The organism is Pseudomonas sp. F01002, from assembly GCF_004402115.1.
GTDB lineage: Bacteria > Pseudomonadota > Gammaproteobacteria > Pseudomonadales > Pseudomonadaceae > Aquipseudomonas > Aquipseudomonas frigoris.
In genome coordinates, this window is the sequence record NZ_SOPU01000014.1 from 28,176 (window position 1) to 81,238 (window position 53,063).

Below are 53,063 nucleotides of genomic sequence, written 5' to 3' on the forward strand. Positions count from 1 at the left end.
GTGCATTTTTTATGGCGCAACAAAAAAGAACCTTAGTTTGGTCAGGTAGGCGACAACGCACTTTGTAGCAGCCGGACGCAGGCTTCGCCAGCTGCAATGTATTGTGTCGTTCTCTGGGGCCTTTTTTGTTTGGACCCGTCAGCATGGCGGGTCCGGCAAGCGATCAGAGTTTCGGCAACTGCCCGATGCGCCCCATCATCTCGGTCACGATCTGCAGATCCAACAGGAACTGGTCGACGGTCTTGAACTCGTTGTCAGTGTGGCCGGTGTACTTGACCTCGGACCTGGCCAGGCCGAATTGCACGCCATTGGGCAGTTCATGGACCGAGGTGGCGCCGGCGGAAGTACCGAACTTGTGCTCCATGCCAAGGTTTTCGCTGGCTACAGCCTGCAGGGCCTTGACCCATTCACCCTCAGGATTGCGGTACATCGGCTCGGCGATCGAGTAGTCGATGGCTACCGCGACGTGGGTCTTCTTGCTCCAGGCATCAAGCTTGTCGGCGATTTCGGTCTTGAGCGTTTCCGGCGACTTACCCTTTGGCACGCGCAGGTTTACCGCGAGCTTGAAGACTTTTTCATCCATTGCGACATAAGTCAGGGAAGCGGTCAGCGGTCCCATGAAGGCATCGGAAAAGCCGACCGCCAATTTGCCACCCAGGTAATCCAGCCCCCAGTTGTCGGCCGCATAGCGGGCGGCGTCGGTAATGTGGTTGTGCTTGAGCGCAACTTTTCCGTCAAGGCTGTTGATGAAGTCCAGCATCCTGGCTACCGGGTTGACGCCTGACTCGGGCTCGGAGGAGTGGGCCGAAACGCCGGTGACCGTCAGCTTGACGTCCTTGCCGACGACCTTGGCGGTTACTTCGAAATTGCCGCCGTTGCGCTTGGCATAATCGCTACCTGCCTTCTGCAGGCTGGCGGCCAATTCAGCAGGCTTGTCACTTAAAAGGGTGGCGACCGATGTCGACGGAATCTGGTTGGTGGCCATGCCGCCCGTCATCGAGATGATTTCAGCGCCCTTGCCCTCTGCTTTGCGCTTGGCGAAGTTCGCCATGACGGTGCCGTAGCCTTTCTCGGCAATCACCACCGGGTAGCTGCCATCCAGCGCCAGGTTGTAGTTGGGTGTCGGGTTGTTTTCGAAGTAATAGGGGATGGCGTCGCCGGTGGTTTCTTCGGTGGTGTCGACCAGCAGCTTGAGATTCCTGGCCAGCGGCAGCTTCTCTTCCTTGATGATCTTCATGGCGTAGAGCGCTACCACGATGCCGTTCTTGTCATCCTCGGTACCCCGGCCATACCTGCGGTCGCCGATCAGGGTGATTTTGAACGGATCGAGTCGGGTGCCGTCTTTCAGGACCCAGTTCTCCGGCGTCACGGGCACCACGTCGGCATGCGCGTGAATGCCCACGACTTCATCGCCACTGCCTTCCAGGGATATCTCATAGACGCGGTTGTCGATGTTGCGAAAATTCAGGTTGAAGGTCTGGGCAAGGCTCTTGATCTTGTCGGCGATCTTGATGAATTCGGGATTGTCGTGCTGGGCAACGCCATCCACACGGAAGGTCGGGATGGCCACCAACTCGCGCAGGGTCTCGGTGGCGGCGCTGCCGTACTTCACGCGTGCATAGAGGCCGAGCAGGCGATGGATCTCGTTCTGCTGTTCTGAAGAAAGGGTCTTGTTGTCGAGAAAGGCACTGATGGCCGGGCCGAGGTCGTCGGTTTTGCCAAGGTCGCTTTTGGCCAGGCCTCCCAGGAACTGCCTGAAATCCGTTACCGATTCGTCGCTGAAGGTCTTGAGGATGGCCGCGCTCTGTTGCGGGGTGATGTTAGCGTGCGCGGTCAGGGTGAACGACGAAAGGCTGGCCAGTATCAGGGTTGACGCGGCCAGGTGCTTGAGTGAGAAACTCATTGCTGAGGGCATTCCTTTGCAGGCAGTTTGTGAGAAGTTTCTGATCGATGAGACAGAAACGTTACCAAGCTAACACCACGAGAGAGCGATAGGGGAGTCCCCGCAGTGGGATCTGTCGCACAGAAATGCAAAAGCGGCGCAGAAACGAAAAAGGCCCGCCAGTCAGACTGAGCGGGCCTTTTGCATGGGCGCAGGTTTTACATCGACAGAATCAGGCGCCCGGCGAACAGGATCAGAATCACCCCCATGGTGCGTTCGAACCAGTGCCCCATGCGCATAAAAAGCAAGCGCACCCGGGCGCTGGAAAAGAACAGCGCGACGATCACAAACCACAGCGCATTCACAAAACACATCCAGATTCCGTAAAGCGCCTGGATCTTCAGTGGCGTTGTGGCGCTGATGATGGTGGTGAAGATCGCCAGGAAAAATAGTGTGGCTTTCGGGTTGGTCGCGTTGGTCAGGAATCCGGTGGTAAATGCCTTCAGCAATGTTTGTTCTACGGCCGGTTCGTCAGGTTTGTCGCCTTCCAGTACGGTCTTGGGCTTGCTGCGAAGCAGGCTGACGCCGAGGTACAAAATGTAAGCGCCACCCACAACCTTGGCCACCGTCAGCAGCCAAGGCGTCGTGTGCATCAGCGCGCCGACGCCGAGCAGGGTGTAAAGCACATGCACGGAAATACCCGCACCGATGCCCAGCGCCGTGCAAATCCCGACCAGTCGACCGAAGCGCACACTCTGACGGATGGTCACTGCGAAGTCCGGTCCAGGTGCAACCACGGCCAGAAAGTGGATAGTTGCCAGCGCCAGAAACTCGCCCAGGTAATTCGAAAGCATCTCAACTCCAGAAAGTAAGGGGTGATGCATTGCCGCGATAGCCGACAAAGAACGAAAGGCTCAAGCGCGGATCAGCCACACCCGGTGTCACCGAGTGCATGCAGCGCGAATTGAACATGATGAAATCACCGGGCTCGGGAAGAATCTCCAGGGTCGGAGTCCCGAGCAGAGCCGGATCGATTCCGTAACTGTCGCCACGCATTTCGTCGAACTGGTCCGGAGAGATGTCGTGGTCCCACATCTGCAGTGCACCGCCCTCGGCGGGCATGTTCAGGTAAACATTGCAGGCGAACTGCGCTTCCAGGCTTTTGGCCTGGTAACTGTCCGGGGCGTCCTTGGCGAAAATGTCGTGGTGGGCCAGAAAACAGATCCCGGGTTTCACCACCCGGGACAGCCCGACATACATCTTGCGACCGTAGAGATTTTCCAGGTGCGCACCCGCCGGCCAGGACTCGTCGAGCATGCAGCGCAGGGTGTCGACGGGGGACGAATAGGGCGCACACCGGTTGCGCAATTCCGCAATGTTGCGGGTGGCGCGTTCGAAATAATCTTCGATCAGCAGCGGCTGGTTTTCCGCTTCATAAAACGCCATGCCGATGCGACCGATGCTCGGCGCATTGATATAGCCTTCGAAGCCAGGGGCGAGGATCTTGTCGCCAATCTGAATCGCCAGTGGCTTGGGCAACAAGCCTTTGACGCGGATGGCGAGGACTTCTTCGTTGGCTAGTTTTTTTATGCACGTCTCATCGAGACGCTCGACGTCAAGCATCATGTCTTAGGTCCATCTATCAGATAGTCAACAGAACCCGCGACCGCAGGTTCCCCCGGCGTCAGGCAATGACAGGAACGGCATCGCCCAAATGCTCAATCCACGCTGTAGTGGACTGACAGCGTTCCCTTCTTCAGTGAAAGGGAAGCGATCGTGACCGTGCCCAAATCCTTCAGGCTACGTACATGGGTGCCGCCGCAGCCGTAGGCGGGCAGTTCACCGAAACCGATTTCCCGGGCACCTTCACGCATCGACGTCAGGCGCGGCAAATCATGGGCGATCCACTGCTCGATACCGTGCTGAATCATCTCGGCATCAACCTCTTTTGCCGACTCTGCCGGCTTGAATTGCACGCGTCCTTCGCCCGGCCAGTGATGAGCCTTGATCGGCATCCACCCTAGCGCCTGAACAAAGTGGCCGATCAGGTGGCCGGCGGAATGCATGCGTGAATTGAACTGGCGGCGTTGTTCGTCGACCCGAATCTGAGTCATGCCCGGTTTTACCGGATGGTCGACGAAATGAATGATCCGGTCCGGATCCTGAACCACGCGCAGCACCCGGCTTTCGCCGATCCAGCCGGTGTCAAAGGGCTGGCCACCGCCTTGGGGATGAAACAACGTGGCGCGCAGCACCACGGCAAATTCGTTCTCGTGGGGCGTGCAATCCAGGACTTCCACATTGGCCTTGAGGTCATCACTATGGAAAAAGAGGCGAAGCGTCATATTCCATGCCCTTATTAACAATTCTATTTTTTATTATATGAAGCGTGGAATTGCGTGATAATCCGTTCAAACATCAAAGGACTGTTGCGCTGTGAGCATAAATCTTCCACTACCGCTGCTCGGTGAAATGGCGATCTTCGTCAAGGTTGTCGAGACTGGCAGCTTCTCCGAGGCTGCTCGACAGTTGGGTTCTTCCCCCTCGGCGGTCAGTCGCAGCATTTCGCGCCTGGAGAAGGCGCTCGCCACCCGTTTACTGCAGCGAACCACGCGCAAGTTGCGCTTGAGCGACGGTGGGGAAGAGGTGTTCAAGCGTTGCCAGGAGATGGTCAGCGCAGCCAAGTCGGTAATGGAAATCAGCGGCCAATTCACCCATGAAGCGGAAGGACTGGTGCGCGTCAGTGTGCCGAAGGCGGTGGGGCGTTTCGTGATTCATCCGCATATGCCGGAATTTTTGCGTCGTTATCCCAAAGTGGATGTGGAACTGTTGCTTGAGGACCGCCAGGTGGATTTGATCGACGACAACGTTGATCTGGCGATTCGTATTACAGATCGGCCGCCTGCCGGACTGGTCGGGCGGCAATTGCTGACCATCGATCATTTGCTCTGTGCAACGCCGCAATACCTGGCCGAACACGGCACGCCGACCCATCCCCACGACTTGCTCAACCACAGCTGCATCTACCTGGGCGAAACCCCGAGCGATGCACGCTGGAAATTCAAGAAAGGCACCAAGGCTGTCACCGTTGGCGTGCGCGGACGGTATGCGGCCAATCACACCGGCGTGCGGTTGGGCGCAGTGTTGCAGCACATCGGGATTGGCAGCCTGCCGTACTTCACCGCACGTTATGCGCTGGAGCAGGGGCTGATCGTGCAGGTGTTGCCGGACTGGACCTTTCTGGCTTCTTACCACGGCGGCGCCTGGTTGCTGCATTCGCCGACCCGTTATTTGCCACCGAAGCTACGGGTGCTTATCGACTATCTGGTGGAGTGCCTGGAGAAGGAACCGACCCTGAGCAAGCCGGGTAAGCCTAATGCATTGGGCAGGGGCGCGGCAGAGTATGAGTTGCCCGAGAGTGATGGGTTGCTTTGACGGGCTTTTTCGCGAGCAAGCCCGCTCCCACACTTGATCGGCGGCGTACACAAACCAAATGTGGGAGCGGGCTTGCTCGCGAAGGCGTCCGCCCAAACACCCCATCACCCGGCAAAAAAAAGGCCCGCATGTTCAACCATGCGGGCCTTTGCATTTCTGACCGAGGATCAGTGCTTGCTGTCGTCTTTCGACATCGCCAGCAGCTGTTTTTCCTGGTTCCAGTCGAAAGGTTCGTCGTTTTGTTCAGCTTCGAAACGACGTTCTTCCAGCGCCTGGTACAAGTCGATTTCATCGTCGGGCATGTAATGCAGACAGTCACCGGCGAAGTACCACAGCAGGTCGCGTGGTACCAGGTGGGCGATTTGCGGGTAGCGGGTGATCACCTGGCACAGAATGTCCTGGCCCAGGTATTGGCTTTCGATCGGGTCGACCGGCAGCAACGCACGCAGTTCGTCGAAGCGCTCCAGGAACAAGGCATGGCTTTCTTCGGGAACCTGTTCGGCCTCACCTACGGCGACCAGGATGCTGCGCAGGTGGTCGAGCAAGACAAGATGATCGGCAACGACATTGGACACGAGATAAGTCCTCAAGAGCAAAACGGGCGCGGGAGTATAAAGCGCCTGCGCCTTTTTTGCATGGTAGAGAGACATGGCTGGCTGGATCAGCGGACCTTTCCTTGCGCCAGCGCCAGTTCCTCTTTGTCGAAATCATCGACATCAATCACCTTGCGCCGCGCCGCTTCGGCGTCACGCAGGGTCTGCGCTTCCACGGGCTGCAACACGCCAGCCTCAAGCGCTGCATCGATGACGTGTTCCCCGGCGACCGGTTTGACCTGACCGCTTTTGAGCGCGATATGAAGCTTTTTGCGCAGCGGTTGCGCGGCACTCAGCAGGTTACACGCATGTTGCAGGGCGCCGACCGGGTCATCAGTGGATTGCGGCCGGTAGCAACCGCCGAGCAACTCTTCCAGGGTCGGATCGCCCTTGGCGCGACCGATCACCGCCGCCACTTCGGCGCCGAGTTTGTCCGACGGCCCTTTATGACGACGACCGAACGGGAACACGATCACCCGCAACAGGCAACCCAACACCTTGTTCGGGAAGTTGGTCAGCAGTTCATCCAGCGCTCGTTCCGACTGCCCCAGGCTTTCTTCCATGGCCCAGGTAAACAGCGGTGCCATGTGCTCCGGTGAATCGAGGTCGTGGTAACGCTTGAGTGCCGCGGAGGCGAGGTACATGTTGCTGAGCACATCCCCCAGACGTGCCGACAGACGTTCGCGTCGTTTCAATTCGCCGCCCAGCAGCATCATGCTCAGGTCGGCGAGCATGGCGAACGCAGCAGCCTGGCGATTGAGGGCGCGGAAGTAACCCTGGCTGAGCTTGTCGCCTGGCGCGTGTTCGAAGTGACCGAAGCCAAGGTTCAGCACCAGCGTGCTGGCGGCGTTACTCACGGCGAAACCGATGTGCTTGAGCAGCAGGCCATCAAATTCGGTGAGGGCCTGGTCCTTGTCTTCACGACCGGCGAGGGCCATTTCCTTAAGCACGAATGGATGGCAGCGAATCGCACCCTGACCGAAGATCATCAGGTTGCGCGAGAGAATGTTCGCGCCTTCCACGGTGATGAAAATCGGCGCGCCGTTCCAGCTGCGACCGAGGTAGTTGTTCGGCCCCATGATGATTGCCTTGCCGCCATGAACATCCATGGCGTGGCTGATGCACTCGCGGCCGCGTTCAGTGAGGTGGTACTTGAGAATCGCCGACAGCACTGACGGTTTCTCGCCCAAATCCACTGCATTGGCCGTGAGCATCCGCGCCGCGTCCATCATCCAGGCGTTGCCGCCGATGCGCGCCATCGCTTCCTGAATCCCTTCGAAGGCCGACAGTGGAACATTGAATTGTTCACGGACCTGTGCGTACTGGCCGGTCACCAGACTGGTGAACTTGGCGGCACCGGTGCCGACCGCTGGCAACGAAATCGAACGCCCGACCGACAGGCAGTTCATCAACATCATCCAGCCTTTGCCGATCATTTCCTGGCCGCCGATGAGGAACTCCAACGGTACGAAGACATCTTTGCCGGAGTTCGGGCCGTTCATGAATGACGCGCCCAACGGCAAGTGGCGACGGCCGATTTCAACACCGGCGGTATCGGTCGGGATCAACGCCAGGCTGATCCCCAGGTCTTCCTCCTCACCCAGCAGGTGATCCGGGTCGTAGGCCTTGAACGCGAGGCCGAGCAGGGTGGCGACCGGTCCCAGCGTGATGTAACGCTTCTCCCAGTTCAGACGCAGGCCCAAGGTTTCCTTGCCTTCCCATTCACCTTTGCAGATCACCCCGGTGTCGGGCATGGAGCCGGCATCGGAGCCGGCCAGGGGGCCGGTCAGTGCGAAGCACGGGATGTCATCGCCGTGCGCCAGTCGTGGCAGGTAGTGGTTGCGTTGCTCGTCGGTGCCGTAATGCAGCAGCAGTTCGGCCGGGCCGAGGGAATTGGGGACCATCACGGTAGAAGCAAGGTCGCCGCTGCGGGTCGCCAGTTTCATCGCCACCTGGGAGTGGGCGTAGGCGGAGAAACCTTTGCCGCCAAACTCCTTGGGAATGATCAGGGCGAAGAAGCCGTTTTCCTTGATGTAGGCCCAGGCTTCGGGAGGCAGGTCCATGGTTTGACCGATCTGCCAGTCGCTGACCATGGCGCAGAGTTCTTCGGTCGGGCCGTCGATAAAGGCCTGTTCCTCTTCGCTCAGCTGTGCTTTTGGATAGGACAGCAGTTTTTTCCAGTCCGGGCGACCGCTGAACAGTTCGCCGTCCCACCACACCGTGCCGGCATCGATTGCATCGCGCTCGGTTTGCGACATCGGCGGCAGGGTTTTCTGGAACCAGCTGAACAGCGGCGCGCTGAAAAATTTGCGGCGCAGGTCGGGCAGTAACAAGGGCGCTGCGACAACCGCGATCAACACCCACAGAACCAGCAGCAACCAGCCTGGAGCGCGGCTGAAAGCACCCATCGCCACCACGTAAACGGCAACGACGCACAGGGCGGGCAGCGGGGCGATACGACGGTGGGCTAAATAAGCAATCCCGACAACCAGAACCAGTATCCACAACAGCAGCATATTTAATCCTCCGTGAAACCAGGGCAAAACCAACTTTCAGAGCTTAGACGGCATCCGTAAAACAGGGTGGTCAGAGCGATGTGATTGAATTCGTGGGAAACCATGGATGAGTTTTGTAGGCGCGGTGGGCAACCGGCCTCGGAAATCGTTCGTTGGGCGGACGGCAAAGCGTCCATGTTTGGCCGAAACGTCGTTATCTCTGTGCTGAACGTGTCGCTAGACTCGTGGCTTCCCCAGGAGATTGTTCTCATGCACGAGTATCTGAGTCCCGGCCGCTTCATCGATAGTGACCAACCGTCGGTGGTGGAGTTCGCCGAAAAACATCGCGGCAGCCGTCGCGATCCTCTAGAGCAGGCGATCAATCTCTATTACGCCGTGCGCGAAGCCGTGCGTTACAACCCTTACACCTTCAGTCGCGACCCGGATACCTTGCGCGGCAGCTATGCGCTGGCAGCGGGGGAGAGTTATTGCGTGCCCAAAGCCACGCTGCTGGCGGGGTGCGCCCGACATTGCGCGATCCCTGCGCGAATCGGCCTGGCGGACGTGCGCAATCATTTGTCGACGCCGCGGTTGCTCGAGTTGCTCAAGAGCGATGTGTTCGCCATGCACGGCTATACGGAGCTGTATCTGAACGGCCGCTGGGTCAAAGCCACGCCAGCGTTCAACCAAGGCTTGTGCGAACTGTTCAATGTCGCACCACTGGAATTCGACGGAATCAACGACAGCGTTTTCCATCCGTTCAATCGCGACGGCGAGCAATTGATGGAATACCTGATCGACCACGGCCAGTTCACCGACGTGCCTGAAGCGTTCTTTTTCGAGCACCTGGAGAAGTGCTATCCGCATCTGTTCAGCGACACATTGCCCGTGCTGCTGGGTGACATGCAGAGCGATTTGAGTCGCGCCTGATCCGGCGTATGCTGCCTGCGCATTCATCCATAAAGAGGCGGTCATGCTGAAGATCTGGGGTCGGAAAAACTCGTCGAATGTCAGAAAACCTTTGTGGGCCGCCGAGGAGCTGGGCCTGGCTTATGAAGCCATCGATGCGGGCGGCGCCTTTGGTGTAGTCGATACGCCGCAGTACCGCGCGATGAACCCCAATGGTCGCGTGCCGGTGATTGAAGACGAGGGTTTCGTGCTGTGGGAATCCAACGCCATCGTGCGTTACTTGATGGCTCGCCACGCCAACGGCACCGCCTGGTATCCAGAAGATCTGCAGGCGAGGGCTTCTGCCGACAAGTGGATGGACTGGACCACTTCAAGTTTTGCCGGGCCGTTCCGCACGGTGTTCTGGGGCGTATTGCGCACCCCGGAAGACAAGCAGGACTGGCCGGCCATCAACGCGGCGATCAAGGAGTGCGATGGCCTGCTGTCCATGGCTGATCAGGCGCTGGCGACCCAACCGTACCTGTCCGGCGATGAGATCGGCATGGGCGACATTCCTCTGGGCAGCTTCATTTATGCCTGGTTCGAGATGCCGATCGAGCGCGCACCGCAGCCTCATCTGCAAGCCTGGTATGCACGCCTGAAACAGCGTCCGGCGTATCAGAAAGCGGTTATGACCGCGTTGACTTAATACTCACTATCGACACACTTGACTGTACTTGTGTGGCGGCGACAAGCACCATTGCGCTCGTGCGCCGCGGTTGTATTAGTCGCCGCCCGCCCTTATTTGTCCCTTTCTTCCCTTCTTGGTGCGTAAATCCGATATGAGTTCCGCTCTGTCCATCCGGCAGCTAACCAAAACCTACGGCAACGGTTTCCAGGCCTTGAGTGGTATCGATCTGGACGTCGCCGAAGGTGACTTTTTCGCCTTGCTCGGCCCTAACGGCGCCGGCAAATCCACCACCATCGGCATCCTCTCGACCCTGGTGAACAAGACCAGCGGGACGGTGAATATCTTCGGTCACGACCTGGACAAGAATCCTGCGCAGCTCAAGCGCTCCATCGGCGTAGTGCCTCAGGAATTCAACTTCAACCAGTTCGAAAAAACCTTCGATATCGTCGTGACCCAGGCCGGTTATTACGGCATCCCACCGAAAATCGCCAAGGAACGCGCCGAGCAGTACCTGACCCAGCTCGGTCTGTGGGACAAGCGCGATACGCCGTCGCGTTCACTGTCTGGCGGCATGAAGCGTCGACTGATGATCGCCCGTGCGCTGGTTCACGAACCGCGCCTGCTGATCCTCGACGAACCGACGGCGGGTGTGGACATCGAACTGCGTCGCTCGATGTGGACGTTCCTCACCGAGCTGAACAAGAAAGGCATCACCATCATCCTCACCACCCACTACCTGGAAGAGGCTGAGCAGTTGTGCCGCAACATCGGCATCATCGACCACGGCACCATCGTCGAGAACACCAGCATGAAACAGTTGCTCGGCCAACTGCATGTGGAAACGTTCCTGCTCGACCTCAAAAACACTTTGCAAACTGCGCCGCCGTTGCTCGGTTACCCGACCAAGCTGCTCGACAGCCACACCATCGAAGTTCAGGTCGACAAGGCCATGGGCATCACCGCGCTGTTCACCCAATTGGCGCAGCAGAACATCGAAGTGTTGAGCCTGCGTAACAAAACCAATCGCCTCGAGGAGTTGTTCGTGTCCCTGGTGGAGAAAAATCTGTCGAAGGTGGCGGTATGAGTTCCGAGCTGCAACCCAACCTCGTTGCCCTCAACACCATCGTTTACCGAGAGGTCAAACGCTTTACCCGGATCTGGCCGCAGACGCTGCTGCCGCCGGCCATCACCATGGTTCTGTACTTCGTGATCTTCGGCAATCTGATCGGCCGGCAGATCGGTGACATGGGTGGTTTCACCTATATGGAGTACATCGTGCCGGGGCTGATCATGATGTCGGTGATCACCAACTCCTACGGCAATGTGGTCTCGAGTTTCTTCGGCAGCAAGTTCCAGCGTTCCATCGAAGAATTGATGGTGTCGCCCGTGTCGCCGCATACGATTCTGATCGGCTACACCCTGGGCGGCGTGCTGCGTGGCTTGATGGTCGGGGTCATCGTGACCCTGCTGTCGCTGTTCTTTACCCAATTGCAGGTGCATCACCTGGGCGTGACCATTCTGGTGGTGGTACTGACGGCGACGATCTTCTCGCTGCTGGGCTTCATCAACGCCGTGTTTGCGCGCAACTTCGATGACATCTCGATCATCCCGACGTTTGTGCTGACACCGCTGACCTACCTGGGCGGGGTGTTCTACTCGATCTCCTTGCTGCCGCCGTTCTGGCAGACCGTGTCCCTGGCCAACCCGGTGCTGCACATGGTCAACGCGTTCCGTTACGGCATTCTTGGCGTTTCGGACATCAGGATCAGCGTGGCGATCACCTTCATGCTGGTGGCAACTGTTGTGTTGTACATCGGTTGCGCACGGCTGCTGGTCAGCGGTCGCGGGATGCGTACCTAAGGAAGACCGAGTCGCCTGCTTCGTCGGAACGCCGCCGGAGCAAGCCCGCTCCCACACTGGATCTATGTCGTAACGAAGATCCCCTGTGGGAGCGGGCTTGCTCGCGAAGGCGTTAGTCCAAACACCGCAAAAACAAACGGCCTCCCAAGTGGAGGCCGTTTTGCGTTCACTGCATCCGTCTTTTCTGGCGTCGCCGCCACTGCCGCCCGACCCACCAACGCCAGTACATCATGGTCAGGCAATAGGCGAGTGCGCCGAGCACCAGTCCCGTCACCACCGAGCCGAGTAAAAACGGCTGCCAAAGAGTCGAGAGTTCGCCGCTGATCCATTCCCAGGTCAATTCGTCCGGCAAATGGCGGGTGGGAACGTCCATCAGCCAGGCACCGGTCTGGTAAGTGCAGAAGAACACCGCCGGCATGGTGATCGGGTTGGTCAGCCAGACCAGGCTGACCGCAATCGGCATGTTGCCGCGCACCATGATGGCGAGAATGGCGGCGACCAGCATCTGCAACGGAATCGGCAGGAACGCCGCGAACAGACCAACCGCCATGGCTCGTGCGACGGAATGGCGGTTGAGGTGCCAGAGGTTCGGGTCATGCAGCAGGGTGCCGAGAAAGCGTAAGGATTTGTGTTCCCTGATGCTGGTCGGGTCTGGCATGTAACGTTTGAATAAGCGCCGGGGCATAAGGCTTCTCGGTCGGTTAAGGCGGCAAGTATGTCTGGATTCTATGAGCCGCCCATTCAGACTTTGTGACAATTAATAACGATGCCCGTGCGATTAGCCGGCTATGCCTAGGAGGGGACTCTCAAGGACGGGCGTATGCGCACAGGGATGATGGCGCTGGCGTTGGGTCTGTTGATCCTGCGTTTTTTACCGGTATTACCGCCGGTCTGGTTATGGATGTTGCTGCCGGTAATCGGTTTGATGTTGCTGCCGTTTCGCAGCTATCCACTGGCATTTTTCCTGTTCGGCTTCAGTTGGGCAGGCGCGAATGCACAGTGGGCGCTGGATGATCGGCTGCCGATGAGCCTTGATGGCGAAACCCGTTGGGTCGAAGGTCGGGTGACGGGATTGCCCCAGAACAATGAGGCCGTCGTGCGTTTCGAGTTGGCGGACGCCCGGTCGCGACACGGCAAGGTGCCGCAACGGATACGCCTGGCCTGGTATGACGGGCCGCCGGTCAACAGCGGCGAACATTGGCGACTGGCGGTCAAGTTGAAGCGTCCTGCGGGGCTGCTTAATCCCCATGCCTTCGATTACGACGCCTGGCTGTTGGCGCAACGTATCGGCGCTACCGGGACGGTCAAGGATGGCCAGCGACTCAAGGAAGCCCAATGGGTCTGGCGCGACGGCATCCGGCAGCGCTTGCAGGCCGTGGATGCCCAGGGGCGAACGGGTGCGCTGACGGCGTTGGTGCTGGGGGACGGCGCCGGACTGAGTCGCGAAGACTGGCAGGTGCTGCAAGACACCGGCACCGTCCATCTGTTGGTGATTTCCGGACAACACATCGGGTTGTTGGCAGGGCTGGTGTATCTGTTGATCGCCGGGCTGGCCCGTTATGGCCTGTGGCCGAAACGCTTGCCTTGGCTGCCGTGGGCCTGTGGACTCGCGTTCGCGGCCGCTCTCGGTTATGGGCTGCTGGCCGGTTTCGAGGTGCCGGTGCGGCGGGCCTGCATGATGATCGGTCTGGTGCTGTTGTGGCGCCTGCGATTTCGCCACCTCGGCGCCTGGTGGCCGCTGTTGCTGGCGCTCGACGGTGTTTTGCTGTTGGATCCGCTGGCGAGTCTGCAACCGGGTTTTTGGCTGTCGTTCGCGGCGGTGGCGGTGTTGATCTTCACCTTCGGTGGTCGGCTGGGCCCATGGCGTTGGTGGCAAACGTGGACCCGCGCCCAATGGCTGATCGCGATTGGTCTGTGCCCGTTGCTGCTGGTGCTCGGGTTGCCGATCAGTCTCAGCGGGCCGGTGGCCAATTTGCTCGCGGTGCCGTGGATCAGTCTGGTGGTGCTGCCTCCGGCACTGCTGGGTACGTTGCTTTTACCCCTTCCTTACGTGGGCGAAGGGTTGCTGTGGTTGGCAGGAGGTTTGATCGACCTCTTGTTCAAGGGCCTGACGCTGATGGCCGGGTGCTTGCCCGCGTGGGTGCCGGTGGCCATCCCGTTGTGGATATGGGCACTCGGCACACTCGGTGCCTTTCTACTATTGATACCTCGAGGTGTGCCGTTTCGCTCGTTGGGTTGGCCGATGCTGCTGTTGCTGGTTTTTCCACCCAGGCAGGTCTTGCCTGAAGGCATCGCCGAAGTCTGGCAGCTGGATGTCGGCCAGGGTTTGGCAATCCTGGTGCGCACCCGTCATCACGCACTGTTATATGACACCGGGCCACGTTTCGGCGATTTCGACCTGGGTGAGCGGGTGGTGCTGCCGACATTACGCAAACTAGGCGTGAATGGACTCGATTTGATGCTGATCAGCCATGCCGACGCCGATCATGCGGGCGGCGCCCGGGCCGTTGCCAATGGCCTGCCGGTGAAACGGGTGGTCAGTGGCGATCCCCTGGCGCTGCCGGCCGAGTTGCAGGCAGAAGGCTGCGAGAGTGGCAAGCAATGGATCTGGGATGATGTGAGGTTCCAGCTCTGGCAATGGTCTTCGGCCAGCGACAGCAATCAAAAATCCTGCGTCCTGCAGATAGAAGCCAACGGTGAGCGTCTGTTATTGACCGGTGATATAGATGCCGCAGCCGAGCGGGCGCTGCTCGACAGTCCACTGGCCGTCACCACCGATTGGTTGCAGGCGCCGCACCACGGCAGTCGCAGTTCGTCATCGATGGCGTTGCTTGCCGCGTTGCAGCCCCAAGCCGTGTTGATCTCCCGCGGTCAGGGCAATTCATTCGGTCATCCCCATCCCACGATCATGGCGCGCTATCGAAAGCGCGGCATATCGATCCATGACAGCGCCGAGCAGGGTGCCATCCGTCTGCAACTGGGACGCTTCAAGCCGCCATGGACGATGCGTCAAGAACGGCGTTTCTGGCGCTCTGCGCAATGACTCCGAGTGATTAACGCTCGACCGGATGCGACATCGCGGTTTTCGGTGCGCCGACCCCCTATGTTAGAGTGGCGCACTTTTTCGAGGGGACTATCACTGTGTGGGAATTGGTCAAATCCGGCGGATGGATGATGATACCGATCATTCTGAGTTCCATCGCAGCCATGGCGATCGTCGCCGAACGTCTCTGGACCCTGCGAGCCAGCCGTGTGACCCCGGAGCATTTGCTCGGGCAGGTCTGGGTCTGGATCAAGGACAAACAACTCAATAAAGATAAACTCAAGGAACTGCGCGCCAACTCGCCGTTGGGCGAAATCCTGGCTGCCGGTCTGGCCAACTCCAGGCATGGTCGCGAGATCATGAAGGAGTGCATTGAAGAAGCCGCCGCGCGAGTGATTCACGAGCTCGAACGCTACATCAACGCGTTAGGCACCATCGCCGCCATGGCCCCGTTGCTGGGGCTGTTGGGGACGGTATTGGGCATGATCGATATCTTCAGCGCCTTCATGGGCTCGGGCATGACCACCAATGCCGCCGTGTTGGCTGGTGGTATCTCCAAGGCGCTGATAACCACGGCCGCAGGCTTGATGGTCGGTATCCCGTCGGTATTCTTCCACCGTTTCCTGCAACGCCGGATCGATGAACTGGTGGTGGGCATGGAGCAGGAAGCGATCAAACTGGTCGAAGTGGTACAGGGCGATCGTGATGTTGACCTGAATGGGGGCAAAGCGTGAAATTCCGCCGCAAGCAACGGGAGAATGTGGATATCAACCTCGCGTCGCTGATCGACGTAGTGTTCATCCTGCTGCTGTTTTTCGTTGTCACCACCACGTTTACCCGTGAAACCCAATTGCGCGTCGATCTGCCGGAAGCGGTCAGCGGTTCGCCTGCCGAAGACCAGCAGGTCAAGCATCTGGACGTTGCCATCAGCGCCGAGGGCGTATTCTCGGTTAACAACCAATTGTTGTCGAAAAACGATCTGGCCACCCTGATGGACGCGCTGCAGAAAGAATCCAGTGGCGACACCAACCTGCCGCTGTCCATCAGCGCTGATGGCAAGACTCAGCATCAGTCGGTCATTACCGCTATGGACGCCGCCGGTAAACTCGGTTTCAGTCACCTGCGCATGACCACTGTCGAGGCGGCGCCGCCCGCGCCCTGATGGCCATGTCTGATCGCTTGCTCGCCGCGTGGTACCAAGGTCATCCGGCCCTGAAGCTGTTGCAGCCGCTGGAGTGGCTGTATCGGCGCGTGGTCAATAACAAGCGCAAGCGTTTTCTGGCGGGTGAGGGCGAGATCTATCAACCGCCGGTGCCGCTGATCGTGGTCGGTAACATCACCGTCGGCGGCACCGGCAAGACGCCGCTGATTCTCTGGATGATCCAGCACTGCCAGCGCAGCGGTTTACGGGTCGGCGTGGTCAGCCGGGGTTACGGCGCCAAACCGCCGCAACTGCCTTGGCGGGTTGAGGCGGATCAAAGCGCCGATATCGCAGGCGACGAACCGCTGTTGATCGTCCAGCGCACCGGCGTCCCGTTGATGATCGACCCCGACCGCAGCCGCGCCGTCAAAGCGCTGCTGGAGAGTGAGCCACTGGACCTGATCCTGTCCGACGACGGCATGCAGCATTACCGTCTGGCCCGTGACCTTGAGCTGGTGCTGATCGACGCCGCCCGCGGCCTGGGCAACCAGCGTTGCCTGCCCGCCGGGCCGTTGCGTGAGCCGGCCGAGCGCCTGCAAAGCGTCGACGCGGTGCTCTACAACGGTGCCGATGCCGATCGCGACGGCGGTTTTGCCTTCCAGCTTCAACCCACCGAATTGATCAATCTGCAAAGTGGCGAACGGCGTCCCCTCGACCACTTTCCCGCTGGCCAGTCGGTGCACGCCGTGGCCGGGATCGGTAATCCGCGGCGTTTCTTCACAACCCTCGAAACGCTACACTGGCGGCCAGTCCCGCATGCGTTTGCCGACCACGCCGAATACAGCGTGCAGGCCTTGAACTTCACACCGTCATTGCCGTTGGTGATGACCGAAAAGGACGCGGTGAAGTGCCGTGCCTTCGCCGCCGCCGATTGGTGGTACCTGGCGGTCGATGCTGCGCCATCGCCGGCCTTCGTGGCCTGGTTCGATACGCAGCTGATGCGCCTGTTGCCGGCTCGTCTTTTGCCTTAAATCCATTTATCCAGGGAATGCTCATGGACACCAAATTGCTCGATATCCTCGCTTGCCCGGTCTGCAAAGGCCCGCTCAAGCTCAGCGCCGACAAAACCGAGCTGATCAGCAAGGGCGCAGGCCTGGCTTACCCGATTCGCGACGGCATCCCGGTGATGCTCGAAACCGAAGCCCGCACCCTGACCACCGACGAGCGTCTGGATAAATGACCACAGCCTTTACCGTTGTCATTCCATCGCGTTACGCCTCCACCCGCTTGCCGGGCAAACCGCTGCTGCTGATCGCCGGCAAGCCGATGATCCAGCACGTCTGGGAACAGGCGAGCAAAAGCAGCGCCCAGCGCGTGGTGGTGGCCACTGACGATGCACGCATCGTCGAGGCCTGCAACGGGTTTGGCGCTGAAGTGGTGCTGACCCGCGAAGATCACAATTCCGGCACCGACCGTTTGGCCGAAGTCGCCGCGAAGCTGGGCCTGGCGCCCGACGCCATTGTGGTCAACGTTCAGGGTGACGAACCGCTGATCCCGCCGAGCGTGATCGATCAGGTGGCTGCCAACCTGGCCGCCCACACCGAAGCGCGCATGGCCACGCTGGCTGAGCCGATCGAAGACGTGGAAACCCTGTTCAACCCCAACGTGGTCAAGGTCGTCAGCGACCTTAATGGCCTGGCGCTGACCTTCAGTCGTGCCACGTTGCCGTGGGCCCGGGACGCGTTTGCCAAAAGCCGCGAGCAATTGCCGGAAGGCGTGCCGTATCGTCGGCATATAGGCATCTATGCCTACCGCGCCGGTTTCCTGCATGACTTCGTCAGCTGGGGCCCGTGCTGGCTGGAAAACACCGAATCCCTGGAACAGCTGCGTGCCCTGTGGCACGGCGTGCGGATTCACGTCGCGGACGCGCTGATCGCACCGCCGACTGGCGTCGATACCGTCGAAGACCTTGAGCGCGTTCGTCGCCTGCTGGAGGCCTGATGCGGGTTTTGTTTGTCTGCCTGGGCAACATCTGCCGTTCACCCACGGCCGAAGGCGTGCTACGACACAAACTGCGCGAAGCGGGGCTGGCCGATCAAATCGAAGTTGCCTCCGCCGGTACCGGTGACTGGCACGTCGGCAAGGCCCCGGACAAGCGCAGTCAGGCGGCGGCCAAGCTGCGCGGTTATGACCTGTCCGCTCAGCGCGCCCAGCAAGTGTCTCGCGCCGATTTCGCCACCTACGATCTGATTCTGGCAATGGACCACAGCAACCTGCGCAATCTCAAGGCCTTGCAACCGGCCAGGGGCAAGGCCGAGCTGGACCTGTTCCTGCGTCGCTACCAGTCGGAAATCGATGAAGTGCCGGATCCGTATTACGACGGCGACCAAGGCTTTGAGCAGGTGCTGGACCTGATCGAGCGCGCCAGTGATTTGCTGGTGATCGAATTGAAGGGACGGTTATGAGTTTGCAGGTGCACGCCCAGGTTTCGCTCAAACCGTTCAACAGCTTTGGCGTCGATGTTCAGGCCAGGCTGTTTGCCGAAGCCCACAGCGATGCCGACGTGCGTGAAGCCCTGGCTTATGCGGTGGAACATGACGTGCCGCTGCTGGTGATTGGCGGTGGCAGCAATTTGCTGCTGACGGCCGATATCCAGTCGCTGGTGCTGCGCATGGCCACGCGCGGGATTCGCATCCTGAGCGATGATGGCAGCAAGGTTGTGATCGAAGCCGAGGCCGGCGAGCCTTGGCATCCGTTCGTGCAGCACACCCTGGCGCAGGGTTTGTCGGGGCTGGAGAACCTCAGCCTGATCCCCGGCACCGTCGGCGCGGCACCGATGCAAAACATCGGCGCCTATGGTGTAGAGATCAAAGACGTGTTCGCCGGCCTGACGGCGCTGGATCGCCAGACCGGCAACCTGCGGGACTTCACCCTGGAAGAATGCAACTTCGCCTACCGCGACAGCCTGTTCAAACAGGAACCGGGGCGTTGGTTGATCCTGCGGGTACGTTTCATCCTGGACCGCGCCGCGCACCTGCATCTGGAGTACGGCCCGGTGCGTCAGCGCCTGACCGAGCAAGGCATCGATCGCCCGACCGCCACCGATGTCAGCCAGGCGATTTGCAGTATCCGCAACGAAAAGCTTCCAGACCCGGCAGTGCTGGGCAATGCCGGCAGCTTCTTCAAGAATCCTTTGGTGCCAGCGGCGCTCGTCGCGCAACTCAAAGGTGAATTCCCGGATCTGGTGGCCTACGCGCAACCCGACGGGCAGATGAAACTGGCGGCGGGCTGGCTGATCGAGCGGGCCGGCTGGAAAGGTTTCCGTGATGCCGACGCTGGCGTGCATAAATTGCAGGCGTTGGTGCTGGTCAACTATGGCAACGCGACCGGTCTGCAATTGCTGAACCTGGCGCAACGTATCCAGAAAGACATTTCAGAACGTTTTCATGTCGACCTGGAAATGGAGCCCAATCGGTATTGAGGCTACGCTTTCAATACTGATTTCAAAGCCCTGCACACGTTTAACTGTGGAGGGCTTTTTTGTTAATGCTGGGTTAACTTAGCCACCTAACGATGCAAACGTTTGCTCCACCAAAGGCCCGATGCAGACGCGACCGTCCGCATAAGAGAGCCTCGTTAGCCTGAGCCGATCTGCGTGATGCCAACCGCCAACCCCAGGCGGCAGATTGCTCGACCCCATAACCAATAACTATGCGGGCGTGCCCATGATTACCCTGAAGCTCAGTGGTCAAGACCATCAACTCGATGTCACCGAGGACATGCCGCTGCTCTGGGCAATCCGCGACGTGGCCGGTTACAACGGCACCAAATTCGGCTGCGGCATGGGCCTGTGCGGCGCCTGCACCATCCATATCGAAGGCGCCCCGGCGCGCAGTTGCATCACGCCGATCGGTTCGGTGGTCGGCCAGAACGTCACCACCATCGACAACCTGCACGCCGACCCGGTCGGACAAGTCGTCCAGCAAGCCTGGCTCGACACCGCCGTGGCCCAGTGCGGTTTCTGTCAGGGCGGGCAGATCATGTCCGCCACGGCGCTGCTCAAGACCAACCCGAACCCCAGCGACGAACAGATCGAAGAGGCGATGGTCGGCAACATTTGCCGCTGCGGCACTTACAACCGCATCAAGACCGCCATCCGCCAGGCATCCACTCACCTGAAGGAGGCCAAGGCATGAGCCAGTTACCGAATGATTTCGCGCTGAGCAACCTCAGTCGCCGCGGTTTCCTCAAAGGCGTTGGCGCCACCAGTGCGCTGGTACTGGTGGCGAGCTGGGGCTGGCAAGACGCGTTTGCTGCCGAGAAAGAAAAGAAATTCGGTGCCGATGGCATGCCCAACGGCTGGATCGATGATCCGAAGGTGTACGTCAGCATCGCCGCTGACGGCACGGTGACTGTGGTCTGCAACCGTTCGGAAATGGGCCAGGGTGTGCGCACCAGCCTGACGATGGTGGTGGCCGATGAACTGGAAGCCGACTGGGCGATGATGAAGGTGCAACAGGCGCCGGGCGATGAAGTGCGCTTCGGCAACCAGGACACCGATGGCTCGCGCAGCATGCGCCACTGGTACGAGCCGATGCGTCGCTGCGGTGCTGCCGCGCGGACCATGCTTGAACAAGCGGCTGCCGATCAGTGGAAAGTGCCGGTCAGCGAATGCCGCGCGCAACTGCATAAAGTCATTCACCAACCGACCGGTCGTGAGTTGGGTTACGGCGCCTTGGCCGCCGCTGCCGGTGCGTTGGCAGTGCCGGCGCGTGACAGCCTGCGACTCAAGCAGCCGTCGGAATTCCGCTACATCGGCAAGGAAGGCACCAAGGCCATCGACGGTGCCGACATCGTCAATGGCCGCGCCATTTACGGTGCAGACGTCCATTTCGACGGCATGCTCTACGCCACCATTGCACGTCCTGCGGTGTACGGCGGCAAGGTCAAGTCCGTCGACTCCAGCGCCGCGATGAAAGTCCTGGGCGTGATCAAGGTTGTGCAGATCGAAGGCCATCCGCTACCGTCGGAGTTTCAGCCGTTGGGCGGCGTGGCCGTGGTGGCCAGCAATACCTGGGCCGCGATCAAGGGCCGCGAGGCGCTGAAAATCGAGTGGGATGATGGTCCTAACGCCAGTTATGACTCGATCGCCTACCGCAAGGAACTGGAAGCCGCGTCCCTCAAACCGGGCAAAGTGGTGCGCAATACCGGCAACATCGATGAAGCGATGGGCAGCGCCGACAGCACGCTCGAAGCATCCTATTACCTGCCGCACCTCACGCAAGCGCCCATGGAACCGATGGTCGCCATCGCCCGCTTCAAGGACGGCGTCTGCGAAGCCTGGGCCCCAAGCCAGGCACCACAAGTCACCCGCGAACGAATTGGCGAACGCCTCGGCATTCCGTTCGATAACGTCACCTTCAATGTCACCTTGCTCGGTGGCGGTTTCGGTCGTAAATCCAAACCGGACTTCATCATCGAAGCGGCCATCCTTGCCAAGGAGTTCCCTGGCAAGGCGGTGCGAGTGCAATGGACCCGTGAAGACGACATCCACTGCTCCTATTTCCACACGGTGTCGGCCGAGTACTTGAAAGCCAGCCTGAACAAAGACGGCCTGCCGTCCGGCTGGTTGCACCGCACCGTGGCGCCGAGCATCACCGCGTTGTTTGCGCCGGGCATGAACCACGAGGCGGCCTTCGAGCTGGGCATGGGCTTTACCAACATGGCTTACGCGATTCCCAACGTGCGCCTGGAAAACCCGGAAGCGACGGTCCATACCCGCGTCGGCTGGTATCGCTCGGTGTCGAACATTCCTCACGGTTTTGCGATTCAGAGCTTTGTCGATGAACTGGCGCACAAGGCCGGCCAGGATCCGCTCAAGTACCAGATCAAATTGCTCGGCCCGGACCGGCAGATCGATCCGCGCACCTTGAGTGAAGAGTGGAACTATGGGGAATCCCCGGAGCGTTATCCGATCGACACCGCGCGTCTGCGTATGGTGCTGGAAACCGCTGCGAAAGCTGCCGGCTGGGGTCGTGAGTTGCCCAAGGGCCGAGGCCTGGGGCTGGCGGTGCATTACAGCTTCGTGACTTATGTGGCGACGGTGATTGAGGTTGAAGTCAAAGACGACGGCACGCTGATCGTGCACAAGGCCGACATCGCCGTGGATTGCGGTCCGCAGATCAACCCCGAGCGCATTCGTGCGCAGTTCGAAGGTGCCTGTGTCATGGGCCTGGGCAACGCGGTGCTGGGGGAAATCAGCTTCAAGGACGGCAAGGTCCAGCAGGACAACTTCCACATGTACGAAGTGGCGCGCATGTCCCTGGCGCCTAAGGAAGTTGAGGTTCATCTGGTCACACCGCCAGGCAATGTGCCACTGGGCGGTGTCGGTGAACCAGGCGTGCCTCCGATTGCGCCAGCGCTGTGCAACGCAATTTTTGCCGCCACCGGCAAGCGCATCCGCAACCTGCCGGTTCGCTATCAGCTGCAAGGTTGGCAGAAGGCGCAAGCCTGATGGACAGCGTCGATCTGAACGTCCTGCGCAGCGTACTGGAATGGCGCCGCGCCGGTCAGCGGGTGGTGTTGTACAGCGTCGTCCAGACCTGGGGCACCGCGCCTCGGGCACCTGGCGCCATGCTTGCCTTGCGTGAAGATGGCGTGGTGATTGGCTCTGTGTCCGGTGGTTGTGTCGAAGACGATTTGATTGCCCGGCTACACGACGGTCGTATTCCAGCCGATGGGCCGCCGGTGCAATTGATCACTTACGGCGTCACCCGTGAGGAGGCGGCACGCTTCGGTTTGCCGTGCGGCGGCACCTTGCGCCTGACTGAGGAGCGGGTCGGTGACCCGGCTTGGGTCGCCGAGTTGCTGGCGCGCTGCGAGGCGCATGAAATCGTGGCTCGCTCGCTCAGTGTCGAGACGGGTGAAGTCATTCTGCAACCGGCTGACAAGACTGATGTGCTGACGTTCGATGGCAAGACGTTGCGGGCCATTTACGGTCCGCGTTGGCGGCTGTTGCTGATCGGTGCGGGGCAGTTGTCCCGGTATGTCGCCGAGATGGCTCGTTTGCTGGATTTCGAAGTGCTGATCTGCGATCCGCGCACCGAGTTCGTTTACGGTTGGGAAGAGCAGCACGGGCGATTTGTTTCGGGCATGCCTGATGAAGCGGTGCTCAGCATCCAGACTGACGAGCGTACGGCCATCGTCGCGCTGACCCACGATCCTCGACTCGATGACATGGCGCTGCTGACGGCGCTGGATTCCAGGGCGTTTTATGTCGGTGCGTTGGGTTCACGGGTCAACAGCCAGAAACGCCGGGACAATCTGGCTCAGCTAGGCTTGTCACAAGAGGCTATCTCTCGGCTGCACGGCCCGATCGGTTTGCACATTGGCAGCCACACACCGGCGGAAATCGCCTTGTCGCTGCTGGCCGAAATCGTGGCGATCAAGAATGGCGTCGAACTGAAGCAGAAGAAGCCGTTGCAGGAGGTCGTATGAGCGAACCCATCGGCGTCATCGTTTTGGCAGCGGGGCAGGGCAGTCGGTTTCGACAGGAGGCCGGTGCCGAGAGGGACAAGCTGGTGGCGGATTGCACGGGGCGCGAGGGTGCTGTTCATTCGATGATCGAGCAAGTGCTGGTGAATGTGCCGGCCTCCCTTGAGAAGCGCGTCCTGGTGACCACTGTGGATCGACCACAAGTGATCCGCATGGCCAAGGCTTATGGTTGCGAGATTGTGCTGATCGAATCGACCGGCATGGGTGACAGCATCGCGGCCGGTGTGGCGGCGTGTCCTCAGCTCAGTGGCTGGCTGATTGTGCTGGGGGATATGCCGTTCATCCTTCCAACGAGTATTGAGCGTGTGGTGGCGGAGATTGCTGATGACGCCGTCAGTGTTCCGGTGCATCAAGGTGAGTTTGGGCATCCGGTGGGATTTGGGCGCAGCTTCGGTGCTGCGTTGATGGCGTTGTCCGGTGATCGAGGTGCCAAGGCGTTGTTTGCGCAGGCGAGGGTGGTCGAGGTGATGGTGGACGATCCCGGGGTGTTGTGGGATGTGGATGTGCCAGAGAAGTTGATCTACCAGTAGCCTCGATACAGATCCAATGTGGGAGCGGGCTTGCTCGCGAAAGCGGTGAATCAGCTTGCACAAATGTCGAATGTTAAACCGCTTTCGCGAGCAAGCCCGCTCCCACATTGGATCACCGTGATATTTAAGGGCATAAAAAAGCCCCGCCTGGATCACCAGGCGGGGCTTTTTAGTGGCCGATGGAATCAGACGAGAGGTTTAGGCTCGTGTTCTTTTTCCAGGGCTTGCTCGTGTTGCTCTACCGCTTCCTGAACGGAGCGCGGTGCTTCGTCGATCACCGATTCAGCTGGTTCGGCAGCAGCGACTTCAGCAGCCGGGGCAGGTGCTGCCTCGACGACTTCAGCGACAACCGGTGCTGGTTCGACAGCAGCCGGAGCAGCAGCGGCGGCCAGTTCGGCTTCTTTCTGCAGACGCTCGGCTTCACGCTTGCGGCGACGCACTTCACGTGGGTCGTTCGGCGCACGGCCACTTGGCGTCAGGGCGCTGACAGGGGCGGCTTCGACTTCCGGTGCGGCCACTTCGGCAACAACCGGCGCTTCAACCACCGGAGCAGGCTCGGCAGCAGCAACCACTGGCTCGGACACCATGGCCTCGGCTTCTGGCGCTTCGGCGGCGGCTGGCTCGCCAACCCAGTTGAACGCGGTTTGCTCTTCGCGAATTTCACGGACAGCTTCAGTCACTGTTTCGGTGGCTGTTTCGACAACCGGTTCTGCGGCAACCACTGGCTCAGCGGCAGCTTCAAATACAGGCTGTGCTTCACGAACCGGGGCGACTTCGATTTCCGGAGCTGCGGTGGCTTCGACCGAAGTCGTTGCTTCAACCACTGGCGCTTCCACTGGAGCAGTTTCCAGGGTGGCGGCAGTCGCGCGTTCGGCTTGCTCGTTAGCCTGTGCTTCGGCTGGAGCGCTGATCACGGTGCTGGCAACGGCTGCGGTAACAGCCAGGCCGGCGGCCAGATCGGCAGCGCTTGGCGCTTCGATGGTTTCGGCAGCTTCGTTACCTTCGGCGGACTCGGATTCTTCCGAACCTTCGATCACATTACCGTTGGCATCGCGCTGACGCTCACGACGGTTGCTGCGACGACGCTGGCCACGGGAGCGGCGGCGTGGACGATCGCCTTCGGCGCCTTCCTGACCGTCTTCCTGCAGTTGCTCTTCGTTGGTAACCAACTCTTCTTCAGCTACTGCGGCAGCGGCTTGCTCGGCACGTGGCTGACGTTCTTCACGCGGTGGGCGTGGAGCACGTTCTTCGCGTGGCTGGCGGGCTGGACGCTCTTCAGCGGTAGCGGCGATAGCAGCGGCGGCCGGAGCGGCATCCAGAGGCTCACGCAATTCACGAGCCGGGCGTTCTTCACGATCGCCACGTGGCTTGCGATCTTCGCGAGGAGCGCGCGGTGCACGTTCTTCACGAGGTGCGCGAGGTGCGCGCTCTTCACGTGGAGCACGTTCTACTGCTACCGCTGGAGTTTCTTCGCGGGCTTCGCGTGGCTCACGTGGTGCGCGCTCTTCACGCGGTGCACGTTCCTCACGAGGCTTGCGCTCTTCATCGCGGCGACCGTTACGGTTGCGGCTCTGCTGACGACCGTTGCGACGTTCTTCGTTGCGGGCCGGACGCTCGGTGGTTGCTGGTTTTTCAACCACAACCGGAGTAACTGGCTCTTCTTTGGTCGCGAACAGGCTGACCAGCGACTTCACCAGGCCTTTGAACAGGCTTGGCTCAGGCGCGGCGACCGGTGCAGCAACAGGTGCGGCAGCGACGACTTCGGTCGGAATCGGAGCGTTGGCGCGAGCCGGAGCAGTCTTGACCGCGGCTTCCTGGCGAACCAGGGTGCGGGTCGCAGCGGCTGGCTGGACTTCTTCGACTTCGGCAGCGGCAGCAGCGATTTCGTAGCTGGACTGGCCGACCGCGGCTTCCGGGCTGTCATCGCGCAAACGCTGCACTTCGAAGTGCGGCGTTTCGAGATGATCGTTCGGCAGAATGACGATGCGGGCACGGGTGCGCAGTTCGATCTTGGTGATCGAGTTGCGTTTTTCGTTGAGCAGGAACGCGGCGACCGGGATCGGCACTTGGGCGCGAACTTCGGCAGTGCGGTCTTTCAGGGCTTCTTCTTCGATCAGGCGCAGAATCGCCAGCGACAGCGATTCAACGTCACGGATGATGCCGGTGCCGTTGCAACGCGGGCAAACGATGCCGCTGCTTTCGCCCAGGGATGGACGCAGGCGCTGACGGGACATTTCCAGCAGGCCGAAGCGCGAGATGCGACCGACTTGCACGCGAGCGCGGTCGGCTTCCAGGCATTCGCGGACTTTTTCTTCCACGGCGCGCTGGTTCTTGGCAGGGGTCATGTCGATGAAGTCGATGACGATCAGGCCGCCGATGTCGCGCAAGCGCAACTGACGGGCGATTTCTTCGGCGGCTTCAAGGTTGGTCTGCAGGGCGGTTTCTTCGATGTCGCTGCCTTTGGTGGCGCGCGCCGAGTTGATGTCGATGGACACCAGGGCTTCGGTCGGATCGATAACGATGGAGCCGCCGGAAGGCAGTTCAACGACGCGCTGGAAAGCGGTCTCGATCTGGCTTTCAATCTGGAAACGGTTGAACAGCGGAACGCTGTCTTCGTACAACTTGATCTTGCTGGCGTACTGCGGCATCACCTGGCGGATGAAGGTCAGGGCTTCGTCCTGGGCTTCAACGCTGTCGATCAGCACTTCGCCGATGTCCTGGCGCAGGTAATCGCGGATGGCGCGGATTATCACGTTGCTTTCCTGGTAGATCAGGAACGGCGCGGAGCGATCCAGCGAGGCTTCTTTGATGGCGGTCCAGAGTTGCAGCAGGTAGTCGAGGTCCCACTGCATTTCTTCGCTGCTGCGGCCCAGGCCGGCAGTGCGAACGATCAGACCCATGTCGGCTGGGGCAACCAGGCCGTTCAGTGCTTCACGCAGTTCGTTGCGCTCTTCACCTTCGATGCGACGGGAAATACCGCCGGCACGCGGGTTGTTCGGCATCAGAACCAGGTAACGACCGGCCAGGCTGATGAAGGTGGTCAGGGCTGCGCCCTTGTTGCCACGTTCTTCTTTTTCGACCTGAACGATGACTTCCTGGCCTTCGCTCAGGACGTCCTTGATGTTGACGCGGCCTTCGGGGGCTTTCTTGAAGTATTCGCGGGAGATTTCTTTGAGGGGCAGGAAGCCGTGGCGCTCGGAGCCGAAATCGACAAAGGCAGCCTCAAGGCTTGGTTCGATGCGAGTAATCCGGCCTTTATAGATGTTGGCCTTTTTCTGCTCGCGTGCACCGGATTCGATGTCCAGGTCGTAGAGGCGTTGGCCATCTACCAGTGCAACACGCAACTCTTCGGGTTGAGTTGCGTTAATCAGCATTCTTTTCATGTAGTACCGTCGGTTTCCGGGCTGCCGGAAACGGCGTTCGGCACACACGACTTCTCATGGTCGGTGTCAGGTGCGTCAGGAGTGGTTGGACACTCCAGTGTCTAGCGAACCCCGACCAATTGGGCCGGCGTCGCGACGTACGCGTCCTGCTTGCTGTGGCTACTTAAGCACTCAGTCAGGAGGAGGAATCAACCAGCGGCTGTGGACGAGATGAAGCGTCTTGATAAAGCCTATTGCTACACAGTCCAGCGGTTGTGCATCTCCACCCTACACGTATCCCTGATAATTCGGGTGCTGCCGCGCGCAGAATCCGCAGCGGGTTGGCATTTACCGTGAGCTCCGAAAGGGGAGGTCACGCATCATGGCTAATTTAGGCGTTGTTTCCGAAGCGTTCGCTCGGGGTTGTTCGTAGCTGACTGCACTTTGTGAACTGGCCGTGAATATTTGCTCGCAAGGCGAGTGAAAACTCTGCTTTGCGGCATGCTTCAGGCCTCATGTCACCTGCGCTCGTTACAACTGCAAACTCTACCGTTTCGTAGCGAAAGCCCCGTAGGACGGCCTCTCGTCCTCGTGAATTGCGTTGGTCAGGGCCGGTTTTTGACCGTTAGTCCGCTGTCCAGGCCACTTTTGGCGGCGTTCGCGACTATAGCAGCAATGATTAAGTGCTTCAATTCCATAAAAAATTGTTATCATCCGCGCCATGACGACTACTGCCCCTTCGACCCCAGCCGTACAACTGCTGGAGGTCTCGCCGGAATATGCCGGCCAACGTATTGATAACTTCCTTCTCGCTCGGCTCAAAGGCGTGCCCAAGACCTTGATTTACCGCATTTTGCGCAAAGGCGAAGTGCGAGTGAACAAAGGTCGGATCAAGCCCGAATACAAGCTGCAGGCGGGCGATATCGTGCGCGTGCCGCCGGTTCGCGTGCCTGAGCGCGACGAGCCGGTGCCGCTGGCACAAGGCCTGCTGCAGCGCCTCGAAGCCTCGATTGTGTTCGAGGACAAGGCGTTGATCGTGATCAACAAGCCTTGCGGCATCGCGGTTCACGGTGGCAGCGGCTTGACTTACGGGGTGATCGAAGCCTTTCGTCAGTTGCGTCCCGATTGCAAGGAGCTCGAACTGGTTCACCGTCTCGACCGTGACACCTCCGGCCTGCTGATGATCGCCAAGAAGCGCAGCATGCTGCGTCACTTGCACACGGCATTGCGCGGCGATGGCGTCGACAAGCGCTACATGGCGCTGGTTCGCGGCAACTGGGCGGCCTCGATCAAGCAAGTCCGAGCGTCGCTCGGCAAGAGCAACCTGCGCTCCGGCGAGCGTATGGTCGAGGTCGACGAGGAGGAGGGCAAGGAGTCCGTGACCGTGTTCAAGGTCCTGCGTCGTTTTGGCGACTTTGCCACCCTGATCGAAGCCAAACCGATTACCGGCCGGACTCACCAAATCCGCGTCCACACCTTGCACGCCGGGCATTGCATTGCCGGTGACACCAAGTACGGCGATGAAGGCTTCAGCAAAGAGATTCGTGATCTGGGCGGAAAGCGCCTGTTCCTGCACGCCTACATGCTGACCGTGCCGCTGCCTGATGGTGGTGAGCTGAAGTTGCAGGCGCCGGTCGACGAGATGTGGGCCAAAACCGTGGAGCGCCTGAGTGCACCCATCTGATTACAAGCTGCTGATTTTCGATTGGGACGGCACTCTCGCCGACTCCATTGGTCGGATTGTCGAGTCGATGCATGTCGCGTCCGAGCGCTCCGGTTTTCAGTTGCGCGATGATTTTGCCGTCAAGGGCATCATCGGTCTCGGTTTGCCGGAGGCGATTCGCACGTTATATCCGGAAATCGGCGACGACGAATTGGTAGCCTTCCGTCAGCACTATGCTGATCACTACATCGCCTCTGAGGCTGTTCCTTCGCCGTTGTTCGAGGGTGTGGTCGAGTCGATGGAGGCGTTTCGTGCCGAGGGTTATCACTTGGCGGTCGCGACCGGCAAGGCTCGTCGCGGGCTGGATCGGGTGCTGAAGTCTCACGGCTGGGAAGATTATTTCGATATCACCCGCGCGGCTGACGAAACCGCCAGCAAACCCCATCCGCTGATGCTTGAGCAGATCCTCGCTCACTGCGAGGTTCGCCCGGAGCAGGCGCTGATGGTGGGCGATTCGTCCTTTGACTTGCAGATGGCGCGCAACGCCGGCATGGATTCGGTGGCCGTCAGCTATGGCGCGCAATCGATCGAAGCGTTGAAGTTGTTCGAGCCGGCACTGGCCATTGATCGTTTTTCAGAATTGCATGCCTGGCTGAGTCAGCGGGCTTAATAGGTTTTTGCTGGGGTAGATGTCATGACCGACGAATGGAAAGCGCCCGCCAAGGCGAGCGCAGAGAGCGGTGACGAGAAAAGCTGGAAGCTGCTGGAAAAGACCCTGCTAGCTGGCGTGCAGGAGCAGCGCCGGTCCCGTCGCTGGGGGATTTTCTTCAAGCTGCTGACCTTTGTGTACCTGTTTGGCGCGTTGATCCTGTTCACGCCGTTGATGGACATGGAAAAAGCCGCCACTCGCAGTGGCACCTACACCGCGCTGATCGACGTGACCGGCATGATCGCCGACAAGGAGCCTGCCAGCGCTGATAACATCGTCGGCAGCCTGCGTGCAGCGTTCGAGGACGAGAAGGTCAAAGGTGTCATCCTGCGAATCAACAGTCCGGGCGGCAGTCCGGTGCAGTCGGGCTACGTCTATGACGAGATCCGCCGTTTGCGCGGCCTGCATCCGGATACCAAGGTTTACGCGGTAATCTCGGATTTGGGCGCTTCCGGTGCTTATTACATCGCAAGCGCGGCAGATCAGATCTACGCCGACAAGGCGAGCCTGGTAGGTTCCATTGGTGTGACGGCGGCCGGTTATGGCTTTGTCGGGACGATGGAGAAGCTGGGTGTCGAGCGTCGCACTTACACCTCCGGCGAGCACAAATCGTTCCTCGATCCGTTCCAGCCGCAGAAGCCTGAAGAAACTCAGTTCTGGCAGGGTGTGCTCGATACCACTCATCAGCAATTCATCAGCAGCGTCAAGAAAGGTCGTGGCGACCGCCTCAAGGATAAGGAGCATCCAGAGTTGTTCTCCGGGTTGGTCTGGTCGGGCGAGCAGGCACTGCCGCTGGGGTTGATCGATGGCCTGGGGAATGCCAGTTCGGTGGCCCGTGATGTCATTGGCGAGAAAGAGCTGGTGGACTTCACCGTTCAGGAATCGCCGTTCGATCGCTTCTCGAAAAAACTCGGTGCCAGCGTGGCTGAGCATCTGGCGATGTGGATGGGCTTCCAGGGGCCTTCGTTGCGCTGATTCTATGGCTGCATAAAAAAAACCGGCTTTTTGCCGGTTTTTTTAAAGTCAAAATATCGCAGCCTCGTTTCACTCGACAGCTCCTACATTGAAATGCGTATCCCTTGTAGGAGCTGTCGAGTGAAACGAGGCTGCGATCTTTTGATCTTTAAGGTATCTGCACGCCTTCGGCCAGCAGCATGTCCACCAGGCGAATCAATGGCAGGCCGATCAGGCTGGTGGCGTCAGGGCCTTCGGTGCTTTGAAACAGGCTCACCCCCAAACCTTCGGCTTTGAAGCTGCCAGCGCAGTCGTAGGGCTGTTCGGCGCGCAGGTAGCGTTCGATGCGTGCGGTGTCGAGTGTGCGCATGTTCACGGTGAATGGCACGCAGTCGACCTGGCAATCGCCGGTCTGGCTGTTGAACAGGGCAAGGCCGGTAAGGAAGGTCACGCTGGCACCGCTCGAAGCCAGCAATTGTTCGCGGGCCTTTTCGAAGGTGTGGGGTTTGCCGATGATCCGATCGCCAAGTACGGCGACCTGATCGGAGCCGATGATCAGGTGGGCGGGGTGGCTGCTGGCCAGCGCGCGTGCTTTTTCCTCGGCGAGGCGCTTGACCAACTCGATGCCGGACTCGTCCGGACGATGGCTTTCGTCAATATCCGGCGAGCTGCAGGTAAACGGCAGCTGCAAGCGGGCCAGCAATTCCCGGCGATAAACCGAGCTTGAAGCGAGTAATAAAGGCAGCATGCGCATCTCCAGAAGACAGGCGCGAATTCTAGCGGAGGCTTGCAAGTGACGGACAGGGCTGAATTTCCTTTGACATGGCTGGGGGCATCCCTATAATGCTGCGCCTATGTTGAATGACCCGATTCCACCTCACGTTGACCCGCGCAAATTGGCTGATCGTGGCACCACCCTTCAAGGTGAACTGCTGCTGGCCGATTTGGAGAGACTCTGCGACCCGCTTTCCGACACTGTCGGTACGGTGCAGGCTAAATTCGTTTTTGAACGAGATGAACGTAAGTCTGTGGTAATCCACAGTTTTATCGACACCGAAGTCAAAATGGTTTGCCAGCGTTGTCTTGAGCTGGTCACCCTGCCGATCCATAGCGAATGCAGTTATGCTGTGGTGAAGGAGGGTGCGAATACCCAGTCGTTGCCGAAAGGTTATGACGTGCTGGAACTGGGCGAAGATCCTTTGGATCTGCAGTCACTGATCGAGGAGGAGCTTTTGCTCGCCTTGCCCATTGTGCCTGCTCATCATCCGGAAGAATGCCAGCAGCCGGCGGGTCTCGATGAGCCCGAACCGAGCGAGGACGAGGTAACGCGGTCCAACCCGTTCAGTGTATTGGCGCAGTTAAAGCGTGACCCAAACGTTTAGGAGTTAATCAATTATGGCTGTTCAGCAGAACAAAAAATCCCGCTCTGCCCGTGACATGCGTCGTTCGCACGACGCCCTGACGGCAAGCACTCTGTCTGTAGAAAAAACCACCGGTGAAATTCACCTGCGTCACCACGTATCGCCAGAAGGCGTATACCGTGGCCGTAAAGTGATCGACAAGGGCGCTGACGAGTAATCACTTGTCTGCTCAAGTCATCGCGATTGACGCAATGGGCGGGGACTTCGGTCCCCGCAGCATTGTTCAGGCCAGCCTTGCTTGTCTGTCTGCTGCACCCTCGCTGCACCTGACCCTCGTCGGTCAACCCTCCCTTCTTGAAGAATTGCTTTCTGGCCAGTCGGCTATGGATCGCTCGCGTCTGTCGATTGCTCCGGCGTCCGAAGTCATCACCATGGACGAAAAACCTGCACAGGCCCTGCGCGGCAAGCCCGACTCGTCGATGCGCGTGGCGCTGGAGTTGCTGCGCGATGGCAAAGTCCAGGCCTGTGTCAGTGCCGGCAATACCGGTGCGCTGATGGCGTTGTCGCGGTTTGTGCTCAAGACCTTGCCTGGCATTGATCGGCCGGCGATGGTGGCGGCGATTCCGACGCAGAAGGGTTATTGCCAGTTGCTCGACCTGGGCGCCAATGTCGATTGCAGCGCCGAGCATCTATTGCAGTTTGCGGTGATGGGGTCGGTGGCGGCGGAAGCCCTGGGCATCGTTCGTCCGCGAGTGGCGCTGCTGAACATCGGTACTGAAGACATCAAGGGCAATCAGCAGGTCAAGCTGGCGGCCACCTTGTTGCAGAGTGCTCGTGGTATCAATTACATCGGTTTTGTCGAAGGTGACGGTGTGTACCGTGGCGAGGCGGATGTGGTGGTGTGTGATGGTTTTGTCGGCAATATCCTGCTCAAATCCAGCGAAGGCCTGGCGACCATGATTGCCGCGCGCATCGAAGCCTTGTTCAAGAAAAACCTTGCGTCGAAAGTGGTCGGTGCTCTGGCATTGCCGCTGATGAAGCGCCTGCAAGCTGATCTGGCGCCTGCACGGCATAACGGCGCTAGCTTCCTCGGGTTGCAGGGAATTGTGGTGAAAAGCCATGGTTCGGCGGGGGTTCAGGGCTTCCAGAGTGCGATTCAGCGCGCCTTGATCGAGATCCAGGAAAACCTGCCGGAACGCATTCACGGTCGTCTTGAGGATTTGTTGCTTTAGGCGTTTTCGTCGGACAATGCTTAAATGTGACCGCTCAGTTCAATTTGCCATCCAACTGTCAGTTTCTTGCGTCCCCCAGGCGGGACGTCAATTCTCCGACGACAAGATCATTAGGGGCTTGTTACATGTCTGCTTCCCTCGCATTCGTCTTTCCGGGACAGGGTTCGCAGTCCCTCGGCATGCTGGCCGAGTTGGGCGCGCAACATCCGGTTGTCCTCGAAACATTCAAAGAAGCTTCCGATGCACTGGGTTACGACCTTTGGGCGCTGACCCAGCAAGGGCCGGAAGAGCAACTCAACCAAACCGATAAAACCCAGCCGGCCATTCTGACCGCCTCGATTGCCTTGTGGCGTCTGTGGCTGGCTGAAGGTGGCGCGCGTCCGGCTTATGTTGCCGGTCACAGCCTGGGCGAATACAGCGCTCTGGTCGCCGCAGGCAGTCTGAGCCTAGGTGACGCGGTGAAGCTGGTTGAGCGCCGTGGTCAGTTGATGCAGGAAGCCGTTCCGGCCGGGCAAGGTGGCATGGCCGCCATTCTCGGTCTGGACGATGCTGATGTGCTGGCAGCCTGTGCCGAAGCTGCGCAAGGCGAAGTGGTCAGTGCGGTCAACTTCAACTCCCCTGGCCAGGTGGTCATCGCCGGTGCCAAGGCAGCAGTCGAGCGCGCCATCGAAGGCTGCAAGGCCCGTGGTGCCAAGCGCGCCATGCCGTTGCCGGTCAGCGTGCCGTCCCATTGCGAGCTGATGCGTCCGGCGGCCGAGCGTTTCGCCGAGTCGATCGCAGCGATCGACTGGCAGGCGCCGCAGATTCCAGTGGTTCAGAACGTCAGCGCCAATGTGCCGGCCGATCTGGAAACCCTCAAGCGCGATCTGCTTGAGCAGCTTTACAAGCCTGTACGCTGGGTCGAATCGGTTCAGGCGCTAGCCGCCAAAGGTGCTACCCAGTTGGTCGAATGCGGCCCAGGTAAAGTACTGGCTGGCTTGAACAAGCGTTGCGCCGAAGGCGTGTCGACATCCAACCTCAATACCCCCGACGCCTTCGCTGCCGCTCGCGCAGCGCTGGCTTGAATCAGGAGAAGCCTGCATGAGTCTGCAAAGTAAAGTTGCACTGGTCACTGGCGCGAGCCGCGGTATCGGCCAGGCTATCGCCCTGGAACTGGGTCGTCAGGGCGCCATCGTTATCGGCACCGCGACGTCTGCCTCGGGTGCCGAGCGCATTGCGGCAACCCTGAAGGAAAGCGGGATTCAAGGCACTGGCCTGGAACTCAATGTCACCAGCGACGAATCCGTTGCTGCAGTACTGGCGAGCATTACATCGCAGTTCGGTGCGCCGGCGATCCTGGTCAACAATGCCGGTATCACCCGCGATAATCTGATGATGCGGATGAAAAATGACGAATGGCATGACGTCGTCGATACCAACCTGAACAGTCTGTTTCGCCTGTCCAAGGGCGTTTTGCGCGGTATGACCAAAGCCCGTTGGGGACGAATTATCAGTATTGGGTCGGTTGTGGGTGCCATGGGCAACGCAGGCCAAGTAAACTACGCAGCCGCCAAGGCCGGTCTGGAAGGTTTCAGCCGTTCACTGGCGCGTGAAGTCGGTTCGCGTTCGATTACGGTAAACTCGGTGGCCCCTGGGTTCATCGACACCGATATGACCCGCGAACTGCCCGAGGCACAGCGTGAAGCCTTGCAGACGCAGATTCCGCTGGGCCGTCTGGGGCAAGCTCAAGAGATCGCGTCTGTGGTCGCTTTTCTTGCATCCGACGGTGCGGCTTACGTTACTGGGGCTACAATCCCGGTGAACGGCGGGATGTACATGAGTTAAATGTGACGGATCGCTTCAAAAAAATGTCATACGAGCTGTCTAAAATCCGTTATAAAGCTGCAATCTATTTATAGGCAGAGGGTCGTCGGGTTTGAGGAGTGAAGCTTTCAGTTGAAAAACTGAAAAGTCTTTCTATACACTTACCCACTGGCCAGCTGCCTGAATTTGTCCATTAGGAGTGAAAACAAGGTATGAGCACCATCGAAGAGCGCGTCAAGAAAATCGTTGCTGAGCAACTGGGCGTTAAAGAAGAAGAAGTGGTCAACACTGCTTCCTTCGTTGAAGACCTGGGTGCCGACTCCCTTGACACCGTTGAGCTGGTGATGGCTCTGGAAGAGGAATTCGAGACCGAAATTCCTGACGAAGAAGCTGAGAAGATCACTACTGTACAAGCCGCAATCGATTACGTTACTAACCACCAGGCTTAATAGCTTGTAATCGTTGCTTGCTGTCATGGAAAAACCGCACTGCCATCACGGCGTGCGGTTTTTTCTTTAGGCCTGATGCAAAGTCGTCATTTGAAAAAGGAGAGTGCTGTGTCGCGTAGACGCGTCGTAGTCACCGGTATGGGTATGTTGTCGCCACTGGGCACGGATGTGCCGAGCAGTTGGCAGGGCATTCTGGCTGGCCGCAGTGGCATTGGTCTGATCGAACACACCGACCTTTCTGCCTATTCCACCCGTTTTGGCGGCTCGGTAAAGGGCTTCAATGTCGAGGAATACCTGTCGGTCAAGGAAGCTCGCAAGCTCGACCTGTTCATTCAATACGGTCTGGCCGCAGGTTTTCAGGCAGTTCGTAACGCCGGTCTGGAAGTCACCGACGCCAACCGTGAGCGCATCGGCGTGGCCATGGGGTCGGGGATTGGCGGACTGACCAATATCGAAGAAACCAGCCGCACGCTGCATGATTCCGGCCCACGACGGATTTCTCCGTTTTTCGTGCCTGGCTCGATCATCAATATGATTTCCGGTTTTCTGTCCATCCATCTGGGCGCACAGGGACCTAACTACGCCATCGCCACCGCGTGTACCACCGGTACGCACTGCATCGGCATGGCGGCACGCAACATCATGTACGACGAAGCCGACGTGATGATTGCCGGCGGCGCTGAAATGGCAGCTTGCGGTTTGGGCATGGGCGGCTTCGGTGCCTCCCGCGCACTGTCGACCCGCAACGACGAGCCGACCCGCGCCAGCCGTCCATGGGACAAGGGCCGTGATGGCTTCGTGCTGTCCGACGGTGCCGGCGCTCTGGTTCTCGAAGAACTGGAGCACGCCAAGGCCCGTGGCGCGACGATCTACGCCGAGCTGATCGGCTTCGGCACCAGTGGCGATGCTTACCACATGACTTCGCCACCGGCCGATGGCGCGGGTGCTGCACGTTGCATCACCAATGCGCTGCGCGATGCCAAGATCAATGGCGACCAGGTTCAGTACGTCAACGCCCACGGCACCTCGACGTCGGCCGGCGACCTTGCCGAAGCCTGTGCGATCAAGTCGGTGTTCGGCGATCACGCTTACAAGCTGGCGGTCAGTTCGACCAAGTCCATGACCGGTCACCTGTTGGGTGCGGCGGGCGCGGTCGAGGCGATCTTCAGTGTGCTGGCGATCAACAGCCAGGTAGCGCCGCCGACCATCAACCTCGATGAGCCGGACGAAGGTTGCGACCTCGATTTCGTACCGCATACCGCGCGCAATATGGATATCGATGTGGTGCTGTCCAACTCCTTCGGGTTTGGCGGCACCAACGGCTCGCTGGTGTTCCGCCGGTTCGCTGACTGATGGACAGCTGGGTCGATGGTCAGCCGGCTGACGCTTTGTCGCTGAAGGATCGCGGCCTGGCTTACGGTGATGGTCTGTTCGAGACCGTTGCCGTGCGTGGCGGGCAACCGTTGCTGCTGGACCGACATCTGGCGCGTCTGGCCGATGGCTGTTCACGCCTGGCGATCACTGCCGATCATGAGTTGATCCGCAGTGAGCTGCTGGCCTATGCCAGCGCACTGGGTCAGGGCGTGCTCAAGCTCATCATCACCCGCGGCGACAGTCTGCGCGGTTACGCCCCCGATCCCTCGGCTCAAGCCCGACGTATTCTGCAAGGTAATCCACCCGCTGCTTATCCTGCCGTTCATGGCGAGCAGGGCGTTCGCCTGTTCCCTTGTGCGACACGACTGTCCAGGCAGCCACTGCTTGCCGGCCTCAAACACCTTAACCGTCTGGAACAAGTGATAGCTCGCGCCGAATGGCAAGATACGGAGCACGCCGAAGGCTTGATGCTCGATCAGGCGGGTCGCGTCATTGAAGGCGTGTTCAGCAATCTGTTTCTGATCCGCGATGGCATGTTGATCACGGCTGATTTGAAGCGCTGTGGCGTTGCCGGTGTGATGCGTGCCGAATTATTGTTTCAAGCCGAGTCGTTGGGGATCCCCACGCAAATCACCGACATCACCCTCGATCAGCTGCAATGGGCTGATGAAGTCTTTGTCTGCAACAGCGTGTATGGCGTTTGGCCGGTGCGCGCCTATGCCGCACTGAGCTGGCCGGTTGGTCCGCTCACCCGTAAACTCCAAACCATTGCCCGCGCGCTACTGGATGCTTGATACGTGAGACGTAAATTCTTGCTGCTGCTGGAAACCGGATTGGTTCTGGCAGGGCTGTGTCTGGGCGCCTCCGCCTGGAAAATCCATTCGGCGCTGGAACAGCCGCTGAATATCACTCAGGAAGAGCTGCTGGAAGTGCCAAAAGGCACGACACCGACCCGCACCTTCTATCGACTCGAAGCCGATGGCGTCATCAAGGATGCTTTCTGGCTGCGGGTGTATTGGCGCTTCAATCTCGCCAAACAACCGCTGCACAAGGGCGAATACCGCATGCAGCCCGGCATGACCGTCGAAGGACTGATTGACCTGTGGAAACGCGGGGAAATGGTTCAGTACAGCCTGACCCTGGTCGAAGGCTGGAATTTCCATCAGGTGCGCGCTGCTCTGGCCAAGGATGAAAAACTCGAAAAGACCCTCGACGGTTTGAGTGATAGCGAGGTGATGGACAAACTCGGCCACACCGGGATTTTTCCGGAAGGGCGATTCTTCCCTGACACCTATCGCTTCGTGCGCGGCATGACCGATGTCGAGCTGCTGAAAAAAGCCTACGACCGCCTCGACGAAGTCCTTGCCAAGGAGTGGAGCCAGCGCGCCGCTGACGTGCCGTACACCGAGCCCTATCAGGCGCTGATCATGGCCTCGCTGGTGGAGAAGGAAACCGGCGTGCCGCAGGAGCGCGGGCAAATCGCTGGCGTGTTTGTACGGCGCATGGAAATAGGCATGTTGTTGCAGACTGATCCGACCGTGATCTACGGCCTCGGTGATCGTTACAACGGCAAATTGACTCGCGCCCATCTCAAGGAGGCGACGCCGTACAACACCTACATGATTTCGGGACTACCGCCGACCCCGATCGCCATGGTCGGCCGCGAAGCGATTCATGCAGCGCTGAATCCGGTGGCTGGCAATAGCCTCTATTTCGTTGCTCGTGGTGATGGCAGCCACGTGTTCTCCGATGATCTGGACGCGCACAATAACGCTGTGCGTGAGTTCCAGATCAAGCGCCGTGCCGACTACCGCTCCAGCCCGGCGCCGGCGCCGGCTACGGCGCCAGAGGCGACGGATGAGCAGGCACCGATTCCGGCTGCTTCGCCCGACACAGTCCCCGAGGCTTTGCCGCAAGTGCCGCCACAAGAACCTGCTCAGGCGGCGCCAACAGAGCTGCAAGCGCCTGACCAGTCGCCATCACCGGAGCCGGCGCAAGAACCCGCTCAAGAACCCGCAGCTGCACCCGCGCCCGAACCGGATGCAACCGCGCCGCAAAGCCCGCAATGATTCTGACTAAGGACTGCCTGTGACTGGCTTGTTTATTACCCTGGAAGGCCCGGAAGGGGCCGGCAAGAGCACCAATCGCGAATACCTGGCCGAGCGCCTGCGCGCCGCGGGTATCGAGGTCGTGCTGACTCGCGAACCAGGCGGCACGCCGTTGGCCGAGCGGATCCGCGAAGTGCTGCTGGCACCGGTTGACGAAGTCATGAACCCCGACACCGAGTTGCTGTTGGTATTCGCCGCGCGAGCCCAGCATCTGGCCGAGGTGATTCGCCCGGCGCTGGCCCGCGGCGCGGTGGTCCTGTGTGATCGCTTTACCGATTCGACCTACGCCTATCAGGGTGGCGGTCGCGGCCTGTCGGTGGAACGCATCGCGACCCTGGAAACCTTCGTCCAGGGCGATCTGCGGCCGGACCTGACGTTGATTTTCGATCTGCCGGTGGAAGTGGGCCTGGCCCGCGCCAGCGCTCGCGGTCGACTGGATCGCTTCGAACTCGAAGGCCGAACCTTTTTTGATGCGGTGCGCAGTGCTTTCCTCAAGCGTGCTGAAGCGGATCCTGCGCGTTATGTCCTGGTCGATGCCGCCCAGCCGTTGGCGCAGGTTCAGCAGGCACTGGATGCCTTGTTGCCGCGTCTGCTGGAGTTGACCCGTGGCTGAAGCCTATCCGTGGCAGGACAGTCTCTGGCAGCATTTGGCCGGTCGCAAGCAACATGCTCACGCCTATCTGTTGCATGGCCCGGCCGGGATCGGCAAGCGCGCGCTGGCCGAGCGCTTGATGGCCAGTTTGCTGTGCCAGCGTCCGAGCGCCGCCCACGATGCTTGCGGCGAATGCAAATCCTGTCTGTTGCTCAAGGCCGGCAGTCACCCTGACAACTACATTCTGGAGCCGGAAGAAGCCGATAAGGCGATCAAGGTCGATCAGGTTCGTGATCTGGTCAGCTTCGTGGTTCAGACCGCGCAGATGGGCGGCCGCAAAGTGGTGCTGATCGAGCCGGTCGAGTCGATGAACATCAACGCCGCCAACGCCTTGCTCAAAAGCCTTGAAGAACCTTCCGGCGATACTGTTTTACTGTTGGTCAGCCACCAGACCAGTCGTCTGTTGCCGACCATCAAGAGCCGCTGCGTGCAGCAGGCTTGTCCATTGCCGAGCGAAGCCATGAGTCTTGCGTGGCTGGCGAAGGCTTTGCCGGACTGCGCGGAAGAAGAGCGTATCGAGTTGCTGACCCTGGCCGCCGGTTCGCCACTGGCCGCCGTCAACTTGCAGGCCCAGGGCGTGCGCGAGCAGCGGGCGCTGGTGGTCGATGGCGTGAAGAAGTTGCTCAAACAGCAACAGTCACCGACGCAACTGGCCGAAGGCTGGAATGCGATTCCGCTGTTGCTGTTGTTCGACTGGTTCTGCGACTGGTCGAGCCTGATTCTGCGCTATCAGCTGACTCAGGACGAAGAAGGCCTGGGACTGACGGACATGCGCAAGGTGATTCAGTACCTGGCGCAGAAAGCCGGCCAGGACAAAGTCCTGAATATTCAGGACTGGATCCTAGCCCAGCGCCAGAAAGTGATGAGCAAAGCCAACCTCAATCGGGTGTTGTTGCTGGAGGCGCTTTTGGTGCAATGGGTGGGTTTGCCTACCCAGAAGTGACCGTCTGTGCTTAGTATCCTGTCTCGCAAATACTGTTTGTGAGACGGGACACTAGACTCTGAGCATCAGCAACGGAGGTCAGCATGAATGAACTCGTCAATCCGGGGCCGCGCAACGGCATTTTGTCCCTGACGATCAAGGACAAGTCCGTGCTTTACGCGGCCTACATGCCGTTCATCAAGAACGGTGGCCTGTTTATCCCGACCAACAAGAGTTACAAGTTGGGCGATGAGGTATTCATGCTGTTGAACCTGATGGACGAGCCGGAGAAGATTCCGGTCGCCGGCAAGGTCACCTGGATTACCCCCAAAGGTGCGCAGGGCAACCGGGCTGCCGGGGTCGGCGTACAATTCGACGATGGCGACAATACTGCGCGCAGTCGAATCGAAACTCATCTGGCCGGAGCCCTGAAGTCCGACCGTCCCACTCATACGATGTAAGTTGCAGCCTTTTATGCTCGTAGATTCCCATTGCCACCTTGATCGCCTTGACCTCGCCGCCCACGACGGCTCCCTGGATGCCGCCCTTGATGCGGCCCGTCTGCGCGGGGTAGGGCACTTTCTGTGTATCGGCGTCAGCGTCGAGAATGCCGCCGACGTCAAAGCCCTGGCCGAACGTTACGACGACGTCGACTGTTCGGTTGGCGTGCATCCGCTGGACGTGCAACCGGGCGCCGCGCCAGCACTGGATTGGCTGTTGCGCGAGCTCAACCACCCGCGTGTGGTCGCGATCGGTGAAACCGGTCTGGATTATCACTACGAGCCGGAAGCGGCGGAGTTGCAGCAGGAATCGTTTCGCCTGCATCTGCAAGCGGCGCAGCAGACGGGCAAACCGGTGATCATTCACACCCGTGGTGCCCGCGCCGATACGTTGAACCTCCTGCGTGAAGCGGCGCTGCCCCAGGCTGGCGTGCTGCATTGCTTCACCGAAGACTGGGACATGGCCAAAGCGGCGCTGGACATGGGGTATTACATTTCCTTGTCCGGGATTGTCACTTTCCGCAATGCCGACGCTCTGCGTGACGTTGCCAGTAAAGTGCCAGCTGACCGATTGCTGGTGGAAACCGACTCGCCTTACCTGGCGCCGATCCCTCATCGCGGCAAGCCGAACCTGCCGCAGTACGTGCGCGACGTAGCGGAATTTCTGGCAATGTTGCGAGGTGAGCCCTACGAGCGGTTTGCCGAGCAAACCACCGAGAATTTCAAGCGACTGTTTCCGCTGGCGCATGTGAAAGGTTAAATCGCAGGCAAAAAAAACCCGGGTTCTGGGGGGGGAATCCGGGTTAAGACCATTAGGAGTAAAACAAAGGCACGCGGTCCGTTGGTACCTATATCGGCGCAACACTTGGGGGAGATGTCCCGCCGACAGTTGAAGTATTGATCAGTATTGCGTCGAGTCCAGTTTACCGGCGCCGGTTTTTAAACAAATTTGGAATACGGGCGCTTCGGTTGAGTTCTCATTAATCTGCGAGGCTGCCGGAATTCATCAAGAAACACATATATGGTCGGATGATCCGTGCATTTTTGCGCAAGTTAGGCATAATACGCGGCTTCGAATTTTGACCCCTACAGACCTTTTCTTATGCATAAAGAACCTCGTAAGGTCCGTGAGTTTCGTCGCCGCGAGCAAGAAATTCTCGATACCGCGCTCAAGCTGTTCCTCGATCAAGGTGAAGACAGTGTCACCGTCGAGATGATTGCTGATGCCGTCGGTATCGGCAAAGGCACGATCTACAAGCACTTCAAATCCAAGGCTGAAATCTATCTGCGCCTGATGCTCGATTACGAGCGCGATTTGAACGAGCTGTTGCATTCGGCCGATGTCGACAAGGACAAGGAAGCCCTGTCCCGGGCCTACTTCGAATTCCGCATGCGCGACCCTCAACGCTATCGGTTGTTCGATCGCCTGGAAGAGAAGGTGGTCAAGGGCAATCAGGTACCGGAGATGGTCGAGGAGCTGCACAAGATTCGCGCCTCGAACTTCGAACGCCTGACCCTGCTCATCAAAGGCCGGATCAGCGAAGGCAAGCTCGAAGATGTGCCGCCTTACTTCCATTACTGCGCCTCCTGGGCGCTGGTGCACGGCGCCGTGGCGCTGTATCACTCGCCGTTCTGGAGCAATGTGCTGGAAGATCAGGAAGGTTTCTTCCAGTTCCTGATGGACATCGGCGTACGCATGGGCAACAAGCGCAAGCGCGATAGCGACACCCCGAGCAGCTGAACCATTCAGTTGCCTTATTGCGCCATTATTTCGCTACGTGGCGCAGTACCGCAGGAATATACTCAGGCATAGGACTTGCTAAAACTTGATTTGTGAGTCAAGTTTTAGCGGTCCGAATATTCTTCCGCCGGAGTAGTCCATGATCGTTGACCGTCAAGGCAGGCGTTTTCGCAATTTGCGAATCAGTCTGACTTCAGCCTGCAATTACGCTTGTACCTACTGCGTGCCCAACGGCAAGCGGTTGGTCGCTGCGCAGGATGAATTGTCGGCCGAGGCCATGGCGCGTGGCGTGGCCTATCTGATCGAAGCGGCGGGCATTGAGCGTTTGCGCATCACCGGCGGCGAGCCGCTGGTCAGCCCCAAACTCGAAACCTTCATGACCGCCGTCGGGCAGATGGGCCTGGCGGACATCAGCCTGACCACCAACGGTCAGCTGCTGGCGAAGAAACTGCCACTACTGGCGGATGCTGGCATTCGTCGCATCAACGTTTCCCTCGATACCCTGGATGCCAGCGCCTTTCGCAGCATTGCCCGTGGCGGCGATCTGGCGACTGTGCTCGACGGTATGGATCAGGCCAGCGCCGCCGGCCTGAAGATCAAGGTCAATATGGTGCCGCTGCGTGGGCAGAACCTCGATCAAGTAATGCCGCTACTCGATTACTGTCTGGAGCGCGGCTATGAGCTTCGCTTCATCGAGTTGATGCGCATGGGCCACCTGGCCAACGACTCCAATGCTTTCCTGCAACAGTTTGTCAGCCTGCAGCAGTTGCTCAGCCTGATCGGCGAGCGCTACGAATACCTTCAGGCCGATGCGCCGGTAGACGCCACCGCCGTGCGTTATGAAATTCCGGGGCAGGGCTACTTTGGTATTATCGCCAACGAAAGCGTTCCTTTCTGCCGCACCTGTTCGCGGCTGCGCCTTTCGTCCACGGGCTGGCTGCATGGCTGCCTGTCGTCGAGCAACCGCCACTATGTCGGCGACCTGCTGGACAAGCCGCGTCATCAGGCATTGCCGGCCTTGCAGCGACTCTTGGTGAAAGCCTTGGGCGATAAGCAGGAAGTAGCATTTTCAGGTGGTGCGACCATCATGAAGATTATTGGCGGCTGATCGAACCTCATCGCGAGCAAGCTCGCTCCCACAGGTCCTGTGCCAACCCTGTGGGAGCGAGCTTGCTCGCGATGCGATCTGTGAGACGCTGCTGATCCCGAGCTGGCGCGGAAGCTGCATCCAATGGCCATTCGCCGGTTTTCCGTCACCGGCCTCTGGAGGGTAGGATGCGTAGCCTGGTTTTGCTGCTGGCCGTTTTGGCGCTTGGTGGCTGCATGAATGTCAGCGATCTGGCTGAAGGGACTCGCTACCACATGAGCGACGCGGGGTTGCTCGACCATAGCGACAGCCACCGTGTGAATAACCTGCGCATTCAACCGGACTCATTCGTCTATATCGCCCAGGGCGCCTTTGTGCCGCCAGACAGTGCTGTCTACCCGCGGCCTAACGTGATCGCCGAAGTCGCCTTCGATGGCTTTATCGAATACTTCCCTATGGTCCGCCGCGCCCGTGCGCCGGAAGGTCTTGATCAAGCCATGGGTGAAGCCCGTGCCGCCGGTGCCCATTACCTGCTCTATACCCGGTTCGCCAAGTCTGACGACCGCATCGGCAACTCGGACGAATGGCTTGATCAGGAAGCCTTGGATCGCCTCGGTATCGACGGCGGCGTGATTCAGATCATGTTGATCGAGACCAGCACCCAGTATTTGATTGATACTGCACGCATCAAGAGTCGTGGCGGTTTACTGACGTTCCACGACAAAAAGCCAGAAGACCTGATGGGCCCGCCGCTGGAACAATACGCGCGCAGCCTGCTGGGGCTCAGCGACCAGTAATTCAAAAGGAGAACGCCATGAGTGGCCCGCAAAAAGCCAACGATCTGTTGGGGCAAATCCCCAAAACCAAAGGCTTGCCGCCGGTCCACCTGTGGAACCCCGACTTCTGCGGCGACATCGACATGCGTATCGCCCGTGATGGCACCTGGTATTACCTGGGCACGCCGATCGGGCGCAAGCCGATGGTCAAGCTGTTCTCCACCATCATTCGTCGCGATGGTGACGATTACTTCCTCATCACCCCGGTCGAGAAGGTTGGCATCAAGGTCGACGACGCGCCCTTCGTGGCGATTGCCGTGGAGGTCGAAGGCGAGGGTGAAACCCAGGTCTTGCGCTTTACCACCAATGTTGACGAGACCGCCGAGGCCGGCACCGAACACCCCATGCGCGTGGTGATCGACCCGGTCACGCAGGAACCTGCGCCCTACGTGCATGTGCGCACCAACCTCGAAGCCCTGATCCACCGCAACGTGTTCTACCAACTGGTGGAGCTGGCCGTCACCCGCGAGATCGACGGGCAGCGCTGGTTAGGCGTGTGGAGCGCTGGCGAGTTCTTTCCCATCGGGCTTGAGCCGTAACTCGCCAAGTTGCTGTGTTCTGGAAAATGGCCCGCTATTCAAGCGGGCCATTTTTTTGCCTACAAACCTTTGTCCTTAAGCCGAGCAGCATGTTCAAGATAGAGGTGGACCGGGCTGACGTTCCAACTCGTGATCCCGGCCATTTGATTGACTGCGTCGAAATGGTCCATCGGGTAATCCGAACGAATGACTTTGCCCAGGTGCGAGCTGTACTGTCCGACTAGCCCATCGTTGGCGTGTTTCTCTTTATAAAATAACTTCGACAGCACAATACAGTTCAAGTGGGACGGATCGAGAGGTTGCAGACTTTGAAAGTTTTGCAGAATCCCGCTCCAGGAGTAGTAGTGCACGCCGTTTTCAACTTCGTTGCCTTCCCCACCCCAATGTTGCGGTAGCCCTTGCGGGTACTTCTTGTTGAAGGCTGCCAAACCTGCGCTGGTCAACGATTCGAAAGCCGCTTGAGGGTCCTGAGGGTTTTCCGGATGGTCGCTGATCAACGAAATGAAGGTACCGACTGCTTTGAACAGGGCGAGTACGAGCACTTCGGGCAACTCACCAGGCGTCAGCGCCTTATGCAATTGGTCGGCAATCTCGGAGCCATGATTGGGGCAGCTGACAGAAGTGACTGATGCGACCTTTTCCGGGTGTAGCGCCGCTACGTAGCGTGCAGCCAATGGACCTTGGCTGTGGCCGATCAGATTGACCTTGGCGGCTCCCGTTTCCTGCAAAATACGGTTGACGTGTTCGAGCAGTTTTTTACCGCGCTCCTCGTTTCCGTTCACGGCTGGAATGTTAACGGCAAACACCTTGGCCCCAGCGTGTTCCAGAGCTTCCTTGATCTCGAAGAAGTAGGGATAACCGGCAATTTTATCGAAGCCAAAAAGGCCGTGGACCAAAACAATCGGGTATTGCGTAGACGCATCCATGTTCATGCTTATACCTGTCGATAGCGGACTTTAGTTGCGCTTGATCTGTCGCGGCTAACCGTAGGTCACAAAGCGGGTTCGTTCAAATCGCTCGCCTGAACGCCGTCAGACAGAAAAAATCTAATTGACACTCAATCGTATGATGATTAGCGTGGGCATCCATCGTGAACGGCTTTGTGCCGTCCCTGAATCGAGGTGTCCATGTCCAGCAGTTTTCATGCGTCGACGGTCGATTGGCTGGGTTGCTGGATCGCCACGGGGCAGGTCAAGCCGGGTGAGACGCTCAAGGTCGAAGCCGACCTGGGCGAGCAACTCGGTGTCAGCCGCACCGTTATCCGCGAAGCCATCAAAACCCTGGTTGCCAAGGGCATGCTCGAAGTCGGGCCCAAGGTCGGCACGCGGGTGTTGCCGGTGCGCCGCTGGAACCTCTTCGATCCGCAAGTCGTAGGCTGGCTATCACGCAGCGGCTTGCCGGAAAACTTCGTCGACGACTTGCTCGACCTGCGCCGCACCATCGAACCCATGGCCGTGCGCTGGGCTTGTGAGCGCGCTACCGTCGAACAGGTTCACGCCATCCTTCAGGCTTACAACGCATTGGAGCGGGCAGTGGACAGCGGCATCGATTACAACCGCGCCGACCAGTTCTTCCACGAGTGCATCCTCGCTGCCAGCCACAATCAATTCATCGAACAAATGGTCCCGGCCCTCGGCGCGCTGCTGGCGGTGTCTTTCGAAGTGTCCGCCGCCGACCCGGACGAACTGCGCCGCACACTACCGATTCACAAAGACATGGCCGAGGCCATCGCCGCCCGGGATGCCGCGCGAGGTGTCTGGGCCTGCATGACCCTGATCGATAACGCCGACCTGGCCATCAAGCGCTTCTACCCGCAAGTCATGGCCGACAAGAAAGCCAGCTGACAACACAAAGTCCCTGTGGAAGCGGCGGTGCGACGATTCGACTTGCTCGCGAAGGCGTCGGCACATCCAACATTGATGTCACAGACACACCGCCTTCGCGAGCAAGCCCGCTCCCACATAAAAGCAATAAGGAAGGAGGTTTCATGGAGTGGACTGCGGTTACCGAACACCGGGCACGACTGGGCGAAAGCCCGTTTTGGGACGCGCCGACCCAGGCGCTGTACTGGGTTGATATCGCCGGTCAACAGGCGCTGCGGCTGATTGGTGCCAACGTGCAGATCTGGCAGATGCCCGAGCATGTGTCCGCCTTTATCCCCTGCGAAAGCGGTGATGCGCTGGTGACGTTGAACAGCGGCGTGTATCGACTCGATCTGGATTCCCCCGGCCTGGAACCACGATTGACCTTGCTCTGCGTCGCCGATCCGCAACCCGGCAATCGCGCCAATGAAGCCCGCTGCGATGCTCAGGGCCGGCTCTGGCTCGGCACCATGCAGAACAACATCGGCGAGCAGGGCGAAGACGTGCCCATTGTGCGGCGTTCCGGTGGCCTGTTTCGCATCGATCGCGATGCTCGGGTCACGCCGTTGCTTAGAGGGTTGGGCATCCCGAACACGTTGCTGTGGAGCGACGACGCGACCACCGTGTATTTCGCCGACAGCCTCGACCGTACGCTCTATCAGTATTTCATCCGCACCGACGGCAGCCTCGACCCGGCCCACATCTGGTTTGGGCCCCATGAATGCGGTGTGCCGGATGGCTCGGCGATGAATGCCGAAGGTTACATTTGGAACGCCCGCTGGGATGGTAGCTGTCTGCTTCGGCTGACACCGGACGGGCAGGTTGATCGCGTGATCGAGCTGCCAATCAGCCGCCCCACCAGTTGCGTATTCGGGGGTGATGACCTCAAAACCCTTTACATCACCAGCGCCGCGAGCCCGCTCAACCATCCGTTGGACGGCGCGTTGCTGTCGATTCGAGTCGATGTGCCCGGAAAAACCTGTAATCGGTTTGCCGGATAAATCCCAACATATGGGATGTAAAATTATATATTGAGATTATTTGGCAGTCGGGTTTATAGTCGGCTCCATCAGTTACACGCACTCACACTTAAAAAAACAAAACAGGTGAAGTGATGCAGCGATTTTCCAAAAAGCCTTTTGACCGGACATCGACAGATGCCCGGTTTTTGTCGTGCGCTCGAAAAGGAGTCTTGATCCATGGCTGAACCTCTTTCCTTGCCACCAGTGCCCGAACCGCCGAAGGGTGAGCGCCTGAAAAACAAGGTCGTGCTGCTGACCGGTGCTGCTCAGGGTATCGGCGAGGCGATTGTCGCGACCTTCGCTTCCCAGCAGGCCAAGCTGATCATCAGCGATATTCAGGGTGAGAAAGTCGAAAAGGTCGCGGCGCACTGGCGGGACAAAGGCTTTGATGTTCAGGCGATCAAGACCGATGTGTCCAGGCAGCTGGACCTGCACGCCATGGCCAGACTGGCGATCGAGTTGCACGGTCGCATCGATGTGCTGGTCAATTGTGCCGGGGTCAATGTGTTCCGCGATCCGCTGGAAATGACCGAGGAAGACTGGCGTCGCTGCTTCGCCATCGACCTCGACGGCGCCTGGTATGGCTGCAAGGCGGTATTGCCGCAGATGATCGAGCAGGGCATCGGCAGCATCATCAACATCGCCTCGACCCATTCCACTCACATCATTCCTGGTTGCTTCCCGTACCCGGTGGCCAAACATGGCCTGCTCGGCCTGACCCGCGCCCTGGGCATCGAATACGGGCCGAAGGGCATTCGCGTCAACGCCATCGCGCCGGGTTACATCGAAACCCAGCTGAACGTCGATTACTGGAACGGTTTTGCCGACCCGCATGCCGAACGTCAGCGCGCTTTCGATCTGCATCCACCACGTCGTATCGGTCAGCCGATCGAAGTGGCCATGACCGCTGTTTTCCTGGCCAGCGATGAAGCGCCGTTCATCAATGCCTCGTGCATCACCATCGATGGCGGTCGCTCGGTCATGTACCACGACTGAGTCAATCGGGTTTCAGACGCGGAACTACGTCTGAAATCCAATCATCATACGATATGACTGTTAGCTGCACAGTTTGATTGGCTTTCAAATAACGCTCAAAAAAAATAACAAGGAGTCAGCTTATGAATCGTCGTCGTGGGATCCGTTCCCTGTGCTGTGCCGCTTTGGCGGTCACCGCGGTCAGCCTGAGCAGTACGTTGCTGGCGGCCGAGGAAGTGAAGATCGGTTTTCTGGTCAAGCAGGCGGAAGAGCCCTGGTTCCAGACCGAATGGGCATTTGCCGAAAAGGCCGGGAAAGAGAAGGGCTTCACCGTCATCAAGATCGCCGTGCCCGACGGCGAGAAAACCCTCTCGGCCATCGACAGCCTCGCCGCCAACGGTGCCAAGGGCTTCGTGATCTGCCCGCCAGACGTATCCCTCGGCCCGGCGATCATGGCCAAAGCCAAGCTCAATGGTTTGAAAGTCATCGCAGTCGATGACCGCTTCGTCGATGCCAGCGGCAAGTTCATGGAACATGTTCCTTACCTCGGCATGGCAGCGTTCGAAGTCGGCCAGAAGCAGGGCAGCGCCATGGCCACCGAAGCGAAAAAACGTGGCTGGGACTGGAAAGACACCTACGCGGTGATCAACACCTTCAACGAACTCGACACCGGCAAGAAACGCACCGACGGTTCGGTCAAAGCGCTGGAAGACGCCGGCATGCCGAAAGACCACATTCTGTTCTCGGCGCTGAAAACCCTCGACGTACCCGGCAGCATGGACGCCACCAACTCGGCGCTGGTGAAACTGCCGAGCGCAGCGAAAAACCTGATCATCGGTGGCATGAACGACAACACCGTGCTGGGTGGCGTGCGCGCCACCGAGAGCGCCGGGTTTGCCGCGGCCAATGTGATCGGCATCGGCATCAACGGCACCGACGCCATCGGCGAATTGAAGAAGGCCAACAGCGGCTTCTTCGGCTCGATGCTGCCGAGCCCGCACATCGAGGGCTACAACACCGCGAGCATGATGTACGAGTGGGTCACCACCGGCAAAGAACCGCCGAAGTACACCGCGATGGACGACGTAACGCTGATCACTCGCGAGAACTTCAAGCAGGAACTGGAAAAGATCGGCCTCTGGAACTGAGGGCCGGTTGATTTCATCGGTAGCCCTGGCGACGGGGCTGCCTGATCTGTGTGAAGAGGTGGGTTATGCACGCGCAATCAAAAACACAACAACACAATGCCGGCGGCAGCTTGCGCTTCAACGGGATCGGCAAGACCTTTCCCGGGGTGAAGGCGCTGGATGGCATCAGCTTCGTCGCCCATCCGGGGAAGGTTCACGCCTTGATGGGCGAGAACGGCGCCGGCAAATCGACCCTGCTGAAAATCCTCGGCGGGGCTTACACCCCGAGCAGCGGCGACCTGCAGATCGGCGAGCAGGCGATGGTCTTCAAGTCCACCGCCGACAGCATCGGCAGTGGCGTCGCAGTGATCCATCAAGAGCTGCACCTGGTCCCGGAAATGACCGTGGCAGAGAACCTGTTCCTCGGGCATCTGCCGGCCAGTTTCGGCTTGATCAATCGCGGCGCATTGCGGCAACAGGCATTGGCCTGCCTCAAAGGCCTGGCCGATGAAATCGATCCGCAAGAGAAAGTCGGGCGCCTGTCCCTCGGTCAGCGGCAATTGGTGGAAATCGCCAAGGCCTTGTCCCGTGGTGCACATGTGATCGCGTTTGACGAACCGACCAGCAGCCTGTCGGCGCGGGAGATTGATCGTTTGATGGCGATCATCGGTCGCCTGCGCGACGAAGGCAAAGTCGTGCTTTACGTCTCCCACCGCATGGAAGAAGTTTTCCGCATCTGCAACGCGGTGACGGTGTTCAAGGACGGTCGCTTTGTGCGCACGTTCGAAGACATGAGCGAGCTGACTCATGATCAGTTGGTGACCTGCATGGTCGGTCGCGACATTCAGGACATCTACGATTACCGCCATCGTCAGCGTGGTGCAGTGGCGCTCAAGGTCGACGGTTTGCTGGGGCCGGGATTGCGTGAACCAGTGAGTTTCGAGGTGCACAAAGGCGAGATTCTCGGGCTGTTCGGCCTGGTCGGCGCCGGTCGTACCGAGCTGTTCCGCATGCTCAGTGGCCTTGAGCGCAACACCGCCGGGCGCCTGGAATTGCGCGGTCATGAACTGAAGTTGCGTTCACCCCGCGATGCGATTGCCGCCGGGATTCTGCTGTGCCCCGAGGACCGCAAGAAAGAGGGCATCCTGCCGCTCGCCAGCGTCGCCGAGAACATCAACATCAGCGCTCGCGGCGCCCATTCCACCTTCGGCTGTCTGTTGCGTGGCCTGTGGGAGAAGGACAACGCCGACAAGCAGATCAAGGCGCTGAAAGTGAAGACCCCCAACGCGGCGCAGAAAATCATGTACCTGTCCGGCGGCAATCAGCAGAAGGCCATTCTCGGTCGCTGGCTGTCGATGCCGATGAAGGTCCTGCTGCTCGACGAACCGACTCGCGGCATCGACATCGGCGCCAAAGCCGAGATCTACCAGATCATCCACAACCTGGCCGCCAGCGGCATCGCGGTGATCGTGGTCTCCAGCGACCTGATGGAAGTGATGGGTATTTCCGACCGTATCCTGGTGCTCTGCGAAGGCGCGATGCGCGGCGAGTTGTCCCGCGAACAGGCCAATGAATCCAACCTGCTGCAACTGGCTTTGCCGCGCCAACGCGCTGACGGCGTGGCGAACTGAGAGGTGACTATGACAACCCAAAACAACGCTTTGCCCACCCAGCGCAAACCTCTGGACCTGCGGCGCTTTCTCGATGACTGGGTGATGCTGCTGGCGGCCGTCGGGATATTCGTGCTCTGCACCTTGCTGATCGACAACTTCCTCTCGCCGCTGAACATGCGCGGCCTGGGCCTGGCGATTTCCACGACGGGGATTGCCGCTTGCACCATGTTGTATTGCCTGGCGTCCGGGCACTTCGATTTATCGGTGGGGTCGGTGATTGCCTGCGCCGGCGTGGTCGCAGCGGTGGTAATGCGCGACACCGACAGCGTGTTTCTCGGTGTGGTGGCGGCGCTGTTCATGGGGCTGATCGTCGGGTTGATCAACGGCATCGTGATCGCCAAGCTGCGGGTCAATGCGTTGATTACCACGCTGGCGACCATGCAGATCGTTCGCGGCCTGGCTTACATCTTCGCCAACGGCAAAGCGGTAGGCGTGTCGCAAGAGCAGTTCTTCGTCTTCGGCAATGGCCAGTTGTTGGGGGTGCCGGTGCCGATTCTGATCACCATCGTTTGCTTCCTGTTTTTCGGCTGGTTGCTGAATTACACCACCTACGGGCGCAACACCATGGCCATTGGTGGTAACCAGGAAGCGGCGTTGCTGGCTGGGGTGAACGTTGATCGGACCAAGATCATTATCTTCGCCGTGCACGGGGTGATCGGGGCGTTGGCCGGGGTGATCCTGGCTTCGCGCATGACGTCTGGACAGCCGATGATTGGTCAGGGTTTTGAGCTGACGGTGATCTCGGCGTGTGTGTTGGGCGGGGTGTCGTTGAGCGGCGGGATCGGGATGATTCGGCATGTGATTGCCGGGGTGCTGATTCTGGCGATCATCGAGAATGCGATGAATTTGAAGAATATCGATACGTTTTACCAGTATGTGATTCGGGGTTCGATCTTGCTGTTGGCCGTCGTGATCGACCGCCTCAAACAACGCTGACTAACCTGGTCCTGCACAAAGTCTGTAGGTGCAGGCGATTCAATGTGGGAGCGGGCTTGCTCGC

53 protein-coding genes are annotated in these 53,063 nt (G+C 59.4%); 43 read left to right on the forward strand and 10 right to left on the reverse strand.

Annotated elements, in window-relative coordinates; all coding sequences use genetic code 11:
* Window positions 1–163 precede the first annotated feature (163 nt).
* From E3W21_RS08375 to E3W21_RS08390, 4 genes are all read right to left on the reverse strand, one after another.
* A complete protein-coding gene (locus E3W21_RS08375) occupies window positions 164–1,903 on the reverse strand; it encodes a dipeptidase (RefSeq protein ID WP_134419068.1) in 1,740 nt (579 codons plus the stop codon).
* 197 nt (window positions 1,904–2,100) lie between these two features.
* Window positions 2,101–2,736 (reverse strand): LysE family translocator, encoded by a 636-nt coding sequence (locus tag E3W21_RS08380; RefSeq protein ID WP_129437498.1) that lies wholly within the window; start codon window positions 2,734–2,736, stop codon window positions 2,101–2,103.
* 1 nt (window position 2,737) lies between these two features.
* Entirely contained in the window at window positions 2,738–3,508 is a 771-nt protein-coding gene (locus E3W21_RS08385; RefSeq protein ID WP_056742718.1) for a 2OG-Fe(II) oxygenase, read from the reverse strand.
* 92 nt (window positions 3,509–3,600) lie between these two features.
* On the reverse strand, window positions 3,601–4,227 hold the full coding sequence (locus E3W21_RS08390) for an alanyl-tRNA editing protein (protein ID WP_129437496.1): 627 nt from the start codon (window positions 4,225–4,227) through the stop codon (window positions 3,601–3,603).
* 91 nt (window positions 4,228–4,318) lie between these two features.
* Here E3W21_RS08390 and E3W21_RS08395 point away from each other — a divergent pair, with 91 nt between their 5' ends.
* A complete protein-coding gene (locus E3W21_RS08395; protein WP_129437494.1) occupies window positions 4,319–5,317 on the forward strand; it encodes a LysR family transcriptional regulator in 999 nt (332 codons plus the stop codon).
* A 167-nt stretch (window positions 5,318–5,484) separates the two neighbouring features.
* Here the strand turns inward: E3W21_RS08395 and E3W21_RS08400 are convergent, their stop codons facing one another.
* Window positions 5,485–5,892 carry a PA2817 family protein gene (locus E3W21_RS08400; protein ID WP_008152400.1) on the reverse strand — a complete coding sequence of 136 codons (408 nt, stop codon included), beginning with the start codon at window positions 5,890–5,892 and terminating at the stop codon, window positions 5,485–5,487.
* Between the two features lie 86 nt (window positions 5,893–5,978).
* Entirely contained in the window at window positions 5,979–8,426 is a 2,448-nt protein-coding gene (locus tag E3W21_RS08405; RefSeq protein ID WP_134419069.1) for an acyl-CoA dehydrogenase, read from the reverse strand.
* Between the two features lie 249 nt (window positions 8,427–8,675).
* Between E3W21_RS08405 and E3W21_RS08410 the strand changes: the two genes are divergently transcribed.
* From E3W21_RS08410 to E3W21_RS08425, 4 genes are all read left to right on the forward strand, one after another.
* Entirely contained in the window at window positions 8,676–9,335 is a 660-nt protein-coding gene (locus tag E3W21_RS08410; protein ID WP_134419070.1) for a transglutaminase family protein, read from the forward strand.
* A gap of 43 nt (window positions 9,336–9,378) precedes the next feature.
* Entirely contained in the window at window positions 9,379–10,002 is a 624-nt protein-coding gene (locus E3W21_RS08415) for a glutathione S-transferase family protein (RefSeq protein ID WP_129437488.1), read from the forward strand.
* A 133-nt stretch (window positions 10,003–10,135) separates the two neighbouring features.
* Window positions 10,136–11,068: an ABC transporter ATP-binding protein gene (locus E3W21_RS08420; protein ID WP_129437486.1), complete on the forward strand. Its 933-nt coding sequence runs from the start codon at window positions 10,136–10,138 to the stop codon at window positions 11,066–11,068.
* Window positions 11,065–11,844: an ABC transporter permease gene (locus E3W21_RS08425; protein ID WP_129437484.1), complete on the forward strand. Its 780-nt coding sequence runs from the start codon at window positions 11,065–11,067 to the stop codon at window positions 11,842–11,844. The genes E3W21_RS08420 and E3W21_RS08425 overlap by 4 nt, the downstream gene beginning before the upstream one ends.
* A gap of 166 nt (window positions 11,845–12,010) precedes the next feature.
* Here the strand turns inward: E3W21_RS08425 and E3W21_RS08430 are convergent, their stop codons facing one another.
* Window positions 12,011–12,529, reverse strand: a complete 519-nt coding sequence (locus E3W21_RS08430; RefSeq protein ID WP_134419071.1) for a DUF2062 domain-containing protein — start codon at window positions 12,527–12,529, stop codon at window positions 12,011–12,013.
* Between the two features lie 135 nt (window positions 12,530–12,664).
* Between E3W21_RS08430 and E3W21_RS08435 the strand changes: the two genes are divergently transcribed.
* The 12 genes from E3W21_RS08435 (at window position 12,665) to E3W21_RS08490 (ending at window position 24,112) form a co-directional block, all read left to right on the forward strand.
* Window positions 12,665–14,887 carry a DNA internalization-related competence protein ComEC/Rec2 gene (locus E3W21_RS08435; protein WP_134419072.1) on the forward strand — a complete coding sequence of 741 codons (2,223 nt, stop codon included), beginning with the start codon at window positions 12,665–12,667 and terminating at the stop codon, window positions 14,885–14,887.
* Between the two features lie 98 nt (window positions 14,888–14,985).
* A complete protein-coding gene (locus tag E3W21_RS08440; protein ID WP_046049059.1) occupies window positions 14,986–15,621 on the forward strand; it encodes a MotA/TolQ/ExbB proton channel family protein in 636 nt (211 codons plus the stop codon).
* A complete protein-coding gene (locus E3W21_RS08445; protein WP_046049060.1) occupies window positions 15,618–16,049 on the forward strand; it encodes a biopolymer transporter ExbD in 432 nt (143 codons plus the stop codon). Before E3W21_RS08440 ends, E3W21_RS08445 begins: the two co-directional genes overlap by 4 nt.
* Window positions 16,049–17,059 (forward strand): tetraacyldisaccharide 4'-kinase, encoded by a 1,011-nt coding sequence (lpxK, locus tag E3W21_RS08450; protein WP_134419073.1) that lies wholly within the window; start codon window positions 16,049–16,051, stop codon window positions 17,057–17,059. Before E3W21_RS08445 ends, lpxK begins: the two co-directional genes overlap by 1 nt.
* 23 nt (window positions 17,060–17,082) lie before the next feature.
* Complete coding sequence (locus tag E3W21_RS08455; RefSeq protein ID WP_007945752.1) at window positions 17,083–17,268, forward strand: Trm112 family protein; 186 nt, start codon at window positions 17,083–17,085, stop codon at window positions 17,266–17,268.
* Window positions 17,265–18,029 carry a 3-deoxy-manno-octulosonate cytidylyltransferase gene (gene kdsB / locus E3W21_RS08460; RefSeq protein ID WP_046049062.1) on the forward strand — a complete coding sequence of 255 codons (765 nt, stop codon included), beginning with the start codon at window positions 17,265–17,267 and terminating at the stop codon, window positions 18,027–18,029. The genes E3W21_RS08455 and kdsB overlap by 4 nt, the downstream gene beginning before the upstream one ends.
* Window positions 18,029–18,493: a low molecular weight protein-tyrosine-phosphatase gene (locus E3W21_RS08465; RefSeq protein ID WP_134419074.1), complete on the forward strand. Its 465-nt coding sequence runs from the start codon at window positions 18,029–18,031 to the stop codon at window positions 18,491–18,493. The genes kdsB and E3W21_RS08465 overlap by 1 nt, the downstream gene beginning before the upstream one ends.
* Window positions 18,490–19,509 (forward strand): UDP-N-acetylmuramate dehydrogenase, encoded by a 1,020-nt coding sequence (gene murB, locus E3W21_RS08470; protein ID WP_134419075.1) that lies wholly within the window; start codon window positions 18,490–18,492, stop codon window positions 19,507–19,509. The genes E3W21_RS08465 and murB overlap by 4 nt, the downstream gene beginning before the upstream one ends.
* A gap of 244 nt (window positions 19,510–19,753) precedes the next feature.
* Entirely contained in the window at window positions 19,754–20,224 is a 471-nt protein-coding gene (locus tag E3W21_RS08475) for a (2Fe-2S)-binding protein (RefSeq protein WP_134419076.1), read from the forward strand.
* The gene (locus E3W21_RS08480; protein WP_134419077.1) at window positions 20,221–22,542 is read left to right on the forward strand and encodes a xanthine dehydrogenase family protein molybdopterin-binding subunit; all 2,322 of its coding nucleotides are present in this window, start codon (window positions 20,221–20,223) and stop codon (window positions 22,540–22,542) included. The genes E3W21_RS08475 and E3W21_RS08480 overlap by 4 nt, the downstream gene beginning before the upstream one ends.
* A complete protein-coding gene (locus E3W21_RS08485; RefSeq protein WP_134419078.1) occupies window positions 22,542–23,525 on the forward strand; it encodes an XdhC family protein in 984 nt (327 codons plus the stop codon). The genes E3W21_RS08480 and E3W21_RS08485 overlap by 1 nt, the downstream gene beginning before the upstream one ends.
* Window positions 23,522–24,112, forward strand: coding sequence for a nucleotidyltransferase family protein (locus tag E3W21_RS08490; protein WP_134419079.1), 591 nt, complete (start codon window positions 23,522–23,524; stop codon window positions 24,110–24,112). Before E3W21_RS08485 ends, E3W21_RS08490 begins: the two co-directional genes overlap by 4 nt.
* Before the next feature lie 185 nt (window positions 24,113–24,297).
* Here E3W21_RS08490 and rne read toward each other — a convergent pair whose 3' ends face one another.
* Window positions 24,298–27,495, reverse strand: a complete 3,198-nt coding sequence (gene rne, locus E3W21_RS08495; protein ID WP_134419080.1) for a ribonuclease E — start codon at window positions 27,493–27,495, stop codon at window positions 24,298–24,300.
* 700 nt (window positions 27,496–28,195) lie between these two features.
* On the opposite strand from rne, the gene rluC reads away from it, so the two are divergent.
* Genes rluC through sppA form a run of 3 tightly spaced genes read left to right on the forward strand, consistent with a single transcriptional unit; the run spans window position 28,196 to window position 30,821 of the window.
* Window positions 28,196–29,158 (forward strand): 23S rRNA pseudouridine(955/2504/2580) synthase RluC, encoded by a 963-nt coding sequence (gene rluC / locus E3W21_RS08500; protein ID WP_046049069.1) that lies wholly within the window; start codon window positions 28,196–28,198, stop codon window positions 29,156–29,158.
* The gene (locus tag E3W21_RS08505; protein WP_134419081.1) at window positions 29,145–29,807 is read left to right on the forward strand and encodes an HAD-IA family hydrolase; all 663 of its coding nucleotides are present in this window, start codon (window positions 29,145–29,147) and stop codon (window positions 29,805–29,807) included. The genes rluC and E3W21_RS08505 overlap by 14 nt, the downstream gene beginning before the upstream one ends.
* 24 nt (window positions 29,808–29,831) lie before the next feature.
* Window positions 29,832–30,821, forward strand: coding sequence for a signal peptide peptidase SppA (gene sppA / locus E3W21_RS08510; protein WP_129437458.1), 990 nt, complete (start codon window positions 29,832–29,834; stop codon window positions 30,819–30,821).
* Window positions 30,822–30,969: 148 nt separating this feature from the next.
* Here the strand turns inward: sppA and E3W21_RS08515 are convergent, their stop codons facing one another.
* Window positions 30,970–31,548, reverse strand: a complete 579-nt coding sequence (locus E3W21_RS08515) for a nucleoside triphosphate pyrophosphatase (protein WP_134419082.1) — start codon at window positions 31,546–31,548, stop codon at window positions 30,970–30,972.
* Between the two features lie 106 nt (window positions 31,549–31,654).
* On the opposite strand from E3W21_RS08515, the gene E3W21_RS08520 reads away from it, so the two are divergent.
* The 17 genes from E3W21_RS08520 to E3W21_RS08600 all read left to right on the forward strand — a co-directional run bounded on the left by E3W21_RS08520 (window position 31,655) and on the right by E3W21_RS08600 (window position 45,404).
* Window positions 31,655–32,182, forward strand: a complete 528-nt coding sequence (locus E3W21_RS08520) for a YceD family protein (protein WP_004371317.1) — start codon at window positions 31,655–31,657, stop codon at window positions 32,180–32,182.
* 13 nt (window positions 32,183–32,195) lie between these two features.
* Window positions 32,196–32,378: a 50S ribosomal protein L32 gene (gene rpmF / locus E3W21_RS08525; RefSeq protein WP_008152339.1), complete on the forward strand. Its 183-nt coding sequence runs from the start codon at window positions 32,196–32,198 to the stop codon at window positions 32,376–32,378.
* 4 nt (window positions 32,379–32,382) lie between these two features.
* Window positions 32,383–33,393, forward strand: coding sequence for a phosphate acyltransferase PlsX (plsX, locus tag E3W21_RS08530; RefSeq protein WP_134419083.1), 1,011 nt, complete (start codon window positions 32,383–32,385; stop codon window positions 33,391–33,393).
* A gap of 125 nt (window positions 33,394–33,518) precedes the next feature.
* Window positions 33,519–34,457 carry an ACP S-malonyltransferase gene (gene fabD / locus E3W21_RS08535; RefSeq protein WP_129437452.1) on the forward strand — a complete coding sequence of 313 codons (939 nt, stop codon included), beginning with the start codon at window positions 33,519–33,521 and terminating at the stop codon, window positions 34,455–34,457.
* A 16-nt stretch (window positions 34,458–34,473) separates the two neighbouring features.
* A complete protein-coding gene (gene fabG / locus E3W21_RS08540; protein WP_134419084.1) occupies window positions 34,474–35,217 on the forward strand; it encodes a 3-oxoacyl-ACP reductase FabG in 744 nt (247 codons plus the stop codon).
* Between the two features lie 191 nt (window positions 35,218–35,408).
* On the forward strand, window positions 35,409–35,645 hold the full coding sequence (gene acpP, locus E3W21_RS08545) for an acyl carrier protein (protein WP_003442511.1): 237 nt from the start codon (window positions 35,409–35,411) through the stop codon (window positions 35,643–35,645).
* 108 nt (window positions 35,646–35,753) lie between these two features.
* Window positions 35,754–36,998, forward strand: a complete 1,245-nt coding sequence (gene fabF, locus E3W21_RS08550) for a beta-ketoacyl-ACP synthase II (protein WP_095132060.1) — start codon at window positions 35,754–35,756, stop codon at window positions 36,996–36,998.
* Window positions 36,998–37,813, forward strand: coding sequence for an aminodeoxychorismate lyase (gene pabC / locus E3W21_RS08555; RefSeq protein WP_134419085.1), 816 nt, complete (start codon window positions 36,998–37,000; stop codon window positions 37,811–37,813). The genes fabF and pabC overlap by 1 nt, the downstream gene beginning before the upstream one ends.
* A 3-nt stretch (window positions 37,814–37,816) precedes the next feature.
* Window positions 37,817–39,088: an endolytic transglycosylase MltG gene (gene mltG / locus E3W21_RS08560; protein WP_134419086.1), complete on the forward strand. Its 1,272-nt coding sequence runs from the start codon at window positions 37,817–37,819 to the stop codon at window positions 39,086–39,088.
* Window positions 39,089–39,107: 19 nt separating this feature from the next.
* Window positions 39,108–39,740: a dTMP kinase gene (tmk, locus tag E3W21_RS08565; RefSeq protein ID WP_134419087.1), complete on the forward strand. Its 633-nt coding sequence runs from the start codon at window positions 39,108–39,110 to the stop codon at window positions 39,738–39,740.
* The gene (locus tag E3W21_RS08570) at window positions 39,733–40,722 is read left to right on the forward strand and encodes a DNA polymerase III subunit delta' (protein ID WP_134419088.1); all 990 of its coding nucleotides are present in this window, start codon (window positions 39,733–39,735) and stop codon (window positions 40,720–40,722) included. Before tmk ends, E3W21_RS08570 begins: the two co-directional genes overlap by 8 nt.
* A gap of 83 nt (window positions 40,723–40,805) precedes the next feature.
* Complete coding sequence (locus tag E3W21_RS08575; protein WP_129437442.1) at window positions 40,806–41,162, forward strand: PilZ domain-containing protein; 357 nt, start codon at window positions 40,806–40,808, stop codon at window positions 41,160–41,162.
* Window positions 41,163–41,175: 13 nt separating this feature from the next.
* A complete protein-coding gene (locus E3W21_RS08580) occupies window positions 41,176–41,961 on the forward strand; it encodes a TatD family hydrolase (RefSeq protein WP_033056960.1) in 786 nt (261 codons plus the stop codon).
* Window positions 41,962–42,303: 342 nt separating this feature from the next.
* Entirely contained in the window at window positions 42,304–42,942 is a 639-nt protein-coding gene (locus E3W21_RS08585) for a TetR/AcrR family transcriptional regulator (protein ID WP_007945721.1), read from the forward strand.
* Window positions 42,943–43,081: 139 nt separating this feature from the next.
* Entirely contained in the window at window positions 43,082–44,050 is a 969-nt protein-coding gene (locus E3W21_RS08590; protein ID WP_134419089.1) for a GTP 3',8-cyclase MoaA, read from the forward strand.
* 167 nt (window positions 44,051–44,217) lie between these two features.
* A complete protein-coding gene (locus tag E3W21_RS08595; RefSeq protein ID WP_129437436.1) occupies window positions 44,218–44,826 on the forward strand; it encodes a DUF4823 domain-containing protein in 609 nt (202 codons plus the stop codon).
* A gap of 17 nt (window positions 44,827–44,843) precedes the next feature.
* Entirely contained in the window at window positions 44,844–45,404 is a 561-nt protein-coding gene (locus E3W21_RS08600; RefSeq protein WP_046049085.1) for a DUF1285 domain-containing protein, read from the forward strand.
* A gap of 59 nt (window positions 45,405–45,463) precedes the next feature.
* Here the strand turns inward: E3W21_RS08600 and E3W21_RS08605 are convergent, their stop codons facing one another.
* Entirely contained in the window at window positions 45,464–46,336 is an 873-nt protein-coding gene (locus E3W21_RS08605) for a triacylglycerol lipase (protein ID WP_134419090.1), read from the reverse strand.
* 195 nt (window positions 46,337–46,531) lie between these two features.
* Between E3W21_RS08605 and E3W21_RS08610 the strand changes: the two genes are divergently transcribed.
* From E3W21_RS08610 to araH, 6 genes are all read left to right on the forward strand, one after another.
* The gene (locus tag E3W21_RS08610; protein ID WP_008152308.1) at window positions 46,532–47,248 is read left to right on the forward strand and encodes a FadR/GntR family transcriptional regulator; all 717 of its coding nucleotides are present in this window, start codon (window positions 46,532–46,534) and stop codon (window positions 47,246–47,248) included.
* A 143-nt stretch (window positions 47,249–47,391) separates the two neighbouring features.
* Entirely contained in the window at window positions 47,392–48,267 is an 876-nt protein-coding gene (locus E3W21_RS08615; protein WP_134419091.1) for an SMP-30/gluconolactonase/LRE family protein, read from the forward strand.
* A 198-nt stretch (window positions 48,268–48,465) separates the two neighbouring features.
* The gene (locus tag E3W21_RS08620) at window positions 48,466–49,284 is read left to right on the forward strand and encodes an SDR family oxidoreductase (RefSeq protein ID WP_134419092.1); all 819 of its coding nucleotides are present in this window, start codon (window positions 48,466–48,468) and stop codon (window positions 49,282–49,284) included.
* Between the two features lie 122 nt (window positions 49,285–49,406).
* Complete coding sequence (locus E3W21_RS08625; RefSeq protein WP_129437427.1) at window positions 49,407–50,411, forward strand: substrate-binding domain-containing protein; 1,005 nt, start codon at window positions 49,407–49,409, stop codon at window positions 50,409–50,411.
* 65 nt (window positions 50,412–50,476) lie between these two features.
* Complete coding sequence (gene araG, locus E3W21_RS08630) at window positions 50,477–52,021, forward strand: L-arabinose ABC transporter ATP-binding protein AraG (RefSeq protein ID WP_134419093.1); 1,545 nt, start codon at window positions 50,477–50,479, stop codon at window positions 52,019–52,021.
* A gap of 9 nt (window positions 52,022–52,030) precedes the next feature.
* Entirely contained in the window at window positions 52,031–52,999 is a 969-nt protein-coding gene (gene araH / locus E3W21_RS08635; protein WP_134419094.1) for an L-arabinose ABC transporter permease AraH, read from the forward strand.
* The last annotated feature ends 64 nt before the right edge of the window (window positions 53,000–53,063 follow it).

Bases quoted from the DNA above. Each gene is read 5' to 3' on its own strand.
- E3W21_RS08375 (WP_134419068.1), bottom strand. From the start codon at position 1,903: ATGAGTTTCTCACTCAAGCACCTGGCCGCGTCAACCCTGATACTGGCC.
- E3W21_RS08380 (WP_129437498.1), bottom strand. From the start codon at position 2,736: ATGCTTTCGAATTACCTGGGCGAGTTTCTGGCGCTGGCAACTATCCAC.
- E3W21_RS08385 (WP_056742718.1), bottom strand. From the start codon at position 3,508: ATGATGCTTGACGTCGAGCGTCTCGATGAGACGTGCATAAAAAAACTA.
- E3W21_RS08390 (WP_129437496.1), bottom strand. From the start codon at position 4,227: ATGACGCTTCGCCTCTTTTTCCATAGTGATGACCTCAAGGCCAATGTG.
- E3W21_RS08405 (WP_134419069.1), bottom strand. From the start codon at position 8,426: ATGCTGCTGTTGTGGATACTGGTTCTGGTTGTCGGGATTGCTTATTTA.
- E3W21_RS08410 (WP_134419070.1), top strand. From the start codon at position 8,676: ATGCACGAGTATCTGAGTCCCGGCCGCTTCATCGATAGTGACCAACCG.
- E3W21_RS08415 (WP_129437488.1), top strand. From the start codon at position 9,379: ATGCTGAAGATCTGGGGTCGGAAAAACTCGTCGAATGTCAGAAAACCT.
- E3W21_RS08420 (WP_129437486.1), top strand. From the start codon at position 10,136: ATGAGTTCCGCTCTGTCCATCCGGCAGCTAACCAAAACCTACGGCAAC.
- E3W21_RS08425 (WP_129437484.1), top strand. From the start codon at position 11,065: ATGAGTTCCGAGCTGCAACCCAACCTCGTTGCCCTCAACACCATCGTT.
- E3W21_RS08430 (WP_134419071.1), bottom strand. From the start codon at position 12,529: ATGCCCCGGCGCTTATTCAAACGTTACATGCCAGACCCGACCAGCATC.
- E3W21_RS08435 (WP_134419072.1), top strand. From the start codon at position 12,665: ATGCGCACAGGGATGATGGCGCTGGCGTTGGGTCTGTTGATCCTGCGT.
- lpxK (WP_134419073.1), top strand. From the start codon at position 16,049: ATGGCCATGTCTGATCGCTTGCTCGCCGCGTGGTACCAAGGTCATCCG.
- E3W21_RS08455 (WP_007945752.1), top strand. From the start codon at position 17,083: ATGGACACCAAATTGCTCGATATCCTCGCTTGCCCGGTCTGCAAAGGC.
- kdsB (WP_046049062.1), top strand. From the start codon at position 17,265: ATGACCACAGCCTTTACCGTTGTCATTCCATCGCGTTACGCCTCCACC.
- E3W21_RS08465 (WP_134419074.1), top strand. From the start codon at position 18,029: ATGCGGGTTTTGTTTGTCTGCCTGGGCAACATCTGCCGTTCACCCACG.
- murB (WP_134419075.1), top strand. From the start codon at position 18,490: ATGAGTTTGCAGGTGCACGCCCAGGTTTCGCTCAAACCGTTCAACAGC.
- E3W21_RS08475 (WP_134419076.1), top strand. From the start codon at position 19,754: ATGATTACCCTGAAGCTCAGTGGTCAAGACCATCAACTCGATGTCACC.
- E3W21_RS08480 (WP_134419077.1), top strand. From the start codon at position 20,221: ATGAGCCAGTTACCGAATGATTTCGCGCTGAGCAACCTCAGTCGCCGC.
- E3W21_RS08485 (WP_134419078.1), top strand. From the start codon at position 22,542: ATGGACAGCGTCGATCTGAACGTCCTGCGCAGCGTACTGGAATGGCGC.
- E3W21_RS08490 (WP_134419079.1), top strand. From the start codon at position 23,522: ATGAGCGAACCCATCGGCGTCATCGTTTTGGCAGCGGGGCAGGGCAGT.
- rne (WP_134419080.1), bottom strand. From the start codon at position 27,495: ATGAAAAGAATGCTGATTAACGCAACTCAACCCGAAGAGTTGCGTGTT.
- rluC (WP_046049069.1), top strand. From the start codon at position 28,196: ATGACGACTACTGCCCCTTCGACCCCAGCCGTACAACTGCTGGAGGTC.
- sppA (WP_129437458.1), top strand. From the start codon at position 29,832: ATGACCGACGAATGGAAAGCGCCCGCCAAGGCGAGCGCAGAGAGCGGT.
- E3W21_RS08515 (WP_134419082.1), bottom strand. From the start codon at position 31,548: ATGCTGCCTTTATTACTCGCTTCAAGCTCGGTTTATCGCCGGGAATTG.
- E3W21_RS08520 (WP_004371317.1), top strand. From the start codon at position 31,655: ATGTTGAATGACCCGATTCCACCTCACGTTGACCCGCGCAAATTGGCT.
- rpmF (WP_008152339.1), top strand. From the start codon at position 32,196: ATGGCTGTTCAGCAGAACAAAAAATCCCGCTCTGCCCGTGACATGCGT.
- fabD (WP_129437452.1), top strand. From the start codon at position 33,519: ATGTCTGCTTCCCTCGCATTCGTCTTTCCGGGACAGGGTTCGCAGTCC.
- fabG (WP_134419084.1), top strand. From the start codon at position 34,474: ATGAGTCTGCAAAGTAAAGTTGCACTGGTCACTGGCGCGAGCCGCGGT.
- acpP (WP_003442511.1), top strand. From the start codon at position 35,409: ATGAGCACCATCGAAGAGCGCGTCAAGAAAATCGTTGCTGAGCAACTG.
- pabC (WP_134419085.1), top strand. From the start codon at position 36,998: ATGGACAGCTGGGTCGATGGTCAGCCGGCTGACGCTTTGTCGCTGAAG.
- E3W21_RS08575 (WP_129437442.1), top strand. From the start codon at position 40,806: ATGAATGAACTCGTCAATCCGGGGCCGCGCAACGGCATTTTGTCCCTG.
- E3W21_RS08580 (WP_033056960.1), top strand. From the start codon at position 41,176: ATGCTCGTAGATTCCCATTGCCACCTTGATCGCCTTGACCTCGCCGCC.
- E3W21_RS08585 (WP_007945721.1), top strand. From the start codon at position 42,304: ATGCATAAAGAACCTCGTAAGGTCCGTGAGTTTCGTCGCCGCGAGCAA.
- E3W21_RS08590 (WP_134419089.1), top strand. From the start codon at position 43,082: ATGATCGTTGACCGTCAAGGCAGGCGTTTTCGCAATTTGCGAATCAGT.
- E3W21_RS08595 (WP_129437436.1), top strand. From the start codon at position 44,218: ATGCGTAGCCTGGTTTTGCTGCTGGCCGTTTTGGCGCTTGGTGGCTGC.
- E3W21_RS08600 (WP_046049085.1), top strand. From the start codon at position 44,844: ATGAGTGGCCCGCAAAAAGCCAACGATCTGTTGGGGCAAATCCCCAAA.
- E3W21_RS08605 (WP_134419090.1), bottom strand. From the start codon at position 46,336: ATGAACATGGATGCGTCTACGCAATACCCGATTGTTTTGGTCCACGGC.
- E3W21_RS08610 (WP_008152308.1), top strand. From the start codon at position 46,532: ATGTCCAGCAGTTTTCATGCGTCGACGGTCGATTGGCTGGGTTGCTGG.
- E3W21_RS08615 (WP_134419091.1), top strand. From the start codon at position 47,392: ATGGAGTGGACTGCGGTTACCGAACACCGGGCACGACTGGGCGAAAGC.
- E3W21_RS08620 (WP_134419092.1), top strand. From the start codon at position 48,466: ATGGCTGAACCTCTTTCCTTGCCACCAGTGCCCGAACCGCCGAAGGGT.
- E3W21_RS08625 (WP_129437427.1), top strand. From the start codon at position 49,407: ATGAATCGTCGTCGTGGGATCCGTTCCCTGTGCTGTGCCGCTTTGGCG.
- araG (WP_134419093.1), top strand. From the start codon at position 50,477: ATGCACGCGCAATCAAAAACACAACAACACAATGCCGGCGGCAGCTTG.
- araH (WP_134419094.1), top strand. From the start codon at position 52,031: ATGACAACCCAAAACAACGCTTTGCCCACCCAGCGCAAACCTCTGGAC.